This is a genomic window from Paenibacillus sp. CFBP 13594, from assembly GCF_014842675.1.
Lineage (GTDB): Bacteria > Bacillota > Bacilli > Paenibacillales > Paenibacillaceae > Paenibacillus > Paenibacillus amylolyticus_B.
In genome coordinates, this window is record NZ_JACYVQ010000003.1 from 346,029 (window position 1) to 403,699 (window position 57,671).

44 protein-coding genes (1 of these 44 only partly in view) are annotated in these 57,671 nt (G+C 47.1%); 25 read left to right on the forward strand and 19 right to left on the reverse strand.

Annotated elements, in window-relative coordinates; all coding sequences use genetic code 11:
• Positions 1-1,526, forward strand: partial view of an L-glutamate gamma-semialdehyde dehydrogenase gene (pruA, locus tag IFU39_RS12365; protein ID WP_192132932.1) — the 3' portion only. The gene continues 22 nt to the left of window position 1, outside the view; 1,526 of the gene's 1,548 nt are visible here — the last part of the coding sequence; its start codon lies beyond the left edge, outside the window; the stop codon is at positions 1,524-1,526.
• 129 nt (positions 1,527-1,655) lie between these two features.
• Complete coding sequence (rpoN, locus tag IFU39_RS12370) at positions 1,656-2,960, forward strand: RNA polymerase factor sigma-54 (RefSeq protein ID WP_192132934.1); 1,305 nt, start codon at positions 1,656-1,658, stop codon at positions 2,958-2,960.
• Positions 2,961-3,080: 120 nt separating this feature from the next.
• On the opposite strand, the gene IFU39_RS12375 is transcribed toward rpoN, so the two are convergent.
• The gene (locus IFU39_RS12375; protein WP_192132936.1) at positions 3,081-4,514 is read right to left on the reverse strand and encodes an aspartate ammonia-lyase; all 1,434 of its coding nucleotides are present in this window, start codon (positions 4,512-4,514) and stop codon (positions 3,081-3,083) included.
• Between the two features lie 335 nt (positions 4,515-4,849).
• Here IFU39_RS12375 and IFU39_RS12380 point away from each other — a divergent pair, with 335 nt between their 5' ends.
• The 3 genes from IFU39_RS12380 (at position 4,850) to IFU39_RS12390 (ending at position 8,147) form a co-directional block, all read left to right on the forward strand.
• Positions 4,850-6,127 (forward strand): methyl-accepting chemotaxis protein, encoded by a 1,278-nt coding sequence (locus tag IFU39_RS12380; protein WP_017690252.1) that lies wholly within the window; start codon positions 4,850-4,852, stop codon positions 6,125-6,127.
• Between the two features lie 198 nt (positions 6,128-6,325).
• Entirely contained in the window at positions 6,326-7,171 is an 846-nt protein-coding gene (locus tag IFU39_RS12385; protein WP_105600816.1) for a hypothetical protein, read from the forward strand.
• Positions 7,172-7,439: 268 nt separating this feature from the next.
• Positions 7,440-8,147 carry a stalk domain-containing protein gene (locus IFU39_RS12390; protein ID WP_192132937.1) on the forward strand — a complete coding sequence of 236 codons (708 nt, stop codon included), beginning with the start codon at positions 7,440-7,442 and terminating at the stop codon, positions 8,145-8,147.
• 84 nt (positions 8,148-8,231) lie between these two features.
• Here the strand turns inward: IFU39_RS12390 and IFU39_RS12395 are convergent, their stop codons facing one another.
• The gene (locus tag IFU39_RS12395; RefSeq protein ID WP_105600807.1) at positions 8,232-9,206 is read right to left on the reverse strand and encodes a ring-cleaving dioxygenase; all 975 of its coding nucleotides are present in this window, start codon (positions 9,204-9,206) and stop codon (positions 8,232-8,234) included.
• Between the two features lie 264 nt (positions 9,207-9,470).
• Here IFU39_RS12395 and IFU39_RS12400 point away from each other — a divergent pair, with 264 nt between their 5' ends.
• Positions 9,471-10,232 carry a YwaF family protein gene (locus tag IFU39_RS12400; protein WP_192132939.1) on the forward strand — a complete coding sequence of 254 codons (762 nt, stop codon included), beginning with the start codon at positions 9,471-9,473 and terminating at the stop codon, positions 10,230-10,232.
• Positions 10,233-10,429: 197 nt separating this feature from the next.
• Here the strand turns inward: IFU39_RS12400 and IFU39_RS12405 are convergent, their stop codons facing one another.
• From IFU39_RS12405 to IFU39_RS12415, 3 genes are all read right to left on the reverse strand, one after another.
• Entirely contained in the window at positions 10,430-11,224 is a 795-nt protein-coding gene (locus IFU39_RS12405; protein WP_105600805.1) for an SDR family oxidoreductase, read from the reverse strand.
• Between the two features lie 206 nt (positions 11,225-11,430).
• Positions 11,431-11,691, reverse strand: a complete 261-nt coding sequence (locus IFU39_RS12410) for a YqkE family protein (protein WP_192132941.1) — start codon at positions 11,689-11,691, stop codon at positions 11,431-11,433.
• Positions 11,692-12,126: 435 nt separating this feature from the next.
• Positions 12,127-12,774 carry a peptidylprolyl isomerase gene (locus IFU39_RS12415; protein ID WP_192132944.1) on the reverse strand — a complete coding sequence of 216 codons (648 nt, stop codon included), beginning with the start codon at positions 12,772-12,774 and terminating at the stop codon, positions 12,127-12,129.
• Between the two features lie 255 nt (positions 12,775-13,029).
• Between IFU39_RS12415 and IFU39_RS12420 the strand changes: the two genes are divergently transcribed.
• Complete coding sequence (locus IFU39_RS12420) at positions 13,030-14,244, forward strand: MFS transporter (RefSeq protein ID WP_091015596.1); 1,215 nt, start codon at positions 13,030-13,032, stop codon at positions 14,242-14,244.
• Positions 14,245-14,346: 102 nt separating this feature from the next.
• On the opposite strand, the gene IFU39_RS12425 is transcribed toward IFU39_RS12420, so the two are convergent.
• The 3 genes from IFU39_RS12425 to IFU39_RS12435 form a co-directional block, all read right to left on the reverse strand.
• The gene (locus tag IFU39_RS12425) at positions 14,347-14,538 is read right to left on the reverse strand and encodes a hypothetical protein (protein ID WP_192132946.1); all 192 of its coding nucleotides are present in this window, start codon (positions 14,536-14,538) and stop codon (positions 14,347-14,349) included.
• A gap of 39 nt (positions 14,539-14,577) precedes the next feature.
• Positions 14,578-14,949 carry a hypothetical protein gene (locus IFU39_RS12430; RefSeq protein ID WP_091015592.1) on the reverse strand — a complete coding sequence of 124 codons (372 nt, stop codon included), beginning with the start codon at positions 14,947-14,949 and terminating at the stop codon, positions 14,578-14,580.
• A 121-nt stretch (positions 14,950-15,070) separates the two neighbouring features.
• Positions 15,071-15,232: a hypothetical protein gene (locus IFU39_RS12435; RefSeq protein ID WP_017690239.1), complete on the reverse strand. Its 162-nt coding sequence runs from the start codon at positions 15,230-15,232 to the stop codon at positions 15,071-15,073.
• Positions 15,233-15,377: 145 nt separating this feature from the next.
• Between IFU39_RS12435 and IFU39_RS12440 the strand changes: the two genes are divergently transcribed.
• Together IFU39_RS12440 and IFU39_RS12445 are read left to right on the forward strand one after the other, a co-directional pair.
• On the forward strand, positions 15,378-15,659 hold the full coding sequence (locus tag IFU39_RS12440) for a hypothetical protein (RefSeq protein ID WP_017690238.1): 282 nt from the start codon (positions 15,378-15,380) through the stop codon (positions 15,657-15,659).
• A gap of 189 nt (positions 15,660-15,848) precedes the next feature.
• Positions 15,849-17,711, forward strand: a complete 1,863-nt coding sequence (locus tag IFU39_RS12445) for a sensor histidine kinase (protein WP_244660963.1) — start codon at positions 15,849-15,851, stop codon at positions 17,709-17,711.
• Positions 17,712-17,787: 76 nt separating this feature from the next.
• Here IFU39_RS12445 and IFU39_RS12450 read toward each other — a convergent pair whose 3' ends face one another.
• Both IFU39_RS12450 and IFU39_RS12455 read right to left on the reverse strand, forming a co-directional pair.
• Positions 17,788-18,048: an NHLP leader peptide family RiPP precursor gene (locus IFU39_RS12450; RefSeq protein WP_223199858.1), complete on the reverse strand. Its 261-nt coding sequence runs from the start codon at positions 18,046-18,048 to the stop codon at positions 17,788-17,790.
• Between the two features lie 36 nt (positions 18,049-18,084).
• On the reverse strand, positions 18,085-19,032 hold the full coding sequence (locus IFU39_RS12455; protein WP_091015586.1) for a hypothetical protein: 948 nt from the start codon (positions 19,030-19,032) through the stop codon (positions 18,085-18,087).
• Positions 19,033-19,255: 223 nt separating this feature from the next.
• Between IFU39_RS12455 and IFU39_RS12460 the strand changes: the two genes are divergently transcribed.
• Positions 19,256-19,993, forward strand: coding sequence for a hypothetical protein (locus tag IFU39_RS12460; RefSeq protein WP_105600800.1), 738 nt, complete (start codon positions 19,256-19,258; stop codon positions 19,991-19,993).
• 38 nt (positions 19,994-20,031) lie between these two features.
• Here IFU39_RS12460 and IFU39_RS12465 read toward each other — a convergent pair whose 3' ends face one another.
• Complete coding sequence (locus IFU39_RS12465) at positions 20,032-21,285, reverse strand: acyltransferase (protein ID WP_091015584.1); 1,254 nt, start codon at positions 21,283-21,285, stop codon at positions 20,032-20,034.
• Between the two features lie 139 nt (positions 21,286-21,424).
• Positions 21,425-22,420, reverse strand: coding sequence for an LCP family protein (locus tag IFU39_RS12470; protein ID WP_091015582.1), 996 nt, complete (start codon positions 22,418-22,420; stop codon positions 21,425-21,427).
• A gap of 184 nt (positions 22,421-22,604) precedes the next feature.
• On the opposite strand from IFU39_RS12470, the gene IFU39_RS12475 reads away from it, so the two are divergent.
• The 5 genes from IFU39_RS12475 (at position 22,605) to IFU39_RS12495 (ending at position 33,141) form a co-directional block, all read left to right on the forward strand.
• The gene (locus IFU39_RS12475; RefSeq protein ID WP_051449605.1) at positions 22,605-23,156 is read left to right on the forward strand and encodes an undecaprenyl-diphosphatase; all 552 of its coding nucleotides are present in this window, start codon (positions 22,605-22,607) and stop codon (positions 23,154-23,156) included.
• Between the two features lie 219 nt (positions 23,157-23,375).
• Positions 23,376-25,112: a methyl-accepting chemotaxis protein gene (locus IFU39_RS12480; RefSeq protein WP_091015581.1), complete on the forward strand. Its 1,737-nt coding sequence runs from the start codon at positions 23,376-23,378 to the stop codon at positions 25,110-25,112.
• Positions 25,113-25,453: 341 nt separating this feature from the next.
• Positions 25,454-28,447: a glycoside hydrolase family 9 protein gene (locus tag IFU39_RS12485; RefSeq protein ID WP_244660981.1), complete on the forward strand. Its 2,994-nt coding sequence runs from the start codon at positions 25,454-25,456 to the stop codon at positions 28,445-28,447.
• An 86-nt stretch (positions 28,448-28,533) separates the two neighbouring features.
• A complete protein-coding gene (locus IFU39_RS12490) occupies positions 28,534-31,818 on the forward strand; it encodes a glycoside hydrolase family 48 protein (protein ID WP_192132948.1) in 3,285 nt (1,094 codons plus the stop codon).
• Between the two features lie 528 nt (positions 31,819-32,346).
• Positions 32,347-33,141, forward strand: coding sequence for a C40 family peptidase (locus tag IFU39_RS12495; protein WP_192132950.1), 795 nt, complete (start codon positions 32,347-32,349; stop codon positions 33,139-33,141).
• Between the two features lie 120 nt (positions 33,142-33,261).
• Here IFU39_RS12495 and IFU39_RS12500 read toward each other — a convergent pair whose 3' ends face one another.
• The gene (locus IFU39_RS12500; protein WP_105600789.1) at positions 33,262-34,170 is read right to left on the reverse strand and encodes an ArsR/SmtB family transcription factor; all 909 of its coding nucleotides are present in this window, start codon (positions 34,168-34,170) and stop codon (positions 33,262-33,264) included.
• A 179-nt stretch (positions 34,171-34,349) separates the two neighbouring features.
• On the opposite strand from IFU39_RS12500, the gene arfA reads away from it, so the two are divergent.
• Entirely contained in the window at positions 34,350-35,855 is a 1,506-nt protein-coding gene (gene arfA / locus IFU39_RS12505; RefSeq protein ID WP_100526926.1) for an arabinosylfuranosidase ArfA, read from the forward strand.
• A 115-nt stretch (positions 35,856-35,970) separates the two neighbouring features.
• Here the strand turns inward: arfA and IFU39_RS12510 are convergent, their stop codons facing one another.
• Positions 35,971-36,723 (reverse strand): MBL fold metallo-hydrolase, encoded by a 753-nt coding sequence (locus IFU39_RS12510; RefSeq protein WP_105600788.1) that lies wholly within the window; start codon positions 36,721-36,723, stop codon positions 35,971-35,973.
• A 131-nt stretch (positions 36,724-36,854) separates the two neighbouring features.
• On the opposite strand from IFU39_RS12510, the gene IFU39_RS12515 reads away from it, so the two are divergent.
• Positions 36,855-37,286, forward strand: coding sequence for an Lrp/AsnC family transcriptional regulator (locus IFU39_RS12515; RefSeq protein ID WP_091015568.1), 432 nt, complete (start codon positions 36,855-36,857; stop codon positions 37,284-37,286).
• Between the two features lie 34 nt (positions 37,287-37,320).
• Here IFU39_RS12515 and IFU39_RS12520 read toward each other — a convergent pair whose 3' ends face one another.
• From IFU39_RS12520 to IFU39_RS12530, 3 genes are all read right to left on the reverse strand, one after another.
• Positions 37,321-37,821, reverse strand: coding sequence for a hypothetical protein (locus IFU39_RS12520; RefSeq protein ID WP_192132952.1), 501 nt, complete (start codon positions 37,819-37,821; stop codon positions 37,321-37,323).
• Between the two features lie 159 nt (positions 37,822-37,980).
• Positions 37,981-39,798, reverse strand: a complete 1,818-nt coding sequence (locus IFU39_RS12525) for an ABC transporter ATP-binding protein (RefSeq protein WP_192132957.1) — start codon at positions 39,796-39,798, stop codon at positions 37,981-37,983.
• Complete coding sequence (locus IFU39_RS12530) at positions 39,791-41,533, reverse strand: ABC transporter ATP-binding protein (RefSeq protein WP_091015563.1); 1,743 nt, start codon at positions 41,531-41,533, stop codon at positions 39,791-39,793. Before IFU39_RS12530 ends, IFU39_RS12525 begins: the two co-directional genes overlap by 8 nt.
• A gap of 361 nt (positions 41,534-41,894) precedes the next feature.
• On the opposite strand from IFU39_RS12530, the gene IFU39_RS12535 reads away from it, so the two are divergent.
• The 8 genes from IFU39_RS12535 to IFU39_RS12570 all read left to right on the forward strand — a co-directional run bounded on the left by IFU39_RS12535 (position 41,895) and on the right by IFU39_RS12570 (position 53,297).
• Positions 41,895-42,818, forward strand: a complete 924-nt coding sequence (locus tag IFU39_RS12535) for an S-layer homology domain-containing protein (RefSeq protein ID WP_091015562.1) — start codon at positions 41,895-41,897, stop codon at positions 42,816-42,818.
• A gap of 769 nt (positions 42,819-43,587) precedes the next feature.
• Entirely contained in the window at positions 43,588-44,559 is a 972-nt protein-coding gene (locus IFU39_RS12540; RefSeq protein WP_036668763.1) for an ABC transporter permease, read from the forward strand.
• A gap of 15 nt (positions 44,560-44,574) precedes the next feature.
• Positions 44,575-45,483 carry a carbohydrate ABC transporter permease gene (locus IFU39_RS12545; RefSeq protein ID WP_091015560.1) on the forward strand — a complete coding sequence of 303 codons (909 nt, stop codon included), beginning with the start codon at positions 44,575-44,577 and terminating at the stop codon, positions 45,481-45,483.
• Between the two features lie 41 nt (positions 45,484-45,524).
• Positions 45,525-47,120, forward strand: a complete 1,596-nt coding sequence (locus IFU39_RS12550; protein WP_091015558.1) for an extracellular solute-binding protein — start codon at positions 45,525-45,527, stop codon at positions 47,118-47,120.
• A gap of 105 nt (positions 47,121-47,225) precedes the next feature.
• Entirely contained in the window at positions 47,226-48,512 is a 1,287-nt protein-coding gene (locus IFU39_RS12555) for an alpha-L-fucosidase (protein WP_192132958.1), read from the forward strand.
• Positions 48,513-48,575: 63 nt separating this feature from the next.
• Entirely contained in the window at positions 48,576-49,598 is a 1,023-nt protein-coding gene (locus IFU39_RS12560) for a carbohydrate-binding family 9-like protein (protein WP_192132959.1), read from the forward strand.
• Positions 49,599-49,605: 7 nt separating this feature from the next.
• Positions 49,606-52,239 carry a transglutaminase domain-containing protein gene (locus IFU39_RS12565; protein WP_192132960.1) on the forward strand — a complete coding sequence of 878 codons (2,634 nt, stop codon included), beginning with the start codon at positions 49,606-49,608 and terminating at the stop codon, positions 52,237-52,239.
• Between the two features lie 5 nt (positions 52,240-52,244).
• The gene (locus IFU39_RS12570) at positions 52,245-53,297 is read left to right on the forward strand and encodes a glycosyl hydrolase family 18 protein (RefSeq protein WP_192132961.1); all 1,053 of its coding nucleotides are present in this window, start codon (positions 52,245-52,247) and stop codon (positions 53,295-53,297) included.
• 196 nt (positions 53,298-53,493) lie between these two features.
• On the opposite strand, the gene IFU39_RS12575 is transcribed toward IFU39_RS12570, so the two are convergent.
• Together IFU39_RS12575 and IFU39_RS12580 are read right to left on the reverse strand one after the other, a co-directional pair.
• On the reverse strand, positions 53,494-55,794 hold the full coding sequence (locus tag IFU39_RS12575; RefSeq protein ID WP_192132962.1) for a helix-turn-helix domain-containing protein: 2,301 nt from the start codon (positions 55,792-55,794) through the stop codon (positions 53,494-53,496).
• A gap of 315 nt (positions 55,795-56,109) precedes the next feature.
• Positions 56,110-57,624, reverse strand: coding sequence for a glycoside hydrolase family 43 protein (locus IFU39_RS12580; protein WP_192132964.1), 1,515 nt, complete (start codon positions 57,622-57,624; stop codon positions 56,110-56,112).
• Between the last annotated feature and the right edge of the window lie 47 nt (positions 57,625-57,671).

A 57,671-nucleotide genomic window follows, 5' to 3' on the forward strand; every position in this document is an offset into this window, starting at 1 on the left:
AACCATTCACACCCTTTGCGGTCCAGGCGAACCAGGAAGCATTTGAAGACGCACTTCGTCAGGTAGAAGCTGAACTTGGGCAGGAATACCCGATTATTATTGGTGGGCAAAAAATAACAAGCAGCCGCACGTTAACGTCCGTGAACCCCGCGGCCAAGAATCAAGTTGTCGGAACGATCCATCAGGCAGATCAGGAATTGGCCGAAAAGGCCATTCAGACAGCAGCGGAGACATTCCACACTTGGAAATATACCGATCCGAATGAACGGGCTCGTTATCTGTACAAAGCAGCTGCCATTATGCGCCGTCGCAAGCATGAATTCTCCGCATGGATGGTCTATGAAGCCGGCAAGACCTGGCCTGAAGCCGATGCGGATACAGCGGAAGCCATTGATTTTATGGAATTCTATGCACGGGATATGCAGCGACTGAGTGAACCCCAGCCCCTCGTGCGGATTGCAGGGGAAGATAATGAACTGAGTTATATACCGCTGGGTGTTGGCATTGTTATTCCACCTTGGAATTTCCCGCTGGCGATTATGGCAGGCATGACCTCTGCTGCACTGGTCTCCGGCAACACGGTGGTGTTAAAGCCAGCAAGTACAACTCCTGTGATTGCGGCGAAGTTTATGGAACTGCTCGCAGAAGTGGGCTTGCCGGATGGCGTCGTCAACTTTTTACCAGGGCCAGGTAGTGAAGTTGGTGATTATCTCGTGGATCATCCGCTTACCCGGTTTATCAGTTTCACCGGTTCCAGAGATGTAGGGCTGAGAATTAATGAACGTGCAGCACGTACAGCTCCAGGTCAGAAGTGGATCAAACGGGTTATTGCAGAGATGGGCGGCAAGGATTCCATCGTAGTAGACAGTGACAGTGATCTGGAACTCGCGGCAGAGTCCATTACCGCTTCGGCATTTGGTTTCTCTGGACAGAAATGTTCGGCGTGTTCCCGTGCCATTATTCATAAGGATGTATATGATGAAGTATTGCAAAAAGTGATTGAACGGACACAGAAACTGACGATGGGTAGTCCGCTTGAAGTGGGCAGTCAGGTTGGGCCGGTTATCGATGACAAGGCCTATGCAAAGATCACGGAATATATTGAAATCGGTAAGGGTGAGGGGCGTCTTGTGCACGGTGGCGGCACAGGGAATGTTGAAGGTTATTTCATTGAACCAACCATAATTGCCGATGTTGACCCGAAAGCCCGAATTGCTCAAGATGAGATTTTTGGACCTGTGCTTGCGTTCATCAAAGCAGAATCTTTCCAGGATGCTTTGGATATCGCCAATAATACAGACTATGGTCTGACCGGCGCGGTGATCTCACGTAATCGTGAACATCTGGAACAGGCAAGACGCGAGTACTTTGCGGGTAATCTATATTTCAACCGGAAATGTACCGGAGCACTGGTGGGCACGCATCCATTTGGTGGATTTAACATGTCAGGCACGGATTCCAAGGCAGGTGGAAGAGACTATCTACTGCTGTTTACACAGGCGAAGCTGGTATCGGAGAAATACTAAACAGATTATCCATGATCCGACTGAAATCTGCTTACAATCGTTTGAATAGTATGCTATTATCCCTGCAAATCCTTTTGTTCGTATAAGAAACACAGATGCTTATTGCCGAAGGCATAAGGAGGGTAACGGATGTTAGGTGTTCAGTTGGTACAGGAACAACGTATTCGGCTGTCCATCACGCCGAAGATGAAACAATCCTTTCATTTGCTAACGATGTCCGGACAGGATCTGACTCGTTACTTACTGGATGCGGCGGAAGAAAATCCAGTTCTTGAACTGGAAGAACAAGCTGCGCCCCTCGCCCGGATTCCACGGCGAATGGACCAGCGCAGGTATGATTCCTACGATCCGCTGCTTCAGGTCAGAGGTGCAGAACCTACACTGGAAAAGTTGCTGATTGCCCAAATTCGAGTGATGACACTTCCAGTCGAAATGGAAAATATGGCAGTATATTTGGCAGGGTGCGTTAATGATGATGGTTATCTGACAGTTGAACTGGCAGAGGTGCAAGCAGCAATTGAGCAACCGATGAGCAAAATTGCAGCGGGACTGGAGGTTCTCCAATCACTGGACCCTGCTGGTGTAGGAGCGCGGAATTTGCAGGAATGTCTGTTGCTCCAGATTAGACGTGATTCATCGGCTGCGCTGTATGCGGAGCGGATGGTGGAAGCGGGATTGGAAGCACTGGTTCCTTTTCACCCAGGTAAAACAGGGAGTCGATTAGGCATGACTTCACGGGAAGCTCAGACTGCCTATGACTATATTACACGTCTTGACCCCAAGCCCTGTCGATCCATCGGATGTACAGAACGACCACATTACATTATTCCAGATGCCATCGTAGGGTTGCGTAACGGTGAGGCCCATTTTAGCCTGCATGTGGCAGGTAACCCTCGTGTATCGATGAATGAAGCGTGCATCCGCTGGATCAGGGAAGAGGCTCCGGACACAATCTGGTCTACCCGCGTGGTAGAGGCGAGGGCGATCATTCGGAGTGTACACTTGCGGCGCAGGACTTTAGTGCGTGTGCTGGCGGCAGTGATGGAAGAGCAGAAGCACTTTTTGGTCAAAGGCCCATCCACGCTAAAACCACTTAATCTGGCTGTTATTGCAGAGAAGATTGGCATGCATGAATCAACGGTAAGTCGTGCGGTGAACGGTAAATACATTGAGACCCCGCACGGTGTATATGAACTCAGGGCTTTTTTTGCCTCGGGAATCCGTACAACGTCAGGGGATAAAACATCAGCATCAGCGGTGAAACGTAGATTAAAAGAAATCATTCGCACGGAACAGGCTCAGCGTCCATACTCGGATAGTCATTTAGCCACACTGCTCGCCGAGGAGGGGATTGTCATCTCCCGCAGAACGGTTGCCAAGTACAGGGAGGAACTTCAGATTCTGCCTTCCCTTGAGCGTAAACGGTGGGCTTAATCGAATAGCTGGCGTCTTATCTTCTCTGAATAAAAGAACCCCCGCAAACCGGATGAACGGTCTGCGGGGATTCTTGGTAATTATTCGTGTTTGGGTTGCTGCATCAGTTTTCCTGATTACCTACATACGTTCCATATTACGCAGGAAGTGTTCTCCGGCAATCCCTGGTGTAGTCATCTGCTCCGGATGAAGAATCTCTTCCAGTTCTTCCGGTGTCAGCAGTCCGCGTTCCAGAATGATTTCTTGCAAGGTAAGTCCAGTTTTGAGCGCTTCCTTCACAATGGAAGCCGCCACATTATAACCTAAGTGTGGGTTTAACGCCGTAACCACACTGAAACTTTGCTTCATGATTAATTCGCAGCGTTCACGGTTAGCTTCCATCTCTTCCACTGCATAACGTGTGAAAACATCGATACCGTTATTCATAATTTTCAGGGATTGCAGCAAGTTGAACGCAATAACTGGGCCCATGACATTCAGCTCGAATTGACCGGCTTCACACGCCATACAGATCGTATGGTCGTTCCCCATCACCTGGAAGGATACCTGGTTAATGACTTCCGCCATAACCGGGTTGACTTTGCCAGGCATAATGGACGAACCTGGCTGACGCGGTGGCAAGAGCAATTCATTGAATCCTGCACGCGGACCTGAAGCCATCAAGCGAATATCATTACAGATTTTGGAAAGGCTGACCGCACATACCTTCAGCGCCGCTGAAAGTTCCAGATAGGCATCTGTGTTCTGCGTTGCATCCACGAGATCCTCAGCTGTTTGTAGTGGTAGTCCGGTAACATCAGACAGGTGCTCTGTAACCTTGACGATATATTCGGGTTTGGCATTAAGTCCAGTACCTACCGCAGTTGCACCCATGTTAATGGTAAGCAGGCGGCGATTGGCGAATTCAAGACGCTCTATATCCCGTCCGATGACGCGGGCATAAGCACCGAATTCTTGTCCAAGGCGAATAGGCACGGCATCCTGAAGATGGGTACGGCCAACCTTAACCACATCGTTGAATTCGACCTCTTTTTTATGGAACGCCTCCTGCAGTCTTTTCATGGTAGCGAGTAACGTCTCCGACAGTTGGTACGCCGCAATACGCAGTGCTGTAGGTACCACGTCATTGGTAGACTGGGACATGTTTACATGATTATTGGGATTGCAATGGAAGTAGTCTCCCTTGCTTTTAGTTAACAGTTCCAGTCCGCGGTTGGCCAGAATTTCGTTCATATTCATATTCATGGAGGTGCCTGCACCGCCCTGAATGGAGTCTACAATAAAATGATCCAGATGATGGCCTTTCATCATTTCTTCAGCGGCCATGACAATCACATCGCCAATCTTGCTTGGCAGCATCTTCAACTCCATGTTGGTAATGGCTGCCGCCTTCTTCACCGCAGCCAGAGCCGTGATCAGCTCCCGGTGTACCGGAACGCCGGTAATCGGGAAGTTTTCCACGGCCCGTACCGTCTGAATTCCGTAATAAGCATAAGCCGGGATTTCTTTTTCACCGATAAAATCTTTCTCCGTCCGTGTGGACATAGTAGACATCTCGTTCGCCTCCAGTGGCATCAATAAAAATAGTTCGGCTTCAGCATTGCTGAAGCGCACTCAGTATATCATTTAAGCAAAATGGATGCCAATCTAAATCATTTGGCCTCTTGTGCCGATAATAAATAAAATTAGGGATATTAAATGGAATATTATTCAATTTTCAAGAAAGGGGAGGAGTGTCCAAGCTTGTCTTATACATTATGCGCTTTATGGTAGAGAAGTCATGCATGAACGGCAAGTATGGGGGGAATAGAACGTTTTCAGTGATGTATATCACATGATATTTGGTACTTGATTGGTAAAATAGGAAAAAAGGACTACGGGGTGTGCACATGAAATGGACTTTAGGAGCAAAGACTGTCGCAGGTTTGGTACTGATTTCGATTATTACCTACGGAACTAGCGGCTTTTTTATATTTTTTGTCAAAGACTGGATTACATTAGATATTCCGAATTGGGTATACATATCGATCATTTTGATCATGGGAGTATGCTGGAACGGGATTCTGGGATGGTTTGCATCACGCTGGCTGACTCGTCCAATCGTTCATCTGTCCCGGGCTGCACAGCAGGTTTCAGCGGGGGATCTGACAACCGAAATTCCGCAGCGACGCACGCAGGATGAACTTACCGTATTATATGATGCTTTTCGCGCAATGGTTTCTAACCTTCGAAGCATTGTAAATGATATTGCAGACAGTACAAGAACGACTTCACAGAACGCACAGTCTCTGAGTGAAGCGATTACCCAGGCCGCTGAACAGATCGAAATGATGTCGGATGCGGTAGATCATATTGCGGTAGGCGTAGAAGAGCAGAAGGTCACTTCCCATCAATCTCTGATCACTGCGGATGAGATGCTGAACGATTTCCAGCGTATGCATAGTCAGTCCATGGACATGACAGAGATGTCGGGTCAGATGGAACGATCTGTGGATCATACAAAACAGACTTTCTCATCGTTGATGAAAGGGATGGACGAGCTGGCCGAGTCGCACAATCGTTCCCGCGATATTATGTTGTTGCTGGAGAAGGAAGCCTCCGATATCGAAGTAATTACCCAGTCTGTCAAAAACATCGCAGAGGAAACAGGGTTACTTGCCCTGAATGCTTCCATTGAGGCTGCACGAGCTGGCGAAGAAGGTTCTGGTTTTGCAGTCGTGGCGCAGCAGATCCGCAAGCTGGCAGACGAAAGTAAGGAATCGGTACACCGTATTAATGAGCTGATTAGTCGTGTGCAGCAGCGGATCAGGGAGACAGCCCAACTGTCTCATGAGCAGCATGGTCTCGTGGTTAATGAATCGGAGCGGACCGTCTCTGTGGATCAGACGTTGCATGAACTGACAGGAACAGTGGAAGTATTTATGAAAGGTGCGCATGATATCGGTTCCAAGATTGCAGAACAGACCGGTCGCGTGGAGCAAACGCACGGTCATGTGAAGAAGATCCAGGGGAAAGCCGGATCGTTCTCGGATGAGGCGAGACGAATTATGGATGCCGCACACGAAGAGACAGCCATCATGGAGGAGATTTCATCCTCGGCTGAAGAACTGAGACAATTAACCGATCGGTTATTGGACAAAACCAAAGCATTCCGGATGCAGCCTTAAGCTGTGTTCGGACTTTTTTTTGTTTTTGGAGAACAGTTTTGGCATGATAATTTGCTTATTCTGGTTAAAGCCGAACGTTCTTTCGTGAAAACGAAAATTTGTAAAGATTATTTTATGAAAGATTAACAAATTCGCAACTTGCAGGCGATAAATGAAGATATAATAGGATTATCACAACAGATAAAGGAGCCCAGTATATTGAAAACTTGGACAGGTATCCTGCTGATGATTATTTTGGCGGTAGCTACGATTAGTACAACTTCGGCTGCCAGAACCATGAATGAATCGCAAAAACAGCTTAACATAGATGATCAATCCAGCCAGACCGAAACGGTCGAGGCTTCCAATATAGATAAACTGCATGACACAGCGAAGACAACACAGGAATCCATTCCCGTGAAAGAGGAATACGTTTCGGTAGCTCCAGAGAATGAGAACGTCAGATTATACCCTATGAAAGTTGAGGGTTCAGGATATATATACAACGGAATGATTTTGGAAGTGGACGGCAAAGTGCAAGAATTTAGTGATTGGCAGGGAGAAGGTGGGTCTTACAAACCCGAAGTGCACGAGCTGGATCTGAATGGAGACGGCCAGAAAGAAATTATTGTTTTGTACACAGAAGGTCATGGAACAGGTATTTATTTGGGACAAGCACGTATCATTAATCCGGTAACGCTGGAAGAGATGAAGATGCAATCTCTGGATGAGATTGCGAAACAGCATGTGAAGTCAAAAGTTACGGTTAGATCAGACCGTGTGGATGTTGATGTCGCCGTTGATGGTGTTCAAGCAGAGCCTTTACGGATCGAGGAAGATACGAGTGACGGCGTGTATAACAAAGAGTTGGGATTCGGTGGAGTAACCTATTACAGTGTGGAGGATGGCCAACTTGTCGTATCAGCAGCAGGATCTTACGGTGCGGCTTTGTATGCGGGTGATCTGACATTCACTTATGAGTATCAAGATGGCGAGTGGAAGGCCGTAGATTTGAAGTACAGCATGGAAGTGTATGAAGAAGAATATTATGAATCTTTTGATTGATATCATCATGGTGATATCGTAGTGCAGCAGGATTTTGGAAGTTCTCGAATGTGAAATGTAGTGAGCATCTGAACAGAATATCTCCTTATCTGCGTTTGCAGACAGTGGGAAACAGGGCGAGGCTGAAAAAAATCGGGACATACAGCCTCGTTTTGTGCTGCCCACAGATAGGAACTATGTCCTAAAAATGCAGTAAACAATTGACATTATCACTTTAGTCGTTTAAATGTATAAAGGACAAATCATTTTACGTTCAGGAGGGATTTTGATGAAGAAGAAAGTTGTTCTGGGTTTGATGGTAGGCACATTAACGCTTGGGATCGGTACTGGTGCGCTCGCAGCAACAGGGTTGGAGCAGATCAAAGCCTATCTAAACAGCAAAATTACGTTGAAACTGAATGGCGAGACCGTGACAGCGAAGGATGCTAACGGTAAGACCGTATTGCCGATCACGTATAACGGAACAACGTATTTGCCAGTTCGTGCGGTTGGAACACTGCTTGGAACTGAAATCAATTATGACAGTGCAACTTCATCCGTCCTGATTGGCGGAACGAATGGATCTGCACCCGTAACCAACGGAAAAGTAACGCTGAGTGCACTTGGAACATCCGTACTGGGATCTACCGCTTGGCACACCAAAGATCCTAAGGATACCACATATAAAGGCAAGGATTACAAGGATGTTTATCTGCATAATGATCCTACGAAACAGGGGGATGATATTCAGATTAATACGGGTAAAAAGTATTCTTCTCTGCACTTGGAAATTGCCGCGCTGAAAGGGAATCAGGAGATTCATATCTATGATCAGGATCTCGCGACACTCAAAAAGTTCAATATCACTCCAGAAAGCGGTATGATGAGTCTAGATGTGGATGTTAAAGGTACAGATGCTGTCTATGTCGAGATTGTATCTGAAGATCCAGGTTCATCGCTGTTTGTGCCTCTTACCACATCTTACTTGGTTAAATAAAATAGACGTAATAAAAAAACGATTATCAACAATGAGGTAGCTGGATCAAGTCCAGAATACACATGGTGATAATCGTTTTTGGGTTTAACGAATGACGGTATCCAGCGGTTTGAGATTGGCTTCAATCTCGGCGCGGCGACCTTCGAGGAATGGAGGCAAAGCAAGCGATTCTCCCAGATGCTCCATTTCTTCATCTGTATCAAATCCCGGACCATCGGTTGCAAGTTCGAACAGAATACCGTTTGCTTCACGGAAATACAGGGAGCGGAAGTAGAAGCGATCTACAAAACCGGAGTTAGGGAATTGGAAGTTACGAACCCGTTCCACCCATTGTTTCAGTTCTTCTTCGTTATCCACACGGAACGCAACATGGTGTACGCTGCCACGTCCAGGACGCTCTTGGGCAAGGTCATTCCGTTCCTCAACATGCACCTCGGAGCCGCTACCACCTTCGCCGGATTCAAAAACGAGTACATCAGGTTGACCTGGAGTAAAGGCAGGGTAACTTCCTTTCGCTCTGAAACCGAGCAGTTCGGTAAGAACCGGAGCGGTAAGGGAAGCATCTTTTACCGTAAGATGGATAGGGCCAAGGCCAACAATGCCATACTCGGCAGGCACAGGGCTTTGATCCCATGGTTTACCACCAGCGACACCTGTATTGTTTTCATCCGAGACCAGAATCAGACGTTGTCCTTCAAAGTCTGTGAATGAGAGCGTCGCACGACCACCCCGTTCAACAATCTCTCCATGTGAGACATCGAATTCGTCAAAGCGCTGCTGCCAGTACGTAAGTGCCGCATCACTTGGAACGCGCAGTGACGTTGCCGAGATGCTGTTCACACCTTCACGAGTCTGTCCAGCCATCGGAATCTCGAAGAAGGTAAGTTCGGTACCCGGATTCCCTTTTTCATCGCCATAGAAGAGATGGTAGACGGATACGTCGTCCTGGTTGACCGTTTTTTTAATGAGGCGCAGACCCATGATGTTGGTGTAGAAACGATAGTTCTGATCGGCATGTGCTGTTAGAGCTGATACGTGGTGAAGTCCTTTGATTTGCATAATAATTCCTCCTAGATGAAGTGGGATAGTGTAAATGTTCAGTTGAACATTTGTTGAGTGCTGTATTTTTATCATTTCGATTAAGAAAGTTACTAACTTTTCGTTTGTTTTGTTTCTGAATTTATCTTAACATAAAGATATTTAAATTACAATGCTTATTTAGAATTCCAACTGGACAGCAATTTCATTCAATGGCAAAATGAAAAAGTTAACATTAAAGAGAGATACTGTTGGTGAGATCCTTGTAAAGGAGAGAAGAGATGCATGGCGTATCCACCATGGCTGGACCCTTATGATGCAGAGCCGTTTATCCTGTTCTCCACTTCACATATCGTTTCAATTAGCGTAATTACAGCATTGATTGTACTGATGTTTTTGCTTCGACACCATCTTCGATCATGGTCAGAGAGGGCACGCCGCATACTGCGAATTGTTCTGGCTTGTATGATGTTTGCCTGCGAAATCGTGCTGCAACTCTGGTATGTGTATGGAGGGATATGGAGTCTGCAGACGTCACTGCCACTCGAACTATGCAGTCTGTCTCTGCTATTATCGGCGTTGTTACTACTGACACGCAGTCGACTGTTACATTCTGCGCTGCTGTTTGCAGGCATTGCTGGAGCCCTTATGGCGATTCTGACTCCTAATCTGGGTTATGGTTATGCACATTTTCGATTTATTCAATTTTTCGTTGCTCATGCCTGTATCATTCTGGCTTTACTCTACATGACCTGGGTGGAACAGCTGCGACCTAGCTGGAGATCTGTAGCAGGTTCCATGATATTTGTGAATGTGGCGGCATTAATCGTATACGTTGTAGATGTCATGCTTGACGCGAATTACATGTTTCTAAGATATAAACCAAGTACACCCTCGGTGCTAGATATGTTAGGTCCGTATCCCATGTACATCCTTGGGGAAGAGATCCTGGCGCTAGTTTTGTTCTCGCTAATGTACGTTTTGCTCTTTGCCATTCCAGACTGGTTGAACCATCGTGTGAAAAAAGGTAAAAGCAATGCAGTTTAGCGGTAATCCTTGCATGCACCCGCCCGTATTATAATTCTCAGCATTTTGCATAATTCGAATTCTACCGCTCACTGGATTTATGCGAAATGCTCTTCACTATATATAAAACATCCCGCAGTAATCTGAACGGATCAGATCGCTTGCGGGATATTCGGGCGTTGTCCCTGAATGAGGCCGGGCCAACTTTTATTTATATGTTATCCACGGAGCAGAGATTCCGCACCATCCACATAGATTCGTGTACCTGTAACATGGGAGGCTTCATCGGAAGCGAGGAACAGAACGAGGTTTGCCACTTGCTTCGACGTTCCAGGTTCGCCCTTGAGCGGATGTTCGTGACCCTCAGGGAATTCAACAGGAATCTGTACTTCTTTCAGATCATCCGACGGGTAGGTGTTATCATCAATGTTGGTATCGATAGCTCCTGGGCAGACGGCGTTTACGCGAATCTTATAACGAGCCAGCTCCAGTGCAGCCATCTTTGTAAACGCAGTTTGTCCCGCTTTGCTGGAAGCGTATGCAGAGAATCCGATTCCTGAGAAGACCCGGTTACCGTTGATAGAACTGGTGATTATGATGCTGCCACCATGTTCTTTTAGATGGGGGATGGCATATTTGACGGTTGCAAAGGTTCCGCGCATGTTGATCTCCATCGTCTGGTCCCAGTCCTCCATTTCCATCGTTTCAATCGGGGCCATCGTTCCGTTAATGCCTGCATTTGCAAATATGATATCCAGCTTACCCGCTTCAGCCGCAGCCTGATTGATCGCCTTCTGCACATTATCCGGTTTGGAGATATCACATTCGATCACATACGCTTCTCCGCCAGCCTTTTCAATAATCTGCTTCGTTTCCTCGGCAGTTTCGGGTGTACGATCCAGCATGTACACTTTGGCTCCATGTTCGGCAAAACGAATAGCCGTAGCCTGACCAATACCCGATCCACCTCCAGTTACTATTGCGACTTTGCCTTCCAAACGTTGTTCAGTCATCTCTGATCCCTCCGTATGGTTAGATTATCGTTGTACGCTCTACTTCTACATACCCGGCTCAAGACTGATGAATCATATGTATCTATATCAAAAAGAACAGGACCGCAATACGGCCCTGTTCTGTGAGCAGATCAGCTTCATAATCTGTCTGCTGTAATATTATTTTGGCTTGTGTGATAGAAGACACCCTTAGGTCATGCTTTGGTTTACTTATGTTTCTTCCAGTCCATAGCGCTGTTGTTCAGCAGATATTCGAAGTCGTTATCCCGGCGCTTCTGCTCTGCTTGGCGAGCTTCTTCTGCTTGCTGACGTTCCTGCTCCTTAATTGCCGCTTCGGCAGCCTTCGCCTCATCTGCCTGAGCTTTCAGTTTCTCCAGCACATCACTGCTTAGCAGATCTTTCAGTGTTGTAGGTTTATCCTGTGCTGCTACTTTGGGAGCAGGGGGGCGTTTTTTGGATTTTGCCATAGGAAAATCTCCTTTCCAAACATGAATCAGGTTCCATTTATCGTACAGTAGTCATAGTATATCAGGTTCCCGTAAAGCATTCCATGAATCTGCGGAACAAAAGCAGGAAAACGAGGGTTGCGTGACGAATGAAAACGGGTATAAAATCATATACTATTACCGATACTGCGACTATTCCCTGGAGAAAGGAGTCGTTGTTCGTGGAAGTAAACCGTGGTTTACTGAAAGGGCTTGCATGGGGTGTTGCCTTTAGCTGCCCGTTATGGATTGCGATTATCGGCTGGTTACGTTTGATGGGATGGATGTATTGAGGATGATGCCGGAAGAGGTCATTTTTTATAAAGTCATATATGTAACCGTTATCATTAAAATCAATAAATAAAGCTCTGCCTTGCGTTTTCGCGCAGGACAGAGCTTTTGTTTGTTTAGACTTCATTAAGGCATTTTTACCGGTTCTGGATATTCCAGACCGTGGGTGTCTACCGTGACTTTTTTCATAACTTGATCCTTAACGGGTTTGTCACCTTCACCTATTTCCTGAGCAGCAATGTTATCAACGACTTCCAAACCTTCGGTTACTTTACCAAAGGAAGCATAGGAATTATCCAAGTGATCGGCATCCGCGAGCATGATGAAGAACTGGGATCCGGCTGAATCCAGATTATCCCCACGCGCCATGGAGATAACTCCACGAGTATGCTTCAGGTGATTTTTGTGACCATTAGATGTAAATTCACCCTTAATCGCATATCCCGGGCCACCTCGACCATTGCCCTCTGGATCTCCACCCTGAATCATGAAACCTGGAATAACACGGTGAAAGATTGTGCCATCATAGAATCCCTGATTCGCTAGTGAAATAAAATTGTTCACCGTATTGGGTGCAATTTCCGGATACAGCTCAATGACGATCTTCTGTCCATCTGCCATTTCAATGGTAGCTACCGGATTGGGACCCGTTGGTTCAACTGGAGCTGGTGTTTCTGTAGCGCCACTCGAAGGGCGTCCACAACCACTAATGACGATAAGCAGCATCGCGAGAACCAGCGAAACTACTGTGTTTTTTTTCCACTGTAAAGACATGAAAACGTTCCTCCTTGCATCTCTGCATTATATATTTTCTCCAAATCATATTTGGATATTTACCCAACTATCATACCGTTTTTGTGGACAGGATGGCAATGTAATACATGTGTTTGTGGTGAACAAGGGATGGCCTTCGTGGAATGATGGGTGTAAAATAAGGAAAATGCTTCCGCATCGGGACGTACGGGTCTGTTCCGTCCGCTCCAATACACGGCAGTCCCGGCGTCAGTAACGGAAAGGGCGTGCGGGTATATGAACTTCTCGTGGAAGCGCAATCTGGTCATATTGTGGATTGGTGTATTTTTTTGTAGCACCGCGTATTCGATCTCGATTCCATTTCTGCCCCTGTTTCTAAGTGCTGACTTGGGGGTTCGTGATCACCTGGAGTTATGGTCAGGACTGGCATTTGGCATTACGTTTCTCGCGAGTGCACTCGTGTCTCCGTTCTGGGGATCCCTGGCTGATAAATACGGACGCAAGCCCATGCTGATCCGGTCGGGATACAGCCTTGCCGTCTTGTATTTAATCAATTATTTCGTGCAGGACCCGTATTCGCTGATTGTTGTTCGATTGTTTCAGGGTCTGCTTGCAGGGTTTGTTCCGGCAGCGATTGCTCTGGTAGGTACGAATACACCTGAAGAGAAGACTGGTTATGCCCTTGGTATTATGTCCACTGCAGGAGCCACTGGTGGTATTATTGGACCGTTAATTGGTGGCGTGGTAAGTCATTATTATGGCAACCGGAATGCATTTTTGTTTTCAGCTATTGTTGTGTTAGTATCAGCAATCATCGCAACCTTCTGGGTAAAAGAAGAGAACTTCAACCGGAACAAAGCTCGTTCCCACGTCATGGATGACATTCGTGAAGCGAGAGCGAATCGTTTGTTTATGACGGTGCTTGGCATGATGGGTATATGTACGTTCTCCGTCATGATTCTGGAGCCACTATTGACGGTATATGTGATGGAGATGGGCGTTCAGCCGGATCGTGCCTCACTCAGCTCGGGTATTATTTTCTCAGCGGTGGGGGTAGCAACCGTTATTATGGCGCCGCGGTGGGGCAAGATTGGTTCAAGGATTGGATACGGTAAAGTGTTGATTATTGGACTGGTTGGTGGGGCTGTAGGGAATCTTCTGCAGTTCTTTACAACAGGTTATATCGCATTCGGCATTTTACGATTTGTGTATGGTTTATTCTTTGCGGCTGTATTTCCGGCAATTAACGCCATGATTGTGCAGGCTACCGCATCGAGTTTCCGGGGCAGGGCCTTTAGCCTGAATCAATCCGCTGCCCAGATCGGGACGATGGCAGGGCCGATCATTGGTGGTGTACTTGGGGGCTGGCTGCCGATACGCTGGATATTTATTATTAATGGAGTGGCATTGATCATCACTGCGATTGTAGCGAAGTGGTCAGGATTGGATCACAAACTGCCCGTGGCAAGTAAGGTTCCCGCTAAGCGATGATGCTGAATCACTAAGAGTAAGTGAACTTACAGGTAACAAAAAAGATGACGCTGTGAAATTACAGACGTCATCTTTTTTAAGTCTACTACGGATCTATATAAGTTAGTCATCCGTAGAGGGATAACGAGAAGCCTTCTCTTTGGGAATGGCATGCTCGACCGCATCACGTTGATCCTCATCCTCAAGTGCTTCGGGGAAGGAGTCTTCAGTGAATAGTCCGAAGTCCGGGTCAATATCTCGTTCGGTCACGAGATTATCCGGTTCATGCACATGCTTTTGGCGTTCTTCCTTCATCGTGTATGCACCTCCTCATTCAGGATGTCATAACAGCCGTTAATGGCGTGGTGGAATGTCGTTCTCTGGTTTAGCATCTGCACCAGCACCATTAAGCAGATCGGTACCATGCAACGCATCCGGATCGGGTGCAGCAGGATCAACCGGACTGTTCGGTTGCAGAAGATCTGCATCAGGTACAGATTCCAGCGGTGTCTCAGCCAAACGTGAATCCAATTCCGGCTCGTCCACAGCGGCTGCGGCTACGGGTGCCAGATCCGAATCTTCCGTTACAATCCGTCTGCCGGAAACTTCATCAAAGGTATCCATATCGCCTTCCGGGACTTCCGTCTCTGGGGGAATATCGCGGGACCTCTGATAACGGTCATAATAGCGGTCGCTCTCTTCGTTACTAATTGGTTTGTCAGACATGAGTAACACTTCCTTTCATTGTCGGTTGTCCAAAACTTCTTACCCCGTAGTTACCCAAAGCGCTAGTGTTGTAATCTTGCACAGGTTATTATCTCCGGGTGTTCACTACGATATGAATGCCTTAGAATTTGGGGAATACATATTTAACCAAGAAGTATAAGAATCCAAAAAAGATAATGATATATGCGGCATATTTAATAAATGTGGAAGCGACCATACTTGAATCCGATTTATGCTGAACATCCTTATGTTCCACCTCAACCGTACGATGTGGCTCATTCATTGTCATCATCTCCTTAGCGTGTTTGTTTGCTTTGAGAAACCATTACACCCGGAGCAAAGGATTGAATCGCAGCCACCGTTTTTACAGCTTTTCCTGTTTTGCCTATGTTATGATTAAGCTTGAATATGTAAGGGAGGAATTTCATGTGGACTGGTTCACACTGGGCAATATGATCACACGCATCCGTATCGGACAAAAGGCGTCCACACCCGGGTTCTCCCGTACCGTCATCCGTCGTCCGGATGGTTTGTTTTGGGTAGGCGGTATATGGTCCGGGCAAGTTGTACAGTTACGGGATTTCCTTTTTTCCGACATATGGACCATCTATGATGATGAGGAGACAGAGCAGTGGCTTGAATTTCGCAGTCAAGTTGAACAGAAAGAACGGGAAATGATAGTGAACCAGTTCGAAGACTTGCGTGATTAACCGGAAAACTTTAACAATAAAATGGAAATAAGACTATAAATCGACTTAAATGTGAAATTTCATTTTATCTCAAGAAGGTGACGTGACAAACGGTGGCGAATGATAAATGAGAGAATCTAAGATAGGGAAAATTAGAACTTTGAGGTGCTGTGAATGAAAAATGTGCCCAAAGCTATCGTCATCTTATGGATGAGTGTATTGATTATTCTAGGCATGCCACATGGGATAGTCTTTGCAACTACAGGAGCGGTTCAGCAACCTGTATCCATTACAGGGTGGGAAGTAAAATGGGGGAACGTTGACGATCAAGGGTTCATCAGTGAGGTTAAGGGAGCAGACGAGATATGGGAAAAGCAAGGCAGCGATAAGTTAGAGTATAGCAATACGGATCGATCGAATTCTTTATGGACTCGCCTGACCATCCCTGAGTTGAGTGAGGAAAGTTCAGCCATTCGATTTGAGAACATTAAAGGCAATCATATTGTTGTTTATCTGGAAGACCGCAAGGTCTACGAAAACTATCATTACAATTATGATAATAATGCTGTGTTGCTGCCCTTATCCAGCGAAAATTCAGGTGACACGCTTTATGTATGGTCACAAAATGAAAAAGGCCGTCTGGGGATACAAGGTACTGTTCAGGTTGGACCTTATGCCGCGTTACAGGAGAAATATATTCATAACGGACTTATTGATGTGATTTTGGGCGCGACCTTTGTTTTCACAGCGATTACGATGCTGAGTTGTACGTTCTTCCTTGGCAAATTCCATAAGGGATTATGGATCTCGCTATGCATCGTGATGGGTTCCATCGGCACGATGATCATCACGTACTCGCAATTTTTGTATACGTTCTATCAGGTATATGGTGACTTGTATTCCGTAGTCTTTGATCTGGCGATGCTGCTGGGTATGCCAGCGCTATGTTATTTTTTTGAACAGATTATCGGGCCAGGACTGCATGGAATCTTCACCAAACTGCGAAAAATACTATTCATATATTCAGTTATCGCTGTGTTCTCTCTATTTATCTATGTTACTTCAGGTGGGCAATGGGAGATCCTATACAATCTGCTCGTGCAGCGTGTGGTTGGCATTGTGCTGGTCATTCTACTGACGATCCTGCTGGTGGGTACCATCGCCAAAGCGCTGCAACGAAATCGGGAAGCTATGCTGCTTGCGACGGGATTTGGTACATTTGCCTTGATCAGTGTGGCTGAACTGTTGTGGTATTATCAGCGGAGTGGGACGTATCATCTGTTATGGTGGAAATGGTCCATGGTTGCATTTGTGATCTCGTTGATTGCCATTCTCGGAAGTCGTTTTGCCGAAAAACATACTAAAGTTCTAGAGTATTCCAAGGAACTGGAGTTGTTCAACAATGAGTTGCAGCGTTCCGAGAAGATGGAGATTATAAGCGAATTGGCTGCTTCCGTTGCCCATGAAGTACGAAATCCACTTCAGGTGACAAGAGGGTTTCTGCAACTTATGACAGAGCAGGAAGACAACAAAAATAAGGGGTATGTGCGTATTGCACTGGAAGAACTTGATCGGGCTTCGGGCATCATAACGGATTTTCTTACCTTTGCCAAACCTGAGTTTGACCATATTATCTCGCTCAATATTTCGGATGAATTCAATCATATTGAAGGCATTCTTGTACCGATGGCTAATCTGGAGGGTGGTAAAATCACCACCGACATTCCGCCAGATCTATATATTCGAGGCAATTCCTCGAAGTTCAAGCAGGCTTTTATCAATATTATCAAGAACAGTATTGAAGCTTTTCAGGGACAAGGCCAGATTGATATCTGGGCGTACAAGCAGGATGGAATGATTAAGGTGCATGTCAGGGATAACGGAGAAGGGATGGACGAGGAAGCACTCTCCCGGTTGGGCGAGCCTTATTTCTCCAATAAAATCAAAGGCACAGGCTTGGGCATGATGGTGACATTCCGAATTGTTGAAGCGATGCAAGGACAGATCAGCTTTACAAGCACCAAAGGGGTAGGAACAGAAGCGGTTGTATCTTTTGCCGAGTTCGTCGAATGACGAACTCACAGAAGGATACTGCGGCTTTTTTGTTCCTACCCCTGATTTCTTACCTACAAGATTAGCTCAACCCGAATTAACTTCTCCAAGGTCCGCAATTCACATCATAATTTACTTTGGAAGGATTGGGAGGTATGACAAGCACATAGTCATTTTGCTGCTCCTCAACAGTACGTACCTGAATGTGCTCCGGAATTACGATGCCGAACGCTTCACGAAGCGCCTGCTTCGGATTGGAATGCAATTGTTGTCTGAAGTGCTCGTCAGTCCAGGCCTTTTCAATAATATCCTCATGCAACGTTTTCTCTGATACCATCATCGTCAACATTCCCTTCATATTTAGAATTAAACTGAACCAGCTTAGTCCTTATGCTCAGAATCCCAACTGTTGCTCGCTAATCCAGTGATGAAACCCGCCTTGGAGGAGCCGTTTCTTCCGTTGTGTAATGTCCTGAATAGCTTGTACTAAAGTGCTACATAAATAAGAATTAAACGCCTCAAGATGCGATATTCCTAAGTTAGACGATGTTAGTGTACGATCATAGTGATAAGCAATGTCTACGTAAGAGTTCATGAGTTGTGTATTGTATACATTGTCATGTATACGGTCGCTTAGAGGATGAACTGGATAGTTGTGATTCAGTGCTGCGGATATGTGGGAGAGGTAGCTGTTGTAGTTTCCATGCACAGCATCTTGTTGCGTGTCTGTGAAGTCATCGGTCATCTGGAGGGTCATGAGTGTGATGTTGATGGCAGAACACACAGGGATGATCCGGTCGGACTGATTCAGCAGAAGCAGTGCACCAGTAGCTCCAATGAGCAGAGGGGCAGCCTTTTGCGCAATCAACAAAGGATTCTGTTGGAAAAAATCAATGGAATGCTCACCCGTAACACTCACGGCCCAATCCACTACATATTGTCTGAAATAGACCCAGAACGTGGAGGAAGGATCGAATAATTCCGAGTAAGATTGAAGTGCATCCATGTAGTATAGATTACCAAGAGATAACTTCAATGTGGCATTCTCCGGTTGTTCATCCATCACGTCGTCCTGATTCAGAAAATATAACATGTGAATGAGACAGGCTGTACTTAATTGGTGTGCTTTCTCTGCGGGTAGTTTATCTGAGTGTTGCATCCAAAGTGGAATGATGTACCCGATGTAACTGTGTCCCGAATCTCGTAACAGCGGATTAACCGAACGAAGCTGCTCTAATGCATGTCCTGACAAGGGTTCGGGATATTCCCGTACGAGTTGTTCCGCTGAAGCAAACACGACCTCCAGATCGGATCTAAACGGATCTAACCAATCTTTCCGCATTATTACATATCGTCCTTCCTGCGATAAGGTGGTCCAGGACTGTTCAACTGATATAGATCATGAAGTTACATTCATTATAGCGGAAATAAAATGAAAAAAATAGGATTTTTTGTGATCAATTGTGAGAAAAATGATGACTTTTGTATTTTATGGCATAAAAAAGTGGATTTTAGGCTCAAACTAGGAAGGCACAGGATTTCGACATCGGAAAGGCGGCAGAAAAATGATAATGAAATGGAAAACATGGATGGCAGCCGGATTGGCAGCCGTAGTCATAACAGCAGCAACAGGACTTGTGGCATTTGCTGATCCAGCACTTCGAGTTGAGGAACATGACGATGCGTCTAGCGCTACTTCCTCAGGCAAACAAGCGAAGCCATGCATGCAGGCAGGACACGGTTTGTTTATGATTGGTGAAACGGCAGACCTGCTTGGGATTGGCCTTCGGGATCTGAAATCACAGATGGAACTGGGTAAGACGTTGTCCCAGATTGCCAAAGAGCGCAAGGGACTTAGTGAGGAGCAGTTATTGCAGAAGTTGAAGCCTACATTGGCGCAACGTCTGGATCAAGCCGTAGACGAAGGTTGTCTCACCAAGGAACAAGCTGCAGCTACGAAGGCGGACATGGATACCAAGTTGAAAAAGGTCATCAATACCCCACTTCGTGATTTACGGCGTGAATTTGCCCACCATGGCAAACGTTCCATGGTGGATAAGGGCGAAATTGCCCGGTTTATTGGAGTCACGCCTGCTCAATTGCACGAGCAACTTCAGGGAGGGAAATCTCTGGCTGAGATTGCTCAGGCAAAAGGCATTAGCGAAACGCAGCTGGTGGACAAGCTGAAGGAACAATTAACGGGTGATCTGAAGAGATTTGTGAATCAGAAGGGCAACGTGCATCCAGCCCCGGGTCCCCAGGAACCTGTTCCTGGACGATCAACTTCGAGTGAAGTGAAATAAAGAAGAGCGTCTCCATAAGGGGACGCTCTTCTTTTATTTTAAAACGGCTTACTCGTTCCCGGACTGCGAGTTGCGCCGGGTGACGGAGTTCGCTCAGGTGAGTTTCTTTTGTCCACAGCAGCTGTTGGATTGGGGGTTGAACGTGGTTTGCGCATTAACCCTACCGTGAAACGTGAGCCAGGAAGCTTGGATAATACCCAACTGATTGCAAGAGCAATACCAACCGTTACAAGGAACGATAGCAACGTTACAGGCAGATGCCATCCACTGAGTTGAAGCGGTCTGGTTACATAAGCGATCGCGTAGATCACCAGTGCATGAACCAGATATCCACCAAATGAATAGCGGCCAATCCAGGCTAGCAATCGCTGAAACCGTGTATCTTTGCCCTGCATCAGTACAAGGAAACCATACATCATAAGCATTTGAGCCATAATGATCAGGAATGTGGTTGGTTTCAGATAGGTGGAGATATTCAGATTAACAACATCCCCGGAACCGCGCAGCACATCGTAACCAAGCCATATATACATCCCTATAAACAGACAGATCGTCCATGGCAGTACCTTCGTAGTCCAACTCCTCCAGCTATCCACTGACCAGGCACATACGGCACCCAGTAAAAAGTAGAACCAGTACATCACCCATGAATAGGAGCGATATTGCAGCAACGTTGACCAAGGCTCAGACATGGATTCTGTCCAGCCCCCCATATTATAGTAGGACCATTTCATAAGCAGGCCGTAGAATGAAGCTGCCAAGACAATGAGTGCCACAATGATTTGCATGGGCGTGAAACGTGAGGCGTTCTGGATACGACTCTGGATGGCTTTTGCTCCTGTCCAGAACAGGGGGAACAGAATATAGAACTGAAACACCATAATGACAAACCAGAGATGATATCCCGTCTGCGGGACAAACAGTTCACGAATCAGACTGCGAAAATCCGGTATGCCTGCAAGCCAGAACGCGGGGGTGAAGATACGGACAGACAGCCAGTAGATCAGTGTCCATACAACAAACGGCATATAGATATCGCCAAATCGCTTTCGAATGAAGCGAGGATATTCCGGTTTGGTGTTACGATGATGGTAAAACAACATTACACCCGATAGAAATACAAACGTTGGCGTACCAAATCGGGTCAGATGATAAATCATGGTCAGCATAATGGAATCCGGTTGTTCAATATCAGCGCGATAGATATACTCAGCGATACTATGCTGCATAACGATTGCCAGAAAGGCAATGCCCCGCAGTTCGGTCCATTCTGCTATTCGCGGTTTTTTCACACGTAATCCTCCCTCCAGGAACCGGAGTTCATCATATAAGGGTACCCGTTAAACATTAAGGCTGCATTAAATGGAGAAAATAGGTACCAAAAAAAGACGGCTTCAGCCGTCTTCTCTGTTGATATATCTCATGCTTGTTTTAGTTCTGTTCCCCTGATGATGGAGTCTCTGAGGACTCGGCATCTTCTTCAAAAAGTTGCTGAATGTAGGACTGGAGTTTGGTCACATCAACACCCAGCACCTGAGCTGAGCCGACCAGTTCATTGGTGAGTAGTTTGTTCGGTGGAATCTGCTGCTGATCGATATCGTTCGCATGGATATCGAAGCCAAGTGATGCGAGTTTTAACATCTGGGTTGGACTAAGGTCTGTCTCAATATAGGGAGCGATGGCTTCCAGGATATCCGGGATTTTGAAAAGCGAAGTGGTGCTCTGCATTTTCTTGGCCAGCTCGGTCATGAAGATCCGCTGCCGTTCGGTGCGGGTAAAATCCGAGGTGGCATCATGCCGGAACCGAACATATTGCAGGGCGGTTTTGCCGTCCATATGCTGCAACCCTTTTTTCAAGTCAATGTCGTACATATGTTTATCAGCTTTACTGGTGTAATACATGTCTTTCTCCACGTCAATCTCAATACCGCCTACCGCATCAACGAGTGCCATGAAACCTGTAAAGTCTGTGTAGACATAATGCTGAATGGGAATACCGAGCAGATCACTGACAGTTTGTTTGGTCAGCTCCGCACCCCCGTAGGAAAAGGCTGCATTAAGTCTGCTTTTGCCATGCCCTGGAATGGCTACATAGGTATCACGCAGTACGGAGAATAGATGGGCTTTCTTGGTGACCGGATCAATGGAAGCGACCATGACGGAATCTGAGCGTCCTGCATCGTCGCCTCTTGAGTCTCCACCAAGGAGCAGAATGTTCACCCGTTCCTGGCCCTCCCATCTGGGAATCGTTGTAGATGGTGTGTCTGAATCGCTGTCTGTGCCGGAAGAGGACGAGTTGGATGAAGTCCCGGAAGCCGTGGAGATGCTATTGGCAAAATGAACAATCGAATATCCGTAATATACAACGACACCTGTAATCGCAAGTGCCAGGGTCAGGGCTGTACCCCATAACCATTTTTTAAGCATAATCTTCACCTTTCTATGATTGAACTGATATGTAACCCAGATTAGTTTAACAAAAAGAAAGCAAAATGTCCCCTTTGATTTCGTAACTTCGGTCAATGTGAGGATTGTTTGACAAATAGTTAGTGTATATTTATTATGTAAAAAATAATCTTGTTTTGTGTAATGGGGGTATTGAAAGCCAGTTATGAATCAATCACTATTTAATTGGATTAATCAGTTTGCAGACCAAATACCGTTTCTGGACTGGTTTATGATCACATCATCCGAGTATGCGGTTTGGGTCATGATTGCACTGCTCGTTATCGTATGGTTTCTTGGCGATCCATCGAAACAACGCATTGTTTTTTATGCCTGTGTGGCTTCCATTGTAGCGCTAGTTCTGGCCAAATGGGGGATATCACCAGCGGTCGGTCATCCAAGACCTTTTGTAGAAGGGACTGTGCATCAGCTGGTTGCCCATGTACCTGATCCTTCTTTTCCAAGTAAACATGCTTCCTTTGTATTTGCTCTAGCGGCTGCTTCATTCTTTATTGGACGTCGCTTCGGGTTATGGATGTTGTTACTCGCTGTGTTGACAGGGGTGTCGCGTGTATATGTTGGTGTGCATTATCCAGGAGATATTCTGGGAGGATTCATTCTCGGAAGTCTGCTTAGTGTGGTTCTGATTACAACCCGAAATTATACCAAGTCGATTCCCGACTTCTTCATTAACATACACCGACGTGTTTTTCGTTAGCGATTGAAAGCGATGTGTGGGGAAGTTGCTGTAGTTTAGATTATTGAAAGAAGTCTCTTATCTCTGGTTCTGCCAAAGATGGGAGACTTTTTTTGCTTTATTTTCGAAGTTACATGAAATTTCTAGAAATTGAATTCTAACATCTACAATTCATGACTAGAGGTGACGATATATTATTCATATGCATTAGTTTATGCGCTAAGTTGAGGAGTGGGACACATGGAAGACACGCGGGGGAATAAGTTGGGGATATTCAAGTTAACGATTCGAGGCAAGTTACTGACTGGTTTTTTAATCGTGGTGGCTCTGCTGGTTGTTGTAAGCGTCTATGCGTTAGTCCAGATCCATCAAATGTCAAACAAAGCTAATGATGTGGATCAGACCTGGATGCCGAGTGTAAGCCTCTTGGGCTTGATGAATGGTGACGTATCAGACGTAGAACGATTGGCGCTGGCGATTATCGTTGAACAAAACGAAGAAGAAAACGTCAAGGTGAATGAAGCGTTAAAGTTGCTCCTCACGAAGATTGAAGATGAGCGTAAACAGTTGCTAACGTTCATTGAGAGCAATGATGAAGCGATGAAGCTCTACAATGATTTCAGTACGAATTATGATGCTTATGTGGAGAAAATGCCAGCATTCATAGAATTCGGTATTGCAAATAACTATGAAGAAGCAAGTAGACTGCACACTGAAGCCTATCCAATGTGGTACACAGCAAACGACTCTATCACCAAGTTAATCACTTTAGGTAATGAAGGATCGCAAGCCGCAACGGGTGAGTCTGTCGTGATGGCGGAGAATACATTTAATGTGATTTTGGCAGTGACGATTTTTGCCTTCCTGGTTGCGATATTCATTGCATTCTTCATTGCAAGCATCATCTCACGTCCAATCAAAAAGATGAATGAAGCGGCCATGGCTATTGCCAATGGTGATCTCACGGGTGAGACGATTGTGCTCAAGAACAAAGACGAATTGGGAATGCTGGCGGCTTCCTTCAATACCATGAGTGGTAATTTGCGCTCCATGATTGAATCAGTATCAATGACTTCGGAACAGGTAGCGGCTTCATCGGAGGAGCTTCTTGCAAGTGCAGAGCAAAATACTCAAGCCTCGGAACAGATTTCCCAAACGGTTGAGGAACTGGCTGTAGGCACGTCGGATCAGGTGGATATTGTGAAGCGCTCTTCACAGGCGATGAATGAGATGGCTCTTGGATCAGAGCAGATTGCCGAGCTTGCTCAGAGTGTATCCGTATCTGCTGTAGATGCGGCGAATCAATCTTCCGAAGGAAATATGATTATTCAGCAAGCGGTTGAACAGATGGGTTCTGTTCGAAATTCCATTGCTTCGCTTACAGAATTGGTTACAGGGCTGGGGGAACGTTCAGCAGAGATTGGTACCATCACCGAGGTAATCAACAACATTGCCCGGCAGACCAATCTGCTTGCACTGAATGCAGCCATTGAAGCCGCACGAGCAGGAGAGCATGGACGTGGTTTCGCCGTAGTTGCGGGAGAAGTGCGGAAGCTCGCTGAGGAATCTTCTACATCTGCGCAACGAATTACGGATCTGGTTCAATTGATTCAGAAAGATACGGATCATGCTGTTCAGGCAGTCAAAGTGAACAGCAGTGAGACAGAAGCAGGAATCGAGATGGTTACTGCGGCAGGACAAGCGTTTGAGCAGATCTCGGATGCGGTCAACAAAGTTGCGGGTGAAATCCAGGAAGTGTCTGCAGGTTCAGAGGAAATGTCGGCGAGTACAACTGAGGTTGTAGGATATGTAAGTCAAATTTCCAACATTGCTGGAGAGGCAGCGGGCGGGGTTCATAATGTATCTGCCGCAACTCAGCAGCAGTTGGCTTCGATGGAAGAGATTGCTTCATCCGCAGGTTCATTATCCAAAATGGCCGAAGAACTGCAGGAGCAGATTAACAAGTTCAAAGTGTAACCAATAAGATGTTCTGACACCTAAGGTGTACAGAAACATACTGATGAGATGGTCAGAGTACCACTCGATCTGTGGTTTCGATTACAGCAAGGGCGAGAAGCTGTTTCTCTAACGCGCATATGCGTTAGAGAAACAGCTTTTTTTGTCGCTTGACGCAGAGCAGGTCACAACAATGTTATTTCAGAAGTCACCAACGCTTATATAGCTGGTGAAACAAACGGCTATAATGGTAATTAATGGTGGAACTTACACTCAAATACACCATGGGGAGGAGAGATATAAACTTGCAGTCCAGAGTAATGCATACGGAATATTGATGAAGAGGAGATGAATAGTTGAACATGAAGGGGAGCTGGTGGAGACGAGTCGCTATGATCGCGTTATCGGCAGGACTACTGGCAGGAAGTTTATCGATGGGCACAGGAATTCGTAAGGCGGATGCGGCCGCCGGAAATCAGAACTATGCTGAAGCACTGCAAAAGGCCATTTATTTCTATGAGGCACAGCGTTCGGGTCCGTTGCCAGCCAGTAATCGGGTCGAATGGCGCGGTAATTCGGGCATGCAGGATGGAGCTGATGTAGGCGTTGATCTGACCGGAGGATGGTATGATGCCGGAGATCATGTGAAGTTTGGTTTTCCGATGGCTGCTTCCGCAACGATGCTCGCCTGGTCTGTCGTGGAATACAGTGACGGATATGATCAGGCCGGACAACTGGAGGAGATCAAGGATAATATCCGATGGGCGACCGACTATTTTATGAAAGCGCATACTAAACCAAATGAATTATGGGGACAAGTGGGGGCAGGCAATACCGACCATGCCTGGTGGGGACCCGCAGAAGTCATGCAGATGAACCGTCCTTCGTTCAAGATTGATGCTTCATGCCCGGGCAGTGATCTGGCGGCAGAAACAGCTGCAGCGCTGGCAGCGTCATCGATTGTATTTGCAGATGATGATCCGGCATATTCGGCCAGACTGCTTCAACATGCCAAAGAGCTGTACAACTTTGCAGATACGTATCGTGGGGAATACACCGATTGTATCACGGATGCCGCAGCGTTCTATAACTCGTGGACAGGATACGAAGACGAGCTGGCATGGGGTGGCGCATGGCTTTATTTAGCTACTAATGATAGCGCTTACTTGTCCAAAGCCATTGCAGCTACGGACCGTTGGTCTTCTAGCGGAGGCTCAGCCAATTGGCCGTATACCTGGACACAAGGTTGGGACAGTAAACATTATGGTGCCCAGATCCTGCTTGCCCGAATTACATCCAGTTTGAACATGCCGGAGGCGACGAGATTTATTCAGTCGACTGAGCGTAATCTGGATTATTGGACGGTTGGAGTCAATGGGACACGAGTCAAGTATACGCCAGGAGGTCTGGCGTGGCTGGATCAGTGGGGCTCGCTCCGATATGCAGCGAATGCATCCTTTATTTCTTTTGTATACTCCGACTGGGTCAGTGATCCTGTGAAAAAGTCAAGATATCAGGATTTTGCTGTCTCACAGATGAATTATATTCTGGGCGATAATCCGCGTCAGAGCAGTTATGTGGTCGGATATGGGCAAAATGCACCTCAACATCCGCATCATCGGACCGCTCACGGTTCATGGCTGAATAACGAAGATATCCCGGCTAACCATCGCCACATTCTGTATGGTGCCATGGTCGGTGGCCCGGATGCATCGGATGGATATACCGATGATATCGGGGATTACGTGAGTAATGAGGTCGCAACCGATTACAATGCTGGTTTTACCGGCGCACTGGCAAAGATGAATTTGCTATTTGGTCAGAATCATCAGCCCCTTGCGAACTTCCCTGCACCTGAGGTGAAGGGAGATGAGTTCTTTGTGGAGGCTGCGATCAAATCATCAGGTGCCAATTATACGGAAATCAGAGCACAGCTTAATAATCGTTCCGCTTGGCCTGCCCGAATGGGAGATCAACTGTCTTTTAAGTATTTCCTGGATTTGAGTGAAGTGTATGCTGCCGGACGTACGGTATCGGACGTGCAAGTGACAACCTCCTATACGGAGGGAGCGACGGTATCCCAACCCGTTGTGGTGAATGCAGCCCAGCATATCTATGCGATTACGGCGAACTTCGGTAATACGAAGATCTATCCAGGTGGGGAAGGGAATTATCGTAAAGAAGTACAGTTCCGCATTACAGGCCCACAGGGTGCATGGAATGCCAGCAATGATCATTCGTTCCAGACGCTGACCACAGGCACTCCTGTGAAGAGCACATACCTTCCAGTCTATGATGCAGGGGTGAAGGTGTATGGACAAGAACCTGGTGTTACACCAGTCACGGTTCCAGGCGCACCTGCTGGCGTGCAGGCTGTAGGGGGAAGCAGTCAGGTTAACCTGACTTGGGCCGCTGTATCCGGGGCCGAATCGTATACGGTGAAACGTTCCGAGGTGAGTGGAGGACCATATACAACTGTTGCGACAGGGGTTAATGGATTGACCTACACAAACACGGGACTGACCAACGGGACGACTTATTATTATGTAGTGACTGCTGTGAATTCAGCAGGGGAATCATCGGGTTCTGTGCAGGTGTCGGCTACCCCGCAAGCAGCTTCGACGGTGCCGGGAGCACTGACTTTAAGTGGGACAGCTGGTAATGCGCAGTCGGTCCTGACTTGGACAGCAGCCTCGGGCGCTACTAGCTATAAGGTACAACGTTCGGTGGCAGGTGGGACGTATGCAGATGTGGCAACCGGATTGTCCGTGTTGACTTACACCGATACAACAGCGCTGAATGGCACCACGTACAATTACCGGATTGCAGCCATGAATGCGAACGGACAGACACTGTCCAATGTCCTGGCACTGACGCCTTCTGCACCTCCGGTGACGACCGGTACACTCGAAGTGCAGTACCGCAGCGGTGGGTCCGGGAATTCAAGTAATGCGGTGACTCCGCAGTTCAACGTTAAGAATACCGGAACACAGGCGATTGATCTCAGTACCGTGAAGATCCGATATTATTTCACCAAGGATGGTGCGGATCAAATGACCTTCTGGTGTGATTATGCCGAGATGGGCACGGCCAATGTTGAAGGTACATTTGTCGCAGTGAATCCGGCGAAGGGTACCGCAGATACGTATCTGGAGATTAGCTTCAAGTCGGGAGCAGGCAGTTTGGCCGCTGGAGCAGAGACCGGCGTGATTCAGGCACGCTTTTCCAAAAATAACTGGAGCAATTTCGATCTAAGTAATGATTATTCCTATGATGCTTCCAAGACGGCTTTTGCCGCATGGAACAAGGTAACCGGGTATCAGGGAAACACCAAAGTATGGGGCTTGGAGCCGTAACTGGCTGAATCATCAGCCAAAGAGCAGCATGGGCAGACCAACAGCACTTATATTCAATTTCCATTATTCCAGGGAGGTATATATTCATGTTGAAATCAGCTGCGAAAAAAAGTTTAACAGCCATGCTGGCGGGAACCGTCATGTTGACCGGATACACCGGACTCTGGGCAGGGCCGCAAACAGCACATGCCGCAGATCAGGCCATTGAGATTCAGGCAGACAGCATTAATGAAGTTCGGTTTTTGCAATTATATGATCAGTTGAAAGATCCGGCGAACGGATATTTTTCGCCAGAGGGTCTACCGTATCATTCCATTGAGACACTGTTGAGTGAGGCCCCAGATTATGGTCATATGACGACGTCCGAGGCATACAGTTACTGGCTGTGGTTGGAAACCATGTATGGCCACTACACGGGAGATTGGTCCCAATTGGAAGCAGCTTGGGACAGTATGGAGAAATACATTATCCCGGTCAACGAAGGTGACGGCAAGGAAGAGCAGCCTACGATGAGCTCATATAACCCGAACAGTCCTGCTACGTATGCAGCGGAAAAACCTTTCCCTGATCAATATCCATCGCAACTTAATGGTCAGTATGCAGCGGGTAAAGACCCAATTGATGCTGAACTGAAGGCGACCTATGGTAACAATCAGACCTATCTCATGCACTGGCTGGTCGATGTGGATGACTGGTATGGGTATGGCAACCTGTTGAATCCATCACATACGGCTACCTATGTGAACACGTTCCAGCGTGGGGAGCAGGAGTCTGTGTGGGAAGCCATTCCGCATCCATCCCAGGATGATAAATCTTTTGGTAAGGCAAACGAAGGTTTCATGAGCTTGTTCACCAAGGAAACGCAGGTACCGTCAGCACAATGGCGTTACACTAACGCAACGGATGCCGATGCCCGTGCTGTACAGGTACTATATTGGGCGAAGGAGATGGGATACAACAATCCGGAATATCTGGATAAAGCGAAGAAGATGGGGGACTATCTGCGCTATGGCATGTATGATAAATACTTTCAGAAAATTGGAAGTGCAAAGAGCGGTACACCAACTCCGGGTACAGGCAAGGATTCCAACATGTATCTCATGGCTTGGTATACGTCTTGGGGCGGTGGCTTGGGTCAAGGTGGGGATTGGGCTTGGCGCATTGGAGCGAGCCATACCCATCAGGCTTATCAAAACCCGGTTGCAGCGTATGCTTTGTCTGATCCGGCAGGCGGCCTGATTCCGAAATCAGCAACAGCGAAGGCAGATTGGAATGCTACGCTGAAACGTCAGTTGGAATTCTACACTTGGCTACAATCCCATGAAGGAGCCATCGGCGGAGGAGCAACGAACAGCCTGGATGGTTCATACAAAGCCTATCCGGCAGGCGTAAGTACATTCTACGACATGGCTTATCAGGAGGCACCTGTATATCGTGATCCGGATTCCAACACCTGGTTTGGATTCCAGGCATGGCCGCTGGAGCGTGTAGCCGAGATGTACTATATTCTTGCGGAGAGCGGTGATTTGACCTCTGAGAACTTCCAGATGGCCAAGAAGGTAATCACGAAGTGGATCGACTGGAGTAAGGATTATGTATTTGTAGGTGAGCGTCCGGTGACGGATGCGCAAGGTTATTATCTGAATGCGGCTGGACAGCGCATTGTAGGTGGAACTAATGTTCAGGTAGCGACAACACCGGCTCCGGGAGAGTTCTGGATTCCGGGTGGTCAGGAATGGCAGGGTCAACCGGACAAGTGGAATGGATTCAGTTCGTTTACGGAAAATCCGAACTTCCGTGTAACGACCAAAGATCCAGTGCAGGACACAGGAGTTCTGGGAAGTTACGTTAAAGCTCTGACCTTCTTCGCAGCGGGAACACAGGCAGAGAACGGCACACTTAGCGCGGAAGGCCAAGAAGCCAAGGATTTGGCCGAGGCTCTGCTGGATACAGCTTGGGATTACAATGATGGTGTGGGGATTGTTACGGAAGAAGAGCGTAAAGACTACTTCCGCTTCTTTGCCAAAGAGATCTATATCCCGGCGAACTGGTCTGGAACCTTTGGTCAAGGCAATACGATTCCAGGTACAGCAGGTGTACCTTCCGATCCGGCGAAAGGTGGCAATGGCGTATACATTGGATACTCCGATCTGCGTCCGGCCATCAAGCAAGATCCGGCATGGGCTTACCTGGATAATCTGTACAAAACGTCATATAACCCAACCACGAAACAGTGGGAAAACGGTGCACCTACCTTTACTTATCACCGGTTCTGGTCACAGGTGGATATGGCTACAGCGTACGGCGAGTATGATCGTCTCCTCGGAGATTCGGATAGTCCGGAAGTGGAAGTACCCGCTGCTCCTGCTGGCGTAACAGCAACTGGAGGAAGTGAGCAAGTGGTCCTGAATTGGAACGCAGCCGCTGGTGCAGCCTCGTATACCGTGAAACGTGCAGAGGTTAATGGTGGTCCTTATACGTCTGTGGCGACAGGGGTCACAGGATCAACATTCACGGATACAGGCTTGACCAACGGCACAACGTATTATTATGTCATCACTGCGGTGAATGCCGTAGGTGAGTCTGCACCGTCGACACAGGCATCTGCAACACCACTCGCAGGTATCGTTGTGCCAGGCGTATTCAACCTTACTGGAACGGCTGGCGATGCCCAGGCGGTACTGACATGGACTGCATCAACTGGAGCATCAAGTTATAAGGTACAACGTTCGGTAGGTACCGGGGCATATGCTGATCTGGCGACAGGTTTGACCGCACTAACGTATACCGATGCTACAGCGGTGAATGGTACGGCTTATAATTATAGAGTCGTAGCCGTTAATACGAGTGGTCAGACGAATTCAAATGTATTGGTGTTGACACCATTAGCACCTCCAGTCACAACGGGAACGCTTGAAGTACAGTACCGTAATGGTAGTTCAGGAACTTCAGGAACTTCAGTCAATGCAATCACTCCACAATTTAATGTGAAGAATACAGGTACAACTGCTGTGGACTTGAGCAAAGTGAAGGTCCGGTATTATTTCACCAAGGATAGTGCCGCTGATCTGAGTTTCTGGTGTGATTATGCACAGATTGGCAGTGGTAATGTAGAAGGGCATTTTGTTTCGATAGATCCGGCCAAGGGCACGGCAGATACGTATCTGGAGATTGAATTCAAAGCAGGTGCCGGCAGTTTGGCCGCAGGTGCCGAAACCGGAATCATCCAGGGACGTTTCTCGAAAAACAACTGGACGAATTTTGATCAAACGAATGATTATTCCTTTGATTCCACCCAAACGGCCTTCAGTGCCTGGACAAAAGTGACAGCTTATCAGGATGGCGCAAAGGTATGGGGAATTGAACCTTAAATGAGTTGATCGACCAGCTGTAGAGTGATGTTACTCATCATACAGGTTAAGCCGGGGAGAAATCCTTGGCTTTTCTTTTTTTTATGGAAAAGTAAAAATGAAATACGAAATAATCAAACGGACACTGCTGATAAATCGATCCGTATCGAGGCTGGAGGCCAAAATGTGAATTTGGGGAACGGTAATCGGCAAATGAATCATAGTAATGTTTACCATATTTGATATTTTAAACATTAAAATCTAGGTCATATGGCATATACCCTGAATGAGAAACGACCTAACTCTTTTATCACGGTAAAATGAAGCATATCAAATAGTTACAATAATTTAACCTTTCAAAAAGAAGGGATCAGCAGTGAATTTTTCCAGCAGGTTATGGACACACCCTAATACTTAGTGCTCAAGTTCGCCTATATCAATACAGGACTTTCGACTGATGAACGTTATGGATAGCCCGTTTACAATGGGGCAAGCCCGGGAGAACCAAGCCAGGTTAAAATTCTGTAACATCAGGGGGAACTCGACATCATGAACTGGAAAAAAACGATTATTACGGCAAGTGTCACAGCATCGATGCTGATGGGAAGTCTGACAACAGGAGCACTAACGGCACAGGTATCGGCAGCTGCTGTTAACAATTCACAAGTAAAAGTAATTTGGGGCGTAAACCTACGCACAACACCTTCTTCTTCTGCAAAGATTGTTCGCATGGTCGCTAAAGGGGAAACGGTAACGGTGCTTCAGCAATCCGGTTCGGATTGGTATAAGATTAAGGATTCTGCTAACCGGACAGGCTACATATCTTCTTCATCCAAATACACACAAGCGATTAGTGGCGGCACAAGCGGATCGGGTTCGAATAGTGGTACATCGGTGACCGGCAATGCATCTGTAGAAAAAGTGATTGCAGCGGGAATGAAATATTTGGGAACACCTTATGAGTTCGGAGCCAGTCGTAACAGCACAGCTACTTTTGACTGTTCCAGCTTTGTACGTCAAGCCTTCATTGATGCACTTGGCATCAAGCTTCCAGCGGATTCCCGCAAACAGGGAGACTATGTAAAAGCCAAGGGTACAGTTCAGACGAACTGGAAAAACCTGAAACGCGGCGATCTGATGTATTTCATGTCATATAAAGGCAGCTCTGTATCATCGTATTCGGGTGTGAATAAATCTACTGCAACGATTACTCATACAGGGATTTACCTGGGCGACGGCAAGGTATTACATACGTATTCCAACGCTGGCGGTGGTGTAACAACTAGTGATATCTCCGGCAAACACTGGGAGTATCGCTTCCTGTTTGGTGGCAGTGCGCTGTAGGTTAGAACAAGAATCTTCTTAAATAATCCACGCATGTTCATATGCATACAAAACACCTCCCATTCTGCCTTTGACAGGCGAGTAGGAGGTGTTTTGGTGATATTTATTATTTTGAAGAACTCAATCGTGATAGTACAGTCGGAACAGGATATCCTGATTGTAGTTGCCGAATCCCTCGCCATATAAGGTAAGCCCGCCTACATGTTGAGCATCTTCCTCCACCGAAAGACGAAGAGTCCATTGGTTGCGTTCGACCGGGATATCTGCGAGTGTGATGTCGGATAGATGTTGTCCATCAATAAACGTACCCTCATGGGTAATTCGCAGTACCTTGAGCATGCCGTACTGATTGACACTGTCACTCCACCATTCCGGGGTGAACATGCCACGTCCGTTGCCTGAATCTCCAGGGCTTGTCCATTCCCCTAATCGGATGCCATTCAGCATGAATGTAATATCCGAGGGCCAATTTGGATTCACCGAAGGTGCTTCTGATCCGATCTCAAGGGACAATTCAATGGCATTGATCTGCTGTCCGGATAAGATATAGTTTGGAATTTTGTACTCCACAAACCCACGTCCAAACCATAAAATATGGGCATGCATCCGCTCAGGGTCGAGGAAATAACGAGGGTCATCATACTGACCGATAACATGATTGGACGTAGCCAGACCACATGTCGGATAGACGTCAAAGTGAGTATAGTGTCCCACAGGGACGGAAACCTCGTGCAGCTTGCGGGCAGTCCCGCTTTCCTGCGGCATGGAGATGCCAATCCAGTCTACAGCAAGGCTGTTCATTTTATGTGTACCGCCGTCTTTACGTATCATTTTGGACTGAATAATGCCCACATCCTGAAGTTTGCGGACATGCATGGTCACGATGGCACTACTCAGACCCAGTGAAGCAGCAAGGTCCTTCACATTCATCGGAGTCTCTGCAACAAGGCGGATGATCTGTAGACGGACTTCACTGGCAAGTGCTTCATATAGGGGTAGCCATTCGGCATCGGTATTTGCTCTGATCACAGTTGTTCCTCCATTTTATCTGTATAGAATTAAGTTAAACATAAATTCAGTAAAAAGAATAACATTTTGCAAAATTCAGGTTGAAATTAAGGCTATAATCGATTTTAATATAAATATGAACGTTGATCCATAGAATATCAATTAATTTTTATATTAATCTTAGGGAGTTGAAATTCATTATGGAAAAAGCAAAAATGACGGTAGATAAAGATTTTACAATTGGTGTAGTGGATAAGCGCTTGTACGGATCATTTATTGAGCATCTGGGACGTGCCGTCTACGGCGGGATTTACGAGCCGGGGCATCCATCAGCGAACGAACAGGGTTTCCGCACGGATGTGCTGGAGATGGTCAAAGAGTTGAATGTACCGATTGTACGTTATCCTGGAGGTAATTTTGTATCCGGTTACAATTGGGAAGATTCGGTTGGACCTGTGTCAGAACGCAAACGCAGACTGGAACTGGCCTGGAGAACGATTGAGACCAATGAATTTGGCTTCAACGAATTCGTGGACTGGGCGAAACAGGCTAATTCTGAAGTCATGATGGCCGTTAATCTGGGGACACGGGGTACGGATGCAGCTCGCAACATTGTGGAATACAGCAACCATCCAGAAGGTTCGTATTATAGTGATCTTCGCATCAAACATGGATACAAGCAGCCACATGCGATCAAAACATGGTGTCTGGGCAACGAGATGGATGGTCCTTGGCAAATTGGTCACAAAACGGCAGATGAGTATGGACGGTTAGCTGTTGAAGCAGCAAAAGTCATGAAGTGGACGGACCCGACGATTGAGCTGGTAGCCTGCGGAAGTTCGAATCTGAATATGCCATCATTCCCGGAATGGGAAGCAACGGTGCTGGATCATACGTATGATCACGTGGAGTATCTTTCCTTGCATCAATACTACGGCAATCAAGAGCAAGATACGCCAACGTTCCTGGCACGCTCGCTTGAAATGGATCGTTTTATCGATACCGTGAAGGCAACTTGTGATTATATCAAAGCGAAGAAACGCAGCAAAAAAACGATGTATCTGTCCTTTGATGAGTGGAATGTATGGTATCACTCCAATGAAAATGATTCGAAGATGGACCCTTGGCAGATTGCTCCGCCACAGCTGGAGGATATCTACAATCATGAGGATGCACTGCTTGTTGGATGTATGTTGATCAGTATGCTCAAACATGCGGATCGGGTTAAAATGGCATGTCTGGCACAACTCGTTAACGTAATTGCACCAATCATGACAGATACGGGCGGTGGCTCATGGAGACAGACAATTTTCTATCCATTTATGCATACGTCCCTCTTCGGGCGTGGAACAGCATTGGTGCCATTGATCCAGTCTCCAAAATACGATACAAAACAAATCACAGATGTTCCTTATCTGGAAGCTATTGCGGTCCATAACGAAGAGCAGGGTGAAGTGACTGTATTCGCAGTCAACCGTCATCTGGAAGAATCCCTTCCGCTCGAAGTGGATCTGCGCAGCTTCGGGAAGTGTACCGTGATCGAGCATATCGTGCTGGAGAGTGATGATCTCAAAGCATCTAATACGGCAGCACAACCAAACCGCGTTGCCCCTCATAATCGCGGAGGTGCAGTTGTATCTGATACTCTAATTACGGCGAGCTTGGCGAAAGCATCATGGAACGTAATCCGTTTGAAAGTCCAGTAATGGTCAGCGTGTTTCTTGAATCAAAAAAAGCTGAGTGCGAGTTCATCGCATCCAGCTTTTTTTCGTTGTATTTATAGGCAAAGGAATGCATCGGAGGTGCGTACGCGCTTTCGCTTTAAAACTCAAAACTTTCGCCGTCACGCGGAATGAGCACCTGACCATCCATTTGCTCGGATGCCAGATAAGTCGCAAGATCCGTACGAGACATCATACAATGATTAATCGCATCCATGTGCACGGCGATGACATGAGCAGACGGCGCATGGCGCTTCACGGCTACAACGTCAGGCCCGTCCATTGTAATGGGATCACCCTCAAGGAAGCGTGCGCCGCCGGCATTCACAACAATGACATCAGGCGTATATTGACGAATGGCCTCAGCAGGTTCTTCACACCAGATGGTATCCCCAGCGATATAGGTGACGGGTTCTCCGTCTGCTTCAAGTACGAAACCGGACACGTTGCCCATACGTTCTCCGATTTCACCTGTACCATGATGCCCGGATGTACGGGCGAATCGGACAGAGTGATGCTCATGTTTTTCATCTACAGCTGTTACATTTGTGAATCCGGCACCCAAAAATACATTTTCATCCCCGGGCTGGCAGAACAGAGGAATGTCTTTATCAAGTTGTTTCGCTGCTGCTTCATCCCAGTGATCCGGATGAGTGTGTGTCACAATCAACAGATCCGGATTCAGGTAATCCGTTTCGGTTTCAGGCAGAGCTACTCTTGGATTACGTAACTCATTGGGTGTATTGGGGATTGCGGGGATGACTTCGGCGTCCATCAGCATTGGATCAACGAGAATGTTAAGCCCTCCGTATTCCAGCCACAGTGTTGCATTGCGAATCAATTGAATTTTCATTATATTTGCACTCCTTCGGGTTGTTTAATAGTATTACCCTATATGGTATACAACCCGTTTAACGTAGTACATAACATGATGAATGGAATTAGGCTATGCTAATTTCACCGTGAAAGGATTGCTGAAGCAAGATGAATGAAATGATAGATGACACGGATATCCGTATTTTGCAGATCCTGATTCAGGATGCCAAACGTTCTCACAAAGAGATCGGTGAACAGGTTCATCTCACGGGACAGGCCGTCGGTGCAAGAGTGCGGAAGCTGCAAGATCTGGGTGTGATTGAAGGGTATACGGTAAAATGGAACCCGGAACGCCTGGGCCTCGGCCTACAGGCATTTGTCACGGTTTTCTTGAACTCCGGTGACAGACATGCTGCCTTTCGTACATTCATTGCTGATCGTAAGGACATCGTTGAAGTCCATCGCGTCAGCGGGGAAGGCTGTTATCTGATGAGAGTGCAGACCGGCACCACAGAGCAGCTTGGCCAACTGCTTGAAGCATTGCTACCTTACGGCAATTACAAAGTCAGCCTGTCCATAGGTGTAGAGAAATCACAGTGATATGTGGGGAGCTTGTCCTCATCCATCCCGGTACTCAACGATCCTGCTTCTGTTCTTGCAAAGTCTCCTGAAGCAAAGTCACAGCCTGGTTCAGCTCTTTTTTGCTCAGCAGATGATCTGTCTGAATATGAGAACGTGTGCCGTCCTTCAGGAACAGAACGATCATGGGAGAAGCAGACAGGAGCCACTTGCTGCGGGCAGGTGAGGCGAGTTCAACTTTGCGAATCTGGCTCCAAGAAATCTTCCGTTTGCCCATGCTCAACACATCATCATTCCAGGATAACAACACGGCAGAGGTTCTGGTTAGTCGTGACACAAACATGAAGAATAGTGGTCCAATCAACCACATACCCAGTACGGCTGCGATGAAATAGTATATCGTCTCAAGTCTTTCGGCTTGTCCGTCCACGATGATCCATAATAAGCTCACGCACAAGAGAAGGAACAGGAAGCATAAACTTCCTTTCCATAAAGCTGTGCTGCGTCGGTAACGAATCTGCTGATGGTCACGCTTGGGTGTTTCGGGTTGATGCATAGATGTTCCTCCTAATTAACAATGCTGATCGATATGCCAAACGTGCCGCCTGCATAAGCAGAGCGGCATGTTCAACGTTATTGGCTATAACACAGAAGACAGACTCAGATGAATTCATTAGCCCGATCTATAGTTTAACACGAACTTAATTCAGGTCCATTACCCTGATATAGCTGAATTTTTACCTGCATCACGCGCATGCGTGTACAGATCGGCATATACGCCTTGAGCTTCAATCAGCTCCTGATGTGAGCCTTCCTCCACAATCTCACCATTCTCCATCACCAGAATTCGATCCGCATGCATCACCGTGGACAGACGATGGGCAATGACAATGGTGGTGCGTCCCTGGGATACCGATTCCAGCGCCTGCTGCACAAGCTGTTCCGTGTGTGAGTCCAGATTGGCGGTTGCCTCATCCAAGATGAGCACTCGGGGCTGGAACACAACGATCCGGGCAAACGATATCAACTGCCGCTCCCCGGCGGACAGCCCGCTTCCGCGTTCGGACAGATGTGTATCATATCCTTGTGACAAACGCGAAATCATGGCATGTGCTCCCACAAAACGGCAGGCTTCAATTGCCTGCTCTCGCGTAATATCCTCACGAAACATTCTCACATTATCAATAATGGAACCGGAGAACAGGAATGGTTCCTGTTGAATTAGACCCACAATCCGATGAAGTTTGGCCTGCGGCAGATGCCTAATATCGGTACCATCAATTTCGATACTGCCCTTGTCTACATCATAGAAGCGATTGAGCAGGGAGATCAGGGTGCTTTTGCCAGCGCCCGTTGTGCCCACGATACCTACCATTTCACCCGGATAGAGGTGCAGATTCATATGCTGGATCAGGGGCCGATCTGCCCGATAACCAAAAGACACATCATTAAAATCAATCTGGCCCATCACGTTCCGAGGTTCAAGCGAAGAGGCCATCATAGGCTCAGGATCGGCAACTTCAGGCCGCGTATTCAGAATGTTCCAGATGCGATCCATGGATACGGTGGTGGACTGGAATGTATTCCACTGCATCGTAATCTGGTTAATGGGCTGGAAGAACTGACGAATATAGCTGATAAACGCATACAATACCCCGACTTGCAGAGACTCACCCAGTACGGCGCGACCTCCAAGCCAGACCATCATGACCAGTGCCGCATTGCCAAGGATATCAAAGGTCCGGTTGAATATGACATTGGAGCGGGCTTGAGCAATGTTGGCTTTCAGATGGAGCGCATTTTGTTCCGAGAAACGTTTCTTCTGTTCTTCTTCCTGGTGAAAAGCCTGAATCAGGAACATGCCGGACAAGTTTTCCGCCGTAAATGCGATCAAACGGGAAAGACGGGTACGGGCATTCTGATAGGCTTTCCGCAGTCGGCTACGAAATAATATCGCAACCACAGCAATGACAGGCAGGACGATGAGGGAGTAACCCGCCAGCACAGGATCAAGTTGGAACATAAAGACGATAATGAGCACCAGCATCATACCATCTCGAATCAGACTGAGTAGGACTTGGGTGAAAAAGCTGCTGATGGTCTCCGTATCACTGGATACGTTCGTAACCAGACTCCCGATATGGAAACGGTCAAAGAAGGACATGGACATCTTGGAGATATGTTTGAACAGGTCCTTTCTAATCCGGGATACAATGTTCTGTCCCACATGCTGCAACAGATTATTCTGGATATAGGTAAAAATAAAACTGATGACAGCCAGCCCAAGAAAGATGGCTGCGAGCTGAACGAGAAAGCCCACGCTGGTCTGGCCTACGGCCAGATGATCATCGATGGCGATCTTCACCAGATAGGGTTGCAGCAGATCTGCCGATATGCCAAGCAGTGAGCAGAAGAAGATACCGGCAAAAGCCCATTTATGCGGTTTGGCGTATGCCATCATCGCTTTAAACGAAGTTCGTTTACTTTGATCGGCCTCTGCATCTGGGTGAAGTTCAGCGTTAGCGTTAGACATGATGTAATCCCTCCTCCTGCAAACGGTAGGTGGCCGCATACAACCCCTTGGCAGCCATCAACTGCGCATGTGTTCCCTGCTCAGCGACTCGCCCTTCATCCAGAACGATGATATCGTCTGCATGACGGACCGCGCTGATGCGATGAGAGATGATCAATGTGGTTTTGCCCTTGCCGATCTCACGCAAACTGCGCAGAATACCACTCTCGGTGACAGCATCAACCGCGCTCATACTGTCATCCAGAATAAGTAACTGTGCTTGTTTGATCAGTCCTCTTGCAAGGCTGGTTCGCTGACGTTGTCCACCAGACAGGGTGAGTCCGCGTTCGCCAAGCCGTGTATCGAAGCGATCAGGAAAACGGACAATATTGTCATAGATCATGGCTTGACGTGCACTATGTTCCACCGTATCCAGCGATACTTCCCGGTCGCTGAATGCGATGTTATCCCGGATGGTGGTGCTAAACAGGAAGCCATCCTGAGGGACATAGGCGATGCGCGATCTCAGACTTTCCAGCGACAGCTGCCGAATATCGGTGCCATTGATGCGGATTGTTCCTTCAGGTGGTTCATATGTACGCAGCAATAGCTTAACGAGGGTACTTTTACCTGAGCCGGTCTTGCCTACAATACCCACCGTTCGCCCGGCACGAATATGGAGTTGAATGTTTTTGAGAGCAGGAGATGAACTGCCAGGATAGGAGAAGGTTAGATTCTCCATGGTGATATCTTGTACGGTATGGAGCGCTGTGGCTTCGGGAAGTTCACGCACATCCGCTACTTCGCTGAGCAGGTCATTCACCCGCTCCAGTGATGCGCCTGAGCGCTGAACGGTATTAATAACATTGCCGATCTGTTGAAGCGGTCCCATGATCATGCGCAGATATAAGGTTAAGGCGACAAAACTCCCGAGTGTAATAGAATTCTGCATGGTCATAATACCTCCGACAAGCAGAGAAACGACCAATGAGATAGCTCCCAGCAGCGGGAGCAAAGCCTGAAACAACGAAGACAGACGAACCAGACGAAGCTGTTTGCTCTTAATTGCATCGACGGTGGTTCCAAAGCGTGCACGAGCACTGTCTTCGATGGCAAACGTCTTGGTTACGCGAATGCCACCCAGCTGCTCTTCTGCCGATTCCGTCATGGTAGCAAGAGCTTCCTGCACGTCGCGAGAGCGCTTGCGAATCCGTGGACCAAAAAACACGACCAGAAATGGAATCGCCAGCAAAGGAACAACACTGATTAGAATGAGCGTCAACGGAATCCCGCTAAGCAGCATCATGACAATGCAGGACAACAGCAGGAAGGTGGCATTGGTCATGAGCGTCACACCATTGGATATCGCTTCACGTACGGAAGTAACGTCATTCATGACATAACTCAGCAGTTTTCCGTTTCCTTGTTTGGAGAAATAATGTTCGCTAAGTTCGGAAAACTTACTGAATATACGCTCACGCGTCATGAATTCGAAGCGTCGACCGAGCTTCATAATCATGAATTGCCCGGTACCGAACAGCAGATTATACCCGATGGCAATAGCCAGAAGGGACAGGCTGTACTTTACGACTGTCTGCATCTGAAGTGTGTTCTGCATCAACTGATCCGTGAAGCTGCCGAGTATGCGGGGCAAGGATGCTTGCCCGACATTGGAGGCGATGATCAGAAGAACAGCAACCAGATAAACAGGCCAGTTCGACACAACATAACCGCGAAGTAATCCTTTCTTGGACATAAGCGTTGTTCTCCTTTTGTTATAGGTGAAGTCAGTTCAGCAGGTGGAGTCAAGAAAAGGGCCGACACCTGTTATTAGCGCGTCGTGCCCTCTTACTGTATGCGATCTAGTTCGTTGTTTATCCGTCATCCGATAGATTTCTCTATTCTTATTTTTGCGCTAATCCGATGGGATGTCAACGAAGCCAGTTAGCAAACCGTAGGTGAATCGGATTAGCTACGACGGAGAAGAGTTCTATGCCGTGTTCCCGTGTTGTATTCACCACATGTCGAAATTACTGAAACATTTTCTGAGGGTATCCCGTCTGTAGGAATGAAGAGGTAAAAAATAGGCTTTACTAATCATATGGAGGTGCCAGGAAATGAAACATAAAAAAGGATTGGCTGCAACGCTTGCACTCTGCGTTTCTTTGACAGCAGGAGGTGCATCGGTATTTGCTTTTACAGATGTGAAGGATGAAGGTCAGAAGTCGGTTGTGGATTCATTGAAATCAAAAGGCATTGTTAACGGAGTAACAGCGGATCTGTTCCGTCCAGATCTTGCATTGTCCGAGCCTCAGGGTGTTCAACTGATTGTGAACGCATTTGGTCTAAAAAATGAATTTGCGGAAGCATCCGCTCAGAATAAAATCAGTCCGGATACGTGGTATGCCGATGCGGTGCAGGCCGCTACTCAGAATGGACTGTCCATTCCGGTTGAAGTGAACCCACAGGGCAAGATGACGCGTGAACTGTTTGTCATTTTGCTACATGAAGGGATTAACACAACCGGGAATTATCCGGTCATCATGAAGTATAATCTTGTTAAGGACGAAAATAAAATCGGTAAGGACGCCATATCTGCAGTCCAGAACCTGCTGAACATGAACATCATTGAACTGGATAAGGACGGGAATTTCCGTCCAGATCAGTCGCTTACCCGTATGGAGGCTGCAAGCATGATCTTTAATGCACTCGAATTTGTGGATAAACACGGCAATGGCGGCTCAGCAGAGCCAACTCCAACCAATCCAGGTGAAGGCCAACAAGCGATTGTACCTGAAGTAACAACGACCAAGGTTGATGACAAAACAACCAAAGTTAAACTTAGTGCTGAAATGCCGCACCCTGGTTATGGATTGAAGATTGATGATGTGAAATTGGAGAAGGATGGACGCGCCATCGTGCTCTATTCCATTATTCAACCTGATCCAGACATGATGTATCCGATGGTTATCACAAATGTGACTGCAGAAACGGATATCCCAACAGGCTATACAGCAGAAGCTCAACCTTCTGGTAAGTAAATTCCTGCAAACCCTACAACTGAACATGGTTAAAACGGATGTGTATCTTCAAAACGACTCTCCATACATGTATGGAGAGTCGTTTTTTATTTGAATTGAAACTGTATCCAGGTTTTCACATGATCATTTATATTACATTTAGTGTTATTAATTCTGTCATTTTTTATGAATGAAATGGATATCTGCTTAGGATATAAAGCCAGTTCGTGTTAGCGGAATGGCTTTTTTTAATGGTCTTTTCCGAAATATCTACTGTTTTCAGATTCCAGACATTGTGCAAAATCTACATATATGATTCCATATTTCCAGTGTTTATAAGCGTTTATGTATCCTAAAGCCAAAGATAAAAACAACATATATACGAAAGAGGGAGGAGAAATATAGAATAAAGGCAAGCCATTACAGGCTTGTAATATGCAAGAGGTTTATGATAGATAATATTACATTAAAGTATGATGGCTGTAGACATCAATACCGTGTCCCATGCGTATATGTGGGTTTTGACTTTAAGGTCTGTTTTCGGATCTGACATCTTTCAAGTTCATGTGATGAAACTTTCAATGACAACTACAGGAGGGAAATAGGTCAAATTCTACATGTTTTACAACCCTGAAATGACAATGACAAGCTGGAAACAAAAGTGTAAACCCCCGTTGTAACAGCATATTCCGTGATTTTAGAAGTGAAGATTGAAATGGCATATTTACGGATTAGGCAATGAACCATAAACTCGGTATGTAAGCGTTACCAAAAAAGGAGGAAACAACTGATGCAACCAGATGGGAAGTCCGCCTTATCGCAAAACTTATCGGTATACACCAATCCGAGCAGTAAGAAAAATAAATTATGGAGAAGGACGATTCGGAACTGGGAGTTGTATCTGTTTATTGCACCAGCCTTTCTATATTTTCTGATATTCCATTATGGTCCGATGTACGGCATACAAATTGCATTTAAAAACTTTATCCCAACGCTTGGTGTCACAGGAAGCCCATGGGTCGGATTCGATCATTTCATCCGTTTCTTCAATTCGTATTATTTCTGGGATTTATTATGGAATACCCTTAGCATCAGCTTGTATGAGCTGGCTATAGGTTTTCCACTGCCGATTATTCTGGCGTTAGCGTTCAATGAAGTGAAGGATTCCTTCTTCAAGCGTACTGTGCAGACCGTCACGTATGCACCGCATTTCATTTCGGTCGTGGTGATGTCGGGCATGATCATTACCTTTTTATCACCCTCGTCAGGCATGATTGTCAATTTGGTACAGGCCCTTGGATTCCAGGCACCTCAATTCCTGACGGACCCTGCGTGGTTCAAGACAGTGTATGTACTGTCGGGAGTCTGGCAAAGTGCAGGCTGGGGCACCATTATATACCTTGCCGCTCTATCGGGTGTGGACCCGCAACTGCATGAAGCGGCTGTGGTGGATGGTGCGAGCCGGTTTAAACGGATTTTGCATATTAACATTCCAGCGATCATCCCTACGATCACGATCTTGTTAATTCTGAATATGGGCAGTATTCTGGGCGTCGGATTTGAGAAAATCCTGCTGCTGCAAAATCCGCTGAATATGGGCTCGTCCGATGTCATCTCAACATTTGTCTATCGGTCCGGTCTGGTCGATGCACAGTACAGTTTCTCTACGGCGGTGGGATTGTTCAACTCCGTAGTTAATGCGATTCTGCTTATTACCGTGAATCAGATTGCACGCCGCACCAGTGAAAATAGCTTATGGTAAAAGGAGGGAAAACACATGTCATCCGCTGTGAAAGAAAGCAGAAGTGATAAATTGTTCTTATTGTGCAATTACATCTATCTGACGGTAGCGCTTGTCATTGTGCTGTATCCGCTGTTATACATCATCAGTGCTTCAATCAGTGATCCCAAATATGTAGCTTCCGGTGAGATGTGGCTGCTTCCAAAAGGGATTACGTTTGAAGGTTACGCCCGGGTGTTTGAGAACACCAACATCTGGATTGGGTACAAAAATACGATCATTTATACCGTTGTAGGCACCATCGTTAACCTGATTGTTACACTACCGGCAGCCTATGCGCTCAGCCGCTCGGACTTTGTGGGACGTGGATTCTTCATGGCGATGTTTATGGTAACGATGTTCTTCGGCGGAGGGCTTGTCCCAAGTTACCTGCTGGTCAAGGATCTTGGTATGGTGAACAGCATGTGGGCACTTATTCTGCCCGGGGCTGCATCCATCTGGAATATTATCGTATGCCGTACGTTCTTCCAATCGACCATTCCCAAGGAGCTGCAGGAAGCAGCGCATATTGATGGATGTACCAACACACGCTTGTTCGTCAAAATCGTGCTTCCGCTCTCCATGCCAATCATTGCAGTGATGGCACTCTTCTATGGAGTCGGACACTGGAACAGCTATTTCAGCGCCATGATTTATCTGAACGATTCATCCAAGTACCCGTTGCAGCTCTTTCTGCGGCAGATTCTCGTGCTTCAGGAAATGGCGGCTCAAGGGGGAGGGGCCATTGATACCTCTTCAGCAACGGCGATGAATACCAAAGCGGAGATTGCTGCACTGGTCAAATATGCTGTCATTATTGTTGCCACCCTACCAGTCATTGCAGTGTATCCATTCCTCCAGCGTTACTTTGTACAGGGTGTTATGATCGGTTCCGTTAAGGGATGATCTTAATCCATATACCACATTAAACAAGGGGAGTTGTTGTTATGAAAAAGCTTCGCAAGGCTTCATCCATTACACTCTGTCTCACCTTATTCGCAACATTGCTTGCAGCTTGTGGTTCAACCAATGAAGACGGAAGCACGACCTCCAAAGTAGAGGGGGTCAAAAAAGAAGGTTTCCCCATTGTAGACAAAACGCTAACGTTAAAGGTCATGTCTCAGGATGCGGGCGTAGCCGATTGGAGCACGATGCCTGTGCTGCAAGAAATGGAGAAATTGTCGGGCATCAAGCTGGAGTACCAGCTCTCACCAATCGACAGCTTTGAAACGAAGAAAAATCTGGTTTTCGCGAGCGGAGACTTGCCCGATATGTTCTATGCTGCGGACCTCAAGCCAGCTGAGCAGGTGACATATGGCAGTCAGGGCATTCTGATCCCGTTGGAAAAATACATTGACGAGGGTTACGCCCCGAATATCAAAAAGATTCTCGATGAGAACCCGGATGTCCGCAAATCATTTACAACACCTGATGGGCATATGTATGCACTCCCATTCATTGATAAAGCCGCCGTGTGGTATAGAGGCCCAATGTGGTACAACGGGGAATTCTTGAAGGCACTTAATGTTGAAGAGCCTAAGACCACGGAAGAATTGTATACGTATCTCAAGCGTGTAAAAGAAGAAGATCCGAATGGTAATGGCCAGCAAGATGAAATTCCGCTGACTTCTGTAAAACTGGATGATCTTCGCATGTTTTTCTTCGGCTTCTGGGGAATGTACAACGAAGGCATCTATTCTGATAAGGACGGAAAAGTTCACTACCCTTATCAAGAAGAAGGTTATAAAGGGTATCTGACATTCATGAATCGCTTGTGGAAGGAAGATTTGCTGGATCATGAGACCTTCTCTCAAACAGGCGATCAGAAAAAAGCTAAAGGTGAAAGCAACAAACTTGCACTGTTCAACGATTACCATCCATACTTCACGCTCGGTGGTGAACCTAGCACGGATCATCCGCTGATGACACCCGTGAAGAGTGAGGTAGCAGACTCTCCGGTATACGGCAAACACCCGGGTATGTCGGCTCGCGGTACCTTTGCTATTACGAGCAGTAACCCGTCACCTGAGGCGACGATGCGATGGATCGATTACTTGTACAGCTATGAAGGTGCGACTCTGTTCAATCAAGGTCCGGAAGGTGTGTTATGGCAATTCAAAGACAAGGAAAATCACGTAAAAGAGTGGCTTCCCGTTCCTGGGGGTGGGGATCGTGAGGAATACCGCGGTAAAATCACGCCGAACTTTGGTATCTTGACACCTGGCATTAATGATCCCGAAGTAGCGAAGGGTCTTCGCACCGAATTTGATGAGTGGATTGACCAGCAGAATCAAGAGAAGTTGGTACCTATCGGAAAAGCACCATTTCCTAACGTTTATTTGACGAATGAAGAGCAAAGCGAAGCAACCGCTCTATTGTCTGACCTGGATACGTACGTTAAACAGATGGAAGCGAAGTTTGTGACCGGCCAGGAACCACTTGAGAACTGGGATAAGTACATTGCACAGATGAAGAAAATGGGCAGTGACCGTATCATCGAACTGTATCAGGGGGCATATGACCGCTGGAATTCGGGGCAATAAAGCCTATCGAGGTACATCCCATGCAGAAAGACAGCAGTTAGCTTCAATAATGTTAGCTGCATTAAATTTTTCGCATATAAGAATTCTCGGGGGAGGTGGACCGTTGTGCAGAAATGGTTTGAAGAAGCCAAGCTGGGGATATTCATCCACTATGGCATCTATGCGGTAGACGGGGTTGCGGAGTCTTGGTCCTTCTATAATGGCAGGATGTCCCATGAAGAATATATGAAACAACTGGATGGGTTTACGGCTTCGGAATTCAACGCGGAGAAGTGGGCGGACCTGATTGAAAAGTCTGGAGCCCGGTATGCGGTGCTGACAACGAAGCATCATGATGGCGTTGCGTTATGGGATACGCAATATAGCGATCTCAATGTTGTCAAACAGACACCAGCGAATCGTGACATTGTGAAGGAATATGCGGAAGCGATTCGGGAAAAGGGCATTCATCTGGGGATGTATTTCTCGCTGATTGATTGGTCACACCCGGATTATCCTAGCGTGTATGAAGGTGGAAAAGTACCGGAGGATCTCAGTAGTGTCAACCGGCATTCAAGTCCTGTGGACGGCGTTCAGGATCAGGCAAAGTGGCAGGAGTTCCTGCAATTTAATAACCATCAACTGGGAGAGATTTTAACAAATTACGGAAAGGTGGATCTGCTATGGTTTGATGGGGACTGGGAACGGAGCGCCCAACAGTGGAATCTGCCGGAGTTCAAGCATTATCTGCAATCTTTTAACCCGGATATCATCATCAACTCCCGCCTTCAAGGTTATGGGGATTACAAAACACCTGAGCAGGGCATTCCGATTACAAGACCGGAGGGACCCTGGGAATTCTGCACCACAATCAATACATCTTGGGGTTATGTGCCAACCGATCATAAATATAAATCCCTGAATCAGATCATTCGAATGTTCTGTGACTGCATTTCCATGGGCGGTAATATGTTGCTGGATATCGGTCCGCGTGAAGATGGCACCATCGATCAGAGGCAGGAGGATATTCTGCTTGGACTGGGAGCCTGGATCCGAACCCATGAAGAGGCGGTCTTCTACACCGATGAAGGCATTATGCCTCGCTATTATCTGGGGGGAAGCACCGTATCCGAGGATCGAAGGACGCTGTACCTGTTTGTGTATGACGATCCAAAAGAGAATGTGTGCATCAAAGGTCTCTGCAATCCGATCAAGAAAATTACCGTGCTGCATTCGGGCAAAGAACTCCATCATGAGATTCATGGAGGCGTGCCATGGTTCAATATTCCGGGAACAACGTGGATTAAGATGACCCCGGAGGACACACATGAACAGGTGACCGTTCTTAAGCTCGAATTCGATGAGGAGCTGGAAATGTACGGCGGCGCTGGAGCCGTTGTCACCCATAACTAACTATTAGGGGGAGGGCGTGTGCCGATAGATGCATGCCCTCCCTTACGAATTGGAGAGAGTGACATGAACAGAAGTGGAGTGCCAGAGCCCAAGATTGAGTATGCTCCCAAACATTATATATGCAATCGTGCGCAGGAACCGTTGGTATTAGACGGCCGTGTGGATAAGGCATTTTGGGATACGGCCCATTGGACAGATGATTTCGTTGATATCGAAGGTGATATTCGTCCAAAGCCAGAGAAACAGACGCGGGTAAAAATGCTGTGGGATGACGACTATTTCTACTTTGCTGCCGAGCTGATGGAAGATCAGATCTGGGCTACCCTGACTGAGCGTGATTCCGTTATTTTTTATGATAATGACTTCGAGATTTTTATCGATCCCGACGGGGATTCCCATCAATATTATGAGTTCGAGATCAATGCGCTCAATACCGTATGGGATCTGTTATTAGTGAAGCCTTATCGGGATGATGGGCCTCCGGTTAACGGTTGGGATATCAGCGGTCTCAAGACGGCCGTATATATCGATGGGGAACTGAACAATCCTGGTGCGGATAACCGAAAATGGAGCTTGGAAGTTGCGATTCCCTGGAACAGTCTAAAGGAATGTGCCGAAGGAAACCGTCCACCTGCACCGGGTGAGTTCTGGCGTGTCAACTTCTCACGTGTGGAGTGGCAGACCGAGGTACAGGGCGGTGAGTACCGCAAGGTGCTGAATCCGGAGACGGGCAAACCTTATCCAGAGGACAACTGGGTGTGGTCACCTATGGGTATTATCAACATGCATTACCCGGAGTTATGGGGTTATGTTGTATTCTCGGATGACGGAACGGATCAGTCGTTTGAGTTGCCGGAAGACGAACGAATCAAATGGGAGCTTCGCAAGCTCTACTACCGTGAACGCAATTATTATGAAACCCATGGTGAATTTACACAGGATGTGAAGCTGCTTATGGGTGAGGAATCATGGAGTTGTAAGCCTGTTATTGAAACGACTCGCAGCCTGTTCCAGATTACTGCGCCGTCTTCGGACGGAACGGCCTTGATCTGTATTCGGGAAGACGGAAAGCTGTGGAAGGAGTGAGAATGCAATGACCAGCCAAACCTTGGTATTTACCCTTGATGCACAGTCATTGGAGAGAATCGAGCAGAAGTTCCAGGAGAAGGTACGTTTTGCAGAGGCCCGCAAATCGGAATTGTTTCATGTTTTTCAGCAGGAGCTAACGCATGAAGAGGCATGGGCGTTGAAGGTTGTCTATGCCTATATGCCGGTAAACGACATGGCTGATTATAACGGGGACTTGTTCTTAAGTCATGTGCGACGGGCTTTGGACACTCGCAAACGTGTGCCTTGGGGAGAACGCGTTCCTGATCATTTGTTCCTTCATTTTGTACTGCCTTATCGCATAAATACGGAAAATATTGAAGATTTCCGCGGTTTGATCTATGACGAATTAGCCGAGCGGACAGCGAAGTTATCCATGGCTGATGCCATTCTGGAGACCAATTACTGGTGTCATGAGAAAGCGACCTATATTGGTAGCGATCTGCGCACGATATCACCGCTGACGATGATCCGGAATGCTCGTGGTCGATGCGGCGAAGAATCCACGCTGGCGGTGGCCGCTCTTCGCAGCATCGGTATACCTGCCCGTCAGGTCTATACGCCGCGCTGGGCTCACTGCGACAGCAATCATGCTTGGGTAGAAGCCTGGGCAGATGGTCAATGGTATTACATCGGGGCATGTGAGCCGGAAGCCCGTCTGAACCAAGGATGGTTCAGCCCGCCAGCCCGCAGGGCCATGCTGATTAATACAAGGATCTATGCCGACTATCCCGGACCAGAGGATATTACGCTCTCGGAAAAGGGATTTACGGAAATTAATTTGCTTGAGAACTATGCGCCCACACGCAACATCTATGTGAAGGTGAAAAATGAACAGGGAGAGCCCGTACCCGGCGCGAGTGTTCGTTTTGAGCTGTACAATACGGCTGAATTCTATCCGATTGCCGAAATTAGGACGGATGCACAAGGGGAAGCGACCTTTAAGACTGGCTGTGGTGACCTTTTGATTCGTGCAGTTAGCGGCGGCAAGTGGAGTGAGATCCTATTCAAGGCTCAGGAAAACAAGGTTATCGAACTGGTGTTAGACTCGGCAGAGCAGCCTACAGGGAGTGCAGATTTCGATATGGTCCCTCCGCCTGAAGGGAAAGGAGAGGTCGGGACTGCGTTACCCGAAGAGAAGATGCAGGAACACAACCGTCGTCTGGAGGAAGGAGCGCAGATCCGTGGCAGGTACGAAGACACTTTCCTGAGTGAGGAGGAAGCTGTCTCGTTATCTAAAGGGGTTGGACTTCCCTCCGTACGTGTATGGGATATTCTCCGCAAGGCACGGGGGAACAGCCGGGTAATTGCAGCTTTCCTGGAGGAACGTTCCAATCCATACGGTGAGTGGCCGCTCCGGTTGCTGGAGTCGATGAATGAAAAAGATTTAATTGATACTTTTCGCCAGACGCTGGATGATCATCTGATCGGTGCGCTCTCGCAGCAAGGATCTTGGGCGGAAGATACATTTGTGAGATACATCCTGTGTCCGCGGATTTCCTATGAGATGCTGGTCCCTTATCGAGGTGTATTCCACAATGCCTTTTCGGCAGATGAGGCGGCAGCGTTCAGGGAGAATCCCTCGACACTTGCCCGAATGCTGGAACAGCAATATGAATACTATGAAGATCTTCCTAATCTAAAAGGCAAAGGGAATCCAATAGGGACGTTTAGTCTAATGAAGGGAGACTCTCAGTCGCTGGATATTTTGTTTGTAGCTGTATGTCGCAGTTTGGGTATTCCAGCCCGATTACATCCGAGCGCACAGAAACCACAGTATCTAAGTGACAAAGGCTGGGAGGATGCAGTGTTTAGTCTCACCTCACCTCAAACTCAAAAGAACACAAGCTGGGGAATGCTCCATCTTCATAGGGATATAAAAGTTCCGCAGGATACACCTGAAGCATCTTATTTCGAAAATTTCTCGTTTGCCCTTCTGGAAGATGGCGTCTACAAGACGTTGATTTATCCTTATGGCAGTACGGATGTCTATAGTGAGCCATATGAGGTTGAGGCAGGAGCTTATCGCTTAACGACAGGCATTCGGATGAAAGATGGAACGGCAAAAGTACGATTCGTTTACTTTACCGTGAACGCTGGAGATACCACTGAGGTTGTCTTGTCTTATCGCGAGACTGAGGTTGATATTCCTGTACTGGGTAAACTGGCACCAGGAAGTATACTGACCCGTCTGGATGGTACAGAGGTAGAACTGGAGGAACTTCTGGGATCGGAGGGTGCCATTGCTGCCTGGATTGAACCGGAGCGGGAACCGACCAAACATCTGATTCGTGAACTGTGCGAGCTGGCAGAGCCGCTGGATAAGTTGGGTATTCCAATCGTACTCATGATCGGAGATATGGAATGGAACGCTTCTTTTGACCCTGTTGGTTATCCAAAGCTGCCTGTACGTACGGTTTTTGTACAAGATTCCAGTTATGCTTCCTTGTCTGGCTTCATTTCGAAGCCTGCGGCTTATGAAGCGGGTTATCCACATCTATTTGTGCTGGATACTCTGCATCAAGTTCGTTATTCGGCTTCCGGGTACAAGATTGGTACCGGGAAGGAAGCCTTGCAGATTGCTGCTGCGATATCTCAATCATCGATTGGATCGGAGTGAAGAGAGTGATGAAATATATTGCTGCGGGTTATGCCGTTGATTCAGTTCTTCCTGACATGACACATGAGGATCTGTCGAAGTTAACACATCTGAACATAGCCTTCGGACATGTCAAGAATGATGCAATCACTACCGAGCATTTAAAAAATGGCCATGTGATCCAGAACATCAAGCTGGAGCATCCAAATCTTAAAGTGCTGTTGTCTGTAGGCGGATGGAGCGCTGGCGGTTTTTCCGAAGCCGCCTCAACCCAGGCGGGAAGGGACAGCATGGCTGCATCGGCGTTTAGGGCGCTGGAGGAATATCCTTTTGACGGGATCGATCTGGACTGGGAATATCCTTGTTACGGTGAAGCCGGTATTGCATCCAGCCCAGATGATAAACGGAATTTCACCTTACTTCTCAAAACAATGCGGAAGGCACTGAGTGCGAAGGGAGAAGAGGATGGCCGTCATTATCTGCTCACCATTGCAGCAGGGGCTGATCAATACTACGTTGATGGTACAGAGATGGCCGAGGTGCAGCAGTACCTGGACTACGTGCAGTTGATGACCTATGATATGCGCGGCGGTTTTCAGGTTCTGACCGGACACCATACGAATCTGTACACGCCAACAGGAGATCTGTTTCGAATTAGTACGGATGCTTCCGTGGCCCTGTTTGTTCGCGCTGGTGTCCCGAAGGAGAAGATTGTGATCGGAGCTGCGTTCTATTCCCGGATCTGGAATGAGGTTCCTGACCGAAACCACGGGCTCCATCAAATAGCTGGTAGCACAGGCGGCTACGGTCCGTCATTTGCCGAGCTGGAAGCGAAGTACATTAACAAGAATGGTTACAATCGTTATTGGGATGAGGAAGCCTGTGCACCATTTCTGTTCAATGGGTCCAGCCTCATATCGTATGATGACGAAGAATCGATCCAATGCAAATGTGCTTACGTAAAGGAGCAAGGTCTGGCCGGCATCATGTTCTGGGAGTACGGCTGTGATCCGACTCACCGTTTGCTGGGTGCAGTACATCAAGGGCTGAAGGTTCTTCCGGCTGGGGAAAGCGGATAAGGCCGCCGGGCGCGACGAATCAGATTATTTCTTCGAACTAAAAACATACGAAGGGGCCGTCCTATACGTCATGAGCATGACGTATAGGACGGCCCCTTGTTTGCGTTATTTTCTAATGAATCAGGCACTGTTATTCGCTCTCATATACATTGTTTACTGTTCTGAGATGTAACCATCACAGAGACGATATCTCCCTTTATCCAGTACATTCCTCGTCATCATCATCCGGGGAATCGGCGGAGCCGTTGGGACGGTGCATTTTACGGTATTGCCCTGGGGTATAACCCGTCTCTTTTTTGAATTTGCGGATGAAGTTTGGTGTATCCAGGTAACCGACACACGTGATGATATCTTTTAACGGATCGGTAGTATGCAGTAATAGTCGAATGACCTCATCCATCCGTTTCTGCCAGATATATTGGGTAAAGTTCATGCCGATCTTTTCTTTGAAAGAACGACTGAAATAGGATGAAGAGATCGTGAATTTCGATGAAATCGTACCTAAACTGAGATCATAATCAGAGAAATTGGCATCGATATAAGCAACGATTTCATCCATAAGAGAGCTTTCTTCCGTCTCACTCTTCGCCTCGACATGGGCGCAGATTTCGGCGGCGAGGCCTGTCAGTTTTTTCTCCAAATCCTCCAACGAGTCGTAGGAAGTGATCCTTGGAAGTTGATCAACCACATGATGGATTCCAAGCTCCGAAGCGGTTTTGAGCATGGTATTCAGAATATCAAAGCAGATGCAACGCAGCAGCGGTACAGACGGCATTTCGGATTTCAGGGTATTCAACGCAGTTGACACCATCTGAACCGCCACATCATAGCTGCCTTGTTTCAAGCTCTGAACCAGCTTTAATAACACATCCTTAGGGACCCAGAAGGAAGAATCCTGTACATCGGAACCGGAAAGGTTGTTAAAATATGTACTGGTGCCCTGTCCATGCAGCATCGATGCTTCCAGAGCGGTCGAGGCCTCAATGTAGGATTGATTCAGCTGTTTCGGATAAGTGTACCGATTGCCTATCCCGATTGCGGGCGCGACCCCGGTGTGTTCTGTCACCATCCATTGCAGTTTTTCAACGATAGGCTCCATACGGGTATTCAGGCTACCTTCATGCTCAATTTCGGCATCGAATCCCACGATAAGGGCCAATTGGTCTGCCTGTGGCAGCTCTACGCCGTAAGCATAAGCGGACAACTCGGGCAGCTCCACATCGTTCATCAGCTGCATGACAGTAGGTTGCTCGGGGTTATCACCGATAGGAAAAGCATGCATTTCCCAGCCCATGATCATGACAAAATAATGGGATCGGTTAAAGCGTATGCCAAGCTTATCCGTAAACTCAGAGGGAAAATCTCCGGTGTGACCGTGCTTCAGCAACATGAGCAAAATATGATTGCGAGCATAGGGCTCCTGAAGATCTACGCGCTGACTATAATCATGCAGTGTTTTTTTAATCCATTCCAGCTCGTTGGTGGTGGAGGATGGATCAGGATCATTCTTCAACCGAATGAACTCCATTAAGTCTGAAATCGGATGGTACTGTCTTCGGGCCAACATAATGGCGAGGAACGTGCCCATCACCACCATGAAGGAGAAAACAAGAACAACAAAGGTGCGAATATGAACGATTCGGCTAAAAAATTGGTTGCTGGGCATAGCGGTTACATAAGTCCAACCCGCATCCGATTTAACGGATACAACCGAATGTGGTTCTTGATTTAAGGAGATGCTGTGCGTTCCGGGTTCAAGAGCAAACAGAGCGTTAACTTCCTGTTCGGATATGATTTCTCCCTTGTAATTGGCTGCAAGTACTTGCCCGAAATTATCGAAAATATAAGTCATCCCGTGATAGTCGCTGAGGATGGAATCAATTAGGCCCGTCAGATTGGACTCGTGAATCAGGTACATGACGGTTCCATGGGCGGGCGTATTGTTAGGTGCAATCGGTACAAGGTAGGCCAGCATGGAATTGGGTATTCTGGTTCCTTGGACGACCTGCTCCGCTGGACGTATCGTGGGGGACTGTACGTTATTCAAATCCCGGATCATGTCTGTTTTGTTCCACGTAGTAAATTTGTAGCGACCAGTGAATACATCCAGGTTCTCAGAGCCTTGAGAAGAATAGATGTTATCATCTCCACGGAAGAACAGGAATAACTCATCGATAATGGAACTGGTGGCTTTGTATTTGACCAATGCGCCGATTGATTCCCGACTATAGTACGGATGGTGGGTCCAATACCGCGTTAACTGCTCATCGTAGGCGATGCGAAAAGCGATGTCTTGGAGTTCCTTCATGCGATCATCAATGACCGTTTTGGCTTGAGTGAGCTGATTGACATTGGTCTGTTCAATCTCTGAACGGAGCGTGTCCACAGCGTTGTGATAAATAATGATGGTTAAAATAACAAGAGGGATAAGGAAAATGGAGATATAGGATAGTGTGTACTTAAACAGAAGCTTGGACTTGAAGTGATTCCATTTCATATCTGCAACCTCCCGTTTTTCTTTCGTGCTGCAGCGATAGCGCTATCATATGGGCAGTGAAGGTATTGCCAAGATGGTAGCTGCTGGGGTGTTCCTTCTAAAAATACTAGGAGAACTACTCTAATAAAGCAATGGTTCTTTTATAAATTCCAGTGCAATCCGTAAGAAAGATATAGTTATAGCAAAATCCCCTCAAAGTTCACTCATTTCCTTATGCTACCACACAAGGCTTTTCAAAGAGTATCTACTTTAAGGGGATAATTTTAGCTGATCATATATTATATTTTCTATTACTGAATATAGGAGTTAAAACGATTATTCGTTCAGAGGTTCATAGTCAAACCAATCGAAACTTGCAGGTGTAGACTCCTCCGATGGAGCATAAGCGTACATGGCGATCATCACACCAGTGAAACCACTCGCCACTTCGGTAGATAACAGATGTGTTTCTCCTGAACCCACTTCAATGGCATCGGATGAACCTTGCTGGTAGAGGAACGTGAAGTGATTACGGTCAGCCTTGATTTGTAATACAACCGGCCCCTTGTCACAGTCAAGCACCTGTTCGGTTCGCATAGAGCCGACGGTTCGTCGCAATACGATTTTCTTCTGCCCATCGACCTGTGTTACAGCCAAATCGTAATGATATTTATCATTCATAAATAAGGTTAATCCAGCTTCCTCACCGCTCGCATTTGGCTCATAATACAGCTCGGTGGCCGTATTGCATAAGAAATGGCTCAATCGACGCCCAACAAAGGCTGGATTTCTACCCTCATCGAGCGATACCGAATTCCCCCGCAGGATGAGTTGTCCGGGATTTTCTGTGAGTGTCCAACTATTCGGAGCCGGGTTCCGCAAGAAGATCCAGTTCATGTCCAAGGTTGGTTCGTCAAAATGATCCCGGGCAGCCTGAGGTGACCAAGGGTGCTGAGGCAATGAAGGTCCAGTCATCACCGGTTCAATATGTCCATCAACACCAATTGTCGGCCAATCGTTATCCGTCCATGTGACAGGTGCCAGGAACGTTTCACGTCCCAGATGGTGCCGCATGGGGTAACCTGCTGGACGAAGGCCAAGACATACGGCCCACCAGCTTCCATCCTGGATCTGGATAAGGTCTGCATGTCCAGTTGCATGGATACTGGTTTTCATGCTTCGATTGGACAGAATTGGATTATGAGGACACGGATCAAATGGTCCGTATGGCTCTGTGCTTCGAGCAATGGTCTCCATATGACCATACTCGGTTCCACCTTCGGCGATCATCAGATAGTAGAGGTTATTTATTTTATACATGTGGGGAGCTTCGGGGGCTGCGCCTCCGGTTCCGGTCCAGATTAATCGGCTATCCGTTAGTCTGGCTCCGGTCGTGATGTCTATCTCACACTGATAGATGCCCTCGCCTTCATCGCCGTTACAGGCCGTTTGAAAATACACATGTCCATCTTCATCAAAGAGAAAAGAGGGATCAATGCCGCCCTGATCAACAAAAATCGGAGCAGACCATGGTCCCTCGGGCTGGGCACTACGTACATAAAAATTCCCGCCGCCGCTGACATTGGTTGTTGTCATATAGAACCAGCCATCATGGTACCGCAGTGTTGGGGCAAAAATGCCGCCAGAGTTGCCTGCGTTTGCTAGAGGGAGTTGCTCCGTTGTTGTGAGGACATGGCCGATCTGTCGCCAGTTCACAAGGTCTTTGCTATGGAAGATGGGCACGCCAGGAAAATATTCAAAGGTACTGGTTACCAGATAATAGTCTTCATCTACACGGCAAATACTTGGATCCGGATAAAACCCCGGAATGACCGGATTGGTATATTTCATCATGTTATGCTCCTATTCATGTCGAAAGTGTAATATGGACCTGGACG

Bases quoted from the DNA above. Each gene is read 5' to 3' on its own strand.
- rpoN (WP_192132934.1), top strand. From the start codon at position 1,656: ATGTTAGGTGTTCAGTTGGTACAGGAACAACGTATTCGGCTGTCCATC.
- IFU39_RS12375 (WP_192132936.1), bottom strand. From the start codon at position 4,514: ATGTCTACTATGTCCACACGGACGGAGAAAGATTTTATCGGTGAAAAA.
- IFU39_RS12380 (WP_017690252.1), top strand. From the start codon at position 4,850: ATGAAATGGACTTTAGGAGCAAAGACTGTCGCAGGTTTGGTACTGATT.
- IFU39_RS12390 (WP_192132937.1), top strand. From the start codon at position 7,440: ATGAAGAAGAAAGTTGTTCTGGGTTTGATGGTAGGCACATTAACGCTT.
- IFU39_RS12395 (WP_105600807.1), bottom strand. From the start codon at position 9,206: ATGCAAATCAAAGGACTTCACCACGTATCAGCTCTAACAGCACATGCC.
- IFU39_RS12400 (WP_192132939.1), top strand. From the start codon at position 9,471: ATGGCGTATCCACCATGGCTGGACCCTTATGATGCAGAGCCGTTTATC.
- IFU39_RS12405 (WP_105600805.1), bottom strand. From the start codon at position 11,224: ATGACTGAACAACGTTTGGAAGGCAAAGTCGCAATAGTAACTGGAGGT.
- IFU39_RS12410 (WP_192132941.1), bottom strand. From the start codon at position 11,691: ATGGCAAAATCCAAAAAACGCCCCCCTGCTCCCAAAGTAGCAGCACAG.
- IFU39_RS12415 (WP_192132944.1), bottom strand. From the start codon at position 12,774: ATGTCTTTACAGTGGAAAAAAAACACAGTAGTTTCGCTGGTTCTCGCG.
- IFU39_RS12420 (WP_091015596.1), top strand. From the start codon at position 13,030: ATGAACTTCTCGTGGAAGCGCAATCTGGTCATATTGTGGATTGGTGTA.
- IFU39_RS12425 (WP_192132946.1), bottom strand. From the start codon at position 14,538: ATGAAGGAAGAACGCCAAAAGCATGTGCATGAACCGGATAATCTCGTG.
- IFU39_RS12430 (WP_091015592.1), bottom strand. From the start codon at position 14,949: ATGTCTGACAAACCAATTAGTAACGAAGAGAGCGACCGCTATTATGAC.
- IFU39_RS12435 (WP_017690239.1), bottom strand. From the start codon at position 15,232: ATGAATGAGCCACATCGTACGGTTGAGGTGGAACATAAGGATGTTCAG.
- IFU39_RS12445 (WP_244660963.1), top strand. From the start codon at position 15,849: ATGAGTGTATTGATTATTCTAGGCATGCCACATGGGATAGTCTTTGCA.
- IFU39_RS12450 (WP_223199858.1), bottom strand. From the start codon at position 18,048: ATGAAGGGAATGTTGACGATGATGGTATCAGAGAAAACGTTGCATGAG.
- IFU39_RS12455 (WP_091015586.1), bottom strand. From the start codon at position 19,032: ATGCGGAAAGATTGGTTAGATCCGTTTAGATCCGATCTGGAGGTCGTG.
- IFU39_RS12460 (WP_105600800.1), top strand. From the start codon at position 19,256: ATGATAATGAAATGGAAAACATGGATGGCAGCCGGATTGGCAGCCGTA.
- IFU39_RS12470 (WP_091015582.1), bottom strand. From the start codon at position 22,420: ATGCTTAAAAAATGGTTATGGGGTACAGCCCTGACCCTGGCACTTGCG.
- IFU39_RS12475 (WP_051449605.1), top strand. From the start codon at position 22,605: ATGAATCAATCACTATTTAATTGGATTAATCAGTTTGCAGACCAAATA.
- IFU39_RS12480 (WP_091015581.1), top strand. From the start codon at position 23,376: ATGGAAGACACGCGGGGGAATAAGTTGGGGATATTCAAGTTAACGATT.
- IFU39_RS12485 (WP_244660981.1), top strand. From the start codon at position 25,454: ATGAAGGGGAGCTGGTGGAGACGAGTCGCTATGATCGCGTTATCGGCA.
- IFU39_RS12490 (WP_192132948.1), top strand. From the start codon at position 28,534: ATGTTGAAATCAGCTGCGAAAAAAAGTTTAACAGCCATGCTGGCGGGA.
- IFU39_RS12495 (WP_192132950.1), top strand. From the start codon at position 32,347: ATGAACTGGAAAAAAACGATTATTACGGCAAGTGTCACAGCATCGATG.
- arfA (WP_100526926.1), top strand. From the start codon at position 34,350: ATGGAAAAAGCAAAAATGACGGTAGATAAAGATTTTACAATTGGTGTA.
- IFU39_RS12510 (WP_105600788.1), bottom strand. From the start codon at position 36,723: ATGAAAATTCAATTGATTCGCAATGCAACACTGTGGCTGGAATACGGA.
- IFU39_RS12515 (WP_091015568.1), top strand. From the start codon at position 36,855: ATGAATGAAATGATAGATGACACGGATATCCGTATTTTGCAGATCCTG.
- IFU39_RS12520 (WP_192132952.1), bottom strand. From the start codon at position 37,821: ATGCATCAACCCGAAACACCCAAGCGTGACCATCAGCAGATTCGTTAC.
- IFU39_RS12525 (WP_192132957.1), bottom strand. From the start codon at position 39,798: ATGTCTAACGCTAACGCTGAACTTCACCCAGATGCAGAGGCCGATCAA.
- IFU39_RS12530 (WP_091015563.1), bottom strand. From the start codon at position 41,533: ATGTCCAAGAAAGGATTACTTCGCGGTTATGTTGTGTCGAACTGGCCT.
- IFU39_RS12535 (WP_091015562.1), top strand. From the start codon at position 41,895: ATGAAACATAAAAAAGGATTGGCTGCAACGCTTGCACTCTGCGTTTCT.
- IFU39_RS12540 (WP_036668763.1), top strand. From the start codon at position 43,588: ATGCAACCAGATGGGAAGTCCGCCTTATCGCAAAACTTATCGGTATAC.
- IFU39_RS12545 (WP_091015560.1), top strand. From the start codon at position 44,575: ATGTCATCCGCTGTGAAAGAAAGCAGAAGTGATAAATTGTTCTTATTG.
- IFU39_RS12550 (WP_091015558.1), top strand. From the start codon at position 45,525: ATGAAAAAGCTTCGCAAGGCTTCATCCATTACACTCTGTCTCACCTTA.
- IFU39_RS12560 (WP_192132959.1), top strand. From the start codon at position 48,576: ATGAACAGAAGTGGAGTGCCAGAGCCCAAGATTGAGTATGCTCCCAAA.
- IFU39_RS12565 (WP_192132960.1), top strand. From the start codon at position 49,606: ATGACCAGCCAAACCTTGGTATTTACCCTTGATGCACAGTCATTGGAG.
- IFU39_RS12575 (WP_192132962.1), bottom strand. From the start codon at position 55,794: ATGAAATGGAATCACTTCAAGTCCAAGCTTCTGTTTAAGTACACACTA.
- IFU39_RS12580 (WP_192132964.1), bottom strand. From the start codon at position 57,624: ATGAAATATACCAATCCGGTCATTCCGGGGTTTTATCCGGATCCAAGT.